This window comes from Streptomyces milbemycinicus, assembly GCF_002154605.1.
Taxonomy (GTDB): Bacteria; Actinomycetota; Actinomycetes; order Streptomycetales; family Streptomycetaceae; genus Streptomyces; species Streptomyces milbemycinicus.
In genome coordinates this window covers 1-57523 of record NZ_MUNE01000116.1, presented here as the reverse complement: position 1 = coordinate 57523, position 57523 = coordinate 1, and the positions used below count along the sequence as shown (strand labels likewise).

47 protein-coding genes, 1 tRNA gene and 1 pseudogene (1 of these 49 cut by a window edge) are annotated in these 57523 nt (G+C 70.5%); 29 read left to right on the top strand and 20 right to left on the bottom strand.

The window, feature by feature from the left end:
• On the bottom strand, positions 1–169 hold part of the coding region annotated (locus tag CCN51_RS10305) for a maleate cis-trans isomerase family protein (protein ID WP_086859468.1) (this coding region is incomplete at its 3' end). 579 nt of the annotated region lie to the left of the window's left edge; 169 of 748 annotated nt are visible.
• Between the two features lie 211 nt (positions 170–380).
• Between CCN51_RS10305 and CCN51_RS10300 the strand changes: the two genes are divergently transcribed.
• Both CCN51_RS10300 and CCN51_RS10295 read left to right on the top strand, forming a co-directional pair.
• Positions 381–1328: a D-2-hydroxyacid dehydrogenase gene (locus CCN51_RS10300; protein WP_043487538.1), complete on the top strand. Its 948-nt coding sequence runs from the start codon at positions 381–383 to the stop codon at positions 1326–1328.
• Between the two features lie 13 nt (positions 1329–1341).
• On the top strand, positions 1342–2760 hold the full coding sequence (locus CCN51_RS10295; RefSeq protein WP_014179397.1) for an amidase: 1419 nt from the start codon (positions 1342–1344) through the stop codon (positions 2758–2760).
• Between the two features lie 91 nt (positions 2761–2851).
• Here CCN51_RS10295 and CCN51_RS10290 read toward each other — a convergent pair whose 3' ends face one another.
• Positions 2852–3352: a DUF3830 family protein gene (locus tag CCN51_RS10290; RefSeq protein ID WP_043487537.1), complete on the bottom strand. Its 501-nt coding sequence runs from the start codon at positions 3350–3352 to the stop codon at positions 2852–2854.
• A gap of 117 nt (positions 3353–3469) precedes the next feature.
• Here CCN51_RS10290 and ehuB point away from each other — a divergent pair, with 117 nt between their 5' ends.
• From ehuB to CCN51_RS10255, 7 genes are all read left to right on the top strand, one after another.
• Complete coding sequence (ehuB, locus tag CCN51_RS10285) at positions 3470–4384, top strand: ectoine/hydroxyectoine ABC transporter substrate-binding protein EhuB (RefSeq protein ID WP_086859466.1); 915 nt, start codon at positions 3470–3472, stop codon at positions 4382–4384.
• Positions 4381–5133, top strand: a complete 753-nt coding sequence (gene ehuC / locus CCN51_RS10280) for an ectoine/hydroxyectoine ABC transporter permease subunit EhuC (protein WP_014179394.1) — start codon at positions 4381–4383, stop codon at positions 5131–5133. Before ehuB ends, ehuC begins: the two co-directional genes overlap by 4 nt.
• A complete protein-coding gene (gene ehuD, locus CCN51_RS10275; RefSeq protein WP_014179393.1) occupies positions 5130–5780 on the top strand; it encodes an ectoine/hydroxyectoine ABC transporter permease subunit EhuD in 651 nt (216 codons plus the stop codon). Before ehuC ends, ehuD begins: the two co-directional genes overlap by 4 nt.
• A 22-nt stretch (positions 5781–5802) precedes the next feature.
• Complete coding sequence (ehuA, locus tag CCN51_RS10270; protein ID WP_014179392.1) at positions 5803–6573, top strand: ectoine/hydroxyectoine ABC transporter ATP-binding protein EhuA; 771 nt, start codon at positions 5803–5805, stop codon at positions 6571–6573.
• Positions 6574–6851: 278 nt separating this feature from the next.
• Positions 6852–7613, top strand: coding sequence for an IclR family transcriptional regulator (locus CCN51_RS10265; RefSeq protein WP_014179391.1), 762 nt, complete (start codon positions 6852–6854; stop codon positions 7611–7613).
• Positions 7614–7673: 60 nt separating this feature from the next.
• Positions 7674–7747: transfer RNA gene (locus CCN51_RS10260), tRNA-Lys, on the top strand.
• A 205-nt stretch (positions 7748–7952) separates the two neighbouring features.
• Complete coding sequence (locus CCN51_RS10255; protein WP_043487533.1) at positions 7953–8540, top strand: Uma2 family endonuclease; 588 nt, start codon at positions 7953–7955, stop codon at positions 8538–8540.
• Between the two features lie 59 nt (positions 8541–8599).
• Here the strand turns inward: CCN51_RS10255 and CCN51_RS10250 are convergent, their stop codons facing one another.
• Genes CCN51_RS10250 through CCN51_RS10240 form a run of 3 tightly spaced genes read right to left on the bottom strand, consistent with a single transcriptional unit; the run spans position 8600 to position 11360 of the window.
• The gene (locus CCN51_RS10250) at positions 8600–9628 is read right to left on the bottom strand and encodes an ABC transporter substrate-binding protein (RefSeq protein WP_014179389.1); all 1029 of its coding nucleotides are present in this window, start codon (positions 9626–9628) and stop codon (positions 8600–8602) included.
• A gap of 54 nt (positions 9629–9682) precedes the next feature.
• A complete protein-coding gene (locus CCN51_RS10245; protein ID WP_014179388.1) occupies positions 9683–10555 on the bottom strand; it encodes an ABC transporter permease in 873 nt (290 codons plus the stop codon).
• On the bottom strand, positions 10548–11360 hold the full coding sequence (locus CCN51_RS10240; RefSeq protein WP_043487532.1) for an ABC transporter ATP-binding protein: 813 nt from the start codon (positions 11358–11360) through the stop codon (positions 10548–10550). The genes CCN51_RS10245 and CCN51_RS10240 overlap by 8 nt, the downstream gene beginning before the upstream one ends.
• Positions 11361–11585: 225 nt before the next feature.
• Here CCN51_RS10240 and CCN51_RS10235 point away from each other — a divergent pair, with 225 nt between their 5' ends.
• Both CCN51_RS10235 and CCN51_RS10230 read left to right on the top strand, forming a co-directional pair.
• On the top strand, positions 11586–13307 hold the full coding sequence (locus tag CCN51_RS10235) for a sensor histidine kinase (RefSeq protein ID WP_014179386.1): 1722 nt from the start codon (positions 11586–11588) through the stop codon (positions 13305–13307).
• Positions 13304–13999, top strand: a complete 696-nt coding sequence (locus CCN51_RS10230) for a response regulator (protein ID WP_014179385.1) — start codon at positions 13304–13306, stop codon at positions 13997–13999. The genes CCN51_RS10235 and CCN51_RS10230 overlap by 4 nt, the downstream gene beginning before the upstream one ends.
• A 28-nt stretch (positions 14000–14027) precedes the next feature.
• Here the strand turns inward: CCN51_RS10230 and CCN51_RS10225 are convergent, their stop codons facing one another.
• The 8 genes from CCN51_RS10225 to CCN51_RS10190 form a co-directional block, all read right to left on the bottom strand.
• Complete coding sequence (locus tag CCN51_RS10225) at positions 14028–14279, bottom strand: hypothetical protein (protein WP_014179384.1); 252 nt, start codon at positions 14277–14279, stop codon at positions 14028–14030.
• Positions 14276–14617: a hypothetical protein gene (locus tag CCN51_RS10220; RefSeq protein WP_014179383.1), complete on the bottom strand. Its 342-nt coding sequence runs from the start codon at positions 14615–14617 to the stop codon at positions 14276–14278. Before CCN51_RS10220 ends, CCN51_RS10225 begins: the two co-directional genes overlap by 4 nt.
• 51 nt (positions 14618–14668) lie before the next feature.
• On the bottom strand, positions 14669–15310 hold the full coding sequence (locus CCN51_RS10215) for a response regulator (protein WP_014179382.1): 642 nt from the start codon (positions 15308–15310) through the stop codon (positions 14669–14671).
• Entirely contained in the window at positions 15303–16586 is a 1284-nt protein-coding gene (locus tag CCN51_RS10210) for a sensor histidine kinase (protein WP_014179381.1), read from the bottom strand. Before CCN51_RS10210 ends, CCN51_RS10215 begins: the two co-directional genes overlap by 8 nt.
• A gap of 8 nt (positions 16587–16594) precedes the next feature.
• Positions 16595–17371 (bottom strand): ABC transporter permease, encoded by a 777-nt coding sequence (locus tag CCN51_RS10205; RefSeq protein ID WP_014179380.1) that lies wholly within the window; start codon positions 17369–17371, stop codon positions 16595–16597.
• A complete protein-coding gene (locus tag CCN51_RS10200; protein WP_014179379.1) occupies positions 17368–18270 on the bottom strand; it encodes an ABC transporter ATP-binding protein in 903 nt (300 codons plus the stop codon). Before CCN51_RS10200 ends, CCN51_RS10205 begins: the two co-directional genes overlap by 4 nt.
• A gap of 416 nt (positions 18271–18686) precedes the next feature.
• Positions 18687–19694 carry a 2,3-diaminopropionate biosynthesis protein SbnB gene (gene sbnB / locus CCN51_RS10195; protein WP_014179378.1) on the bottom strand — a complete coding sequence of 336 codons (1008 nt, stop codon included), beginning with the start codon at positions 19692–19694 and terminating at the stop codon, positions 18687–18689.
• Between the two features lie 130 nt (positions 19695–19824).
• Positions 19825–22065, bottom strand: coding sequence for an MMPL family transporter (locus CCN51_RS10190; RefSeq protein WP_014179377.1), 2241 nt, complete (start codon positions 22063–22065; stop codon positions 19825–19827).
• A 268-nt stretch (positions 22066–22333) separates the two neighbouring features.
• Between CCN51_RS10190 and CCN51_RS10185 the strand changes: the two genes are divergently transcribed.
• Both CCN51_RS10185 and CCN51_RS10180 read left to right on the top strand, forming a co-directional pair.
• The gene (locus tag CCN51_RS10185) at positions 22334–23326 is read left to right on the top strand and encodes an ATP-binding cassette domain-containing protein (RefSeq protein ID WP_014179376.1); all 993 of its coding nucleotides are present in this window, start codon (positions 22334–22336) and stop codon (positions 23324–23326) included.
• On the top strand, positions 23323–24171 hold the full coding sequence (locus tag CCN51_RS10180) for an ABC transporter permease (RefSeq protein ID WP_014179375.1): 849 nt from the start codon (positions 23323–23325) through the stop codon (positions 24169–24171). Before CCN51_RS10185 ends, CCN51_RS10180 begins: the two co-directional genes overlap by 4 nt.
• A 20-nt stretch (positions 24172–24191) precedes the next feature.
• Here the strand turns inward: CCN51_RS10180 and CCN51_RS10175 are convergent, their stop codons facing one another.
• Entirely contained in the window at positions 24192–25211 is a 1020-nt protein-coding gene (locus CCN51_RS10175; protein ID WP_014179374.1) for a helix-turn-helix domain-containing protein, read from the bottom strand.
• Positions 25212–25371: 160 nt separating this feature from the next.
• Here CCN51_RS10175 and CCN51_RS10170 point away from each other — a divergent pair, with 160 nt between their 5' ends.
• The 12 genes from CCN51_RS10170 to metK all read left to right on the top strand — a co-directional run bounded on the left by CCN51_RS10170 (position 25372) and on the right by metK (position 48743).
• Positions 25372–25641, top strand: coding sequence for a hypothetical protein (locus CCN51_RS10170; protein ID WP_014179373.1), 270 nt, complete (start codon positions 25372–25374; stop codon positions 25639–25641).
• A gap of 178 nt (positions 25642–25819) precedes the next feature.
• Positions 25820–26176 (top strand): hypothetical protein, encoded by a 357-nt coding sequence (locus tag CCN51_RS56375; protein ID WP_014179372.1) that lies wholly within the window; start codon positions 25820–25822, stop codon positions 26174–26176.
• A 38-nt stretch (positions 26177–26214) separates the two neighbouring features.
• A complete protein-coding gene (gene sbnA, locus CCN51_RS10160; protein WP_014179371.1) occupies positions 26215–27213 on the top strand; it encodes a 2,3-diaminopropionate biosynthesis protein SbnA in 999 nt (332 codons plus the stop codon).
• Between the two features lie 2 nt (positions 27214–27215).
• Positions 27216–35066, top strand: coding sequence for a non-ribosomal peptide synthetase (locus CCN51_RS10155; protein ID WP_014179370.1), 7851 nt, complete (start codon positions 27216–27218; stop codon positions 35064–35066).
• Complete coding sequence (locus tag CCN51_RS10150) at positions 35063–42223, top strand: amino acid adenylation domain-containing protein (protein WP_143675765.1); 7161 nt, start codon at positions 35063–35065, stop codon at positions 42221–42223. Before CCN51_RS10155 ends, CCN51_RS10150 begins: the two co-directional genes overlap by 4 nt.
• 89 nt (positions 42224–42312) lie before the next feature.
• The gene (locus tag CCN51_RS10145; protein ID WP_014179368.1) at positions 42313–42516 is read left to right on the top strand and encodes an MbtH family protein; all 204 of its coding nucleotides are present in this window, start codon (positions 42313–42315) and stop codon (positions 42514–42516) included.
• Positions 42517–42629: 113 nt separating this feature from the next.
• Entirely contained in the window at positions 42630–42887 is a 258-nt protein-coding gene (locus CCN51_RS10140) for an acyl carrier protein (protein WP_014179367.1), read from the top strand.
• The gene (locus CCN51_RS10135) at positions 42884–44107 is read left to right on the top strand and encodes a beta-ketoacyl-[acyl-carrier-protein] synthase family protein (RefSeq protein ID WP_043487530.1); all 1224 of its coding nucleotides are present in this window, start codon (positions 42884–42886) and stop codon (positions 44105–44107) included. Before CCN51_RS10140 ends, CCN51_RS10135 begins: the two co-directional genes overlap by 4 nt.
• Entirely contained in the window at positions 44104–45258 is a 1155-nt protein-coding gene (locus CCN51_RS10130) for a beta-ketoacyl synthase N-terminal-like domain-containing protein (protein ID WP_014179365.1), read from the top strand. The genes CCN51_RS10135 and CCN51_RS10130 overlap by 4 nt, the downstream gene beginning before the upstream one ends.
• 104 nt (positions 45259–45362) lie before the next feature.
• Complete coding sequence (fabG, locus tag CCN51_RS10125; protein ID WP_014179364.1) at positions 45363–46109, top strand: 3-oxoacyl-ACP reductase FabG; 747 nt, start codon at positions 45363–45365, stop codon at positions 46107–46109.
• A gap of 136 nt (positions 46110–46245) precedes the next feature.
• Positions 46246–47358 carry a class I SAM-dependent methyltransferase gene (locus CCN51_RS10120; protein WP_014179363.1) on the top strand — a complete coding sequence of 371 codons (1113 nt, stop codon included), beginning with the start codon at positions 46246–46248 and terminating at the stop codon, positions 47356–47358.
• Between the two features lie 164 nt (positions 47359–47522).
• Complete coding sequence (gene metK / locus CCN51_RS10115) at positions 47523–48743, top strand: methionine adenosyltransferase (RefSeq protein ID WP_014179362.1); 1221 nt, start codon at positions 47523–47525, stop codon at positions 48741–48743.
• Between the two features lie 94 nt (positions 48744–48837).
• Here metK and CCN51_RS10110 read toward each other — a convergent pair whose 3' ends face one another.
• Entirely contained in the window at positions 48838–49803 is a 966-nt protein-coding gene (locus CCN51_RS10110; protein WP_043487529.1) for a helix-turn-helix transcriptional regulator, read from the bottom strand.
• 102 nt (positions 49804–49905) lie between these two features.
• Between CCN51_RS10110 and CCN51_RS10105 the strand changes: the two genes are divergently transcribed.
• Entirely contained in the window at positions 49906–51039 is a 1134-nt protein-coding gene (locus tag CCN51_RS10105; protein WP_014179360.1) for an epoxide hydrolase family protein, read from the top strand.
• Positions 51040–51094: 55 nt separating this feature from the next.
• On the opposite strand, the gene CCN51_RS10100 is transcribed toward CCN51_RS10105, so the two are convergent.
• Positions 51095–52162 carry a serine/threonine-protein kinase gene (locus CCN51_RS10100; protein ID WP_014179359.1) on the bottom strand — a complete coding sequence of 356 codons (1068 nt, stop codon included), beginning with the start codon at positions 52160–52162 and terminating at the stop codon, positions 51095–51097.
• A gap of 330 nt (positions 52163–52492) precedes the next feature.
• Between CCN51_RS10100 and CCN51_RS10095 the strand changes: the two genes are divergently transcribed.
• On the top strand, positions 52493–53017 hold the full coding sequence (locus CCN51_RS10095) for a transposase (protein ID WP_281262460.1): 525 nt from the start codon (positions 52493–52495) through the stop codon (positions 53015–53017).
• Between the two features lie 242 nt (positions 53018–53259).
• On the opposite strand, the gene CCN51_RS10090 is transcribed toward CCN51_RS10095, so the two are convergent.
• Positions 53260–53985, bottom strand: a complete 726-nt coding sequence (locus tag CCN51_RS10090; RefSeq protein ID WP_014179357.1) for a hypothetical protein — start codon at positions 53983–53985, stop codon at positions 53260–53262.
• 222 nt (positions 53986–54207) lie between these two features.
• Positions 54208–54561, bottom strand: a complete 354-nt coding sequence (locus tag CCN51_RS10085; protein ID WP_014179356.1) for a MerR family transcriptional regulator — start codon at positions 54559–54561, stop codon at positions 54208–54210.
• A 123-nt stretch (positions 54562–54684) separates the two neighbouring features.
• Between CCN51_RS10085 and CCN51_RS10080 the strand changes: the two genes are divergently transcribed.
• Positions 54685–55164, top strand: a complete 480-nt coding sequence (locus CCN51_RS10080; protein WP_014179355.1) for a hypothetical protein — start codon at positions 54685–54687, stop codon at positions 55162–55164.
• A 12-nt stretch (positions 55165–55176) separates the two neighbouring features.
• On the opposite strand, the gene CCN51_RS10075 is transcribed toward CCN51_RS10080, so the two are convergent.
• Complete coding sequence (locus tag CCN51_RS10075) at positions 55177–56397, bottom strand: helix-turn-helix domain-containing protein (protein WP_043487526.1); 1221 nt, start codon at positions 56395–56397, stop codon at positions 55177–55179.
• 322 nt (positions 56398–56719) lie between these two features.
• Between CCN51_RS10075 and CCN51_RS54850 the strand changes: the two genes are divergently transcribed.
• Complete coding sequence (locus CCN51_RS54850; RefSeq protein ID WP_014179352.1) at positions 56720–56857, top strand: hypothetical protein; 138 nt, start codon at positions 56720–56722, stop codon at positions 56855–56857.
• Between the two features lie 380 nt (positions 56858–57237).
• Here CCN51_RS54850 and CCN51_RS10070 read toward each other — a convergent pair.
• Positions 57238–57523: pseudogene (locus CCN51_RS10070) on the bottom strand (transcriptional regulator); the annotation flags it as partial.

Genomic DNA, 57523 nt, shown 5'->3' with positions numbered 1-57523 from the left:
GCGCCAGATCGAGGCTCACCTCGACCGGAACGAACGGAGTGCGCGTCAGATGCAGGGAGACCTCATCGGGCGCCCAGCGCCACAGCTCACGATCGAGCGCGAAATCGAATGGTGCTACGACGCCCACACCGCGCTGCGGCTGTGGGCCACCCAGAAAAGAGACGTCCATGAGCGAGCCCCAATACACAACGGAGGGCTGGACCATTGGCCAGAGGGAAAGAGCCGGCCTGAATGCCGGGACGTCGGGACAGATGCCGGAGCGATGCCGTTATTGACGACGGTAGTTTCCGCTGCCTAGCGTGGTCAATCCTCGCTCTGAGGCGACTTCCCGACACCCTCGACAGCCAAGCGCACCTACGTTTCGAAACGGTTTCTCGCCCATGACCGAAAGCACTGTGGTCGTCTTCGGCGACGACCCTCCCGTCCGTCTCGACCGGCTGGCCGGCCGCGCCAAGATCCTTGTGTGCGACGAGTCCTCGCTGCCCGAACTGCTCCCCGTCGCCGACGCTCTGCTCGTCTGGGACTTCGCCTCCGACGCGGTACGCGCCGCCTGGCCCGGCAGCGGGCCCAGGCCGCGCTGGGTCCATACCGCGAGCGCGGGCGTGGACCGGCTGATGTGTACTGAACTGATCGAATCCGACACGGTGTTGACCAACGCCCGGGGCGTCTTCGAGCAGCCGATCGCCGAGTACGTCGCGGGGATCGTCATCGCCATGGCCAAGGACTTCTACGGAAGTTGGGAGCTCCAGCGGCAGCGCCGCTGGCGCCACCGCGAGACGATGAGGCTCGCCGGGACCCGGGCGGTCGTCGTCGGCGCCGGCCCGATCGGCCGGGCCATCGGCCATACGCTGGCCGCACTCGGCATCGTGGTCGACCTGGTGGGACGTACGGCGCGCGAGGGCGTACGCGGCGCCGACGAGCTGAACGGGCTGCTGTCGGAGGCCGACTGGGTGGTCTGCGCGGCACCGCTGACCGACGGTACACGCGGCATGTTCGGGCGGGACGCCTTCGCCCGGATGAAGTCGAGCGCCGTGTTCATCAATGTGGGACGCGGTCCGCTGGTTGTCCAGGACGACCTGGTAACGGCGCTGGTCGCGCGGCATATCGCGGGCGCGGTGCTGGATGTGTTCGAGCATGAGCCGCTGGCCGCCGACGACCCCCTGTGGGACGTTCCGGGGCTGTTCGTCTCGCCCCATATGAGCGGCGACACGGTCGGCTGGCGGGACCAGCTCGCCGAGCAGTTCCAGGACAACTACGACCGCTGGGCCGCGGGAGAACCGCTGCTCAACGTCGTCGACAAGCGCCTGGGATACGTACCGGTCGACTAAAAGGAGAGGGTGGATGACCGATATCCACGATCTGACAGCCGTTCAACTCCTCGAGCGGTACGCCTCCGGCGACCTCTCCCCCGTCGAGGCCACCCGCGCCGCGCTGGAACGGATCGAACAGATCCAGCCAGAGGTCAACGCGTTCAGCCGGGTAGACGCGGAGGCCGCGCTGCAGCAGGCCGAGGAGTCGGCCGAGCGGTGGCGGCGCGGCGAACCCGCCGGCCTGGTGGACGGGGTGCCGGTGTCGGTGAAGGACATCCTGCTGCAGCGCGGCGGCCCCACGCTGCGCGGCTCGCTGACCGTCGCGCCCGACGGCCAGGCGTGGGATGAGGACGCGCCCTCGGTGGCCCGGCTGCGCGAGCACGGCGCGGTGTTCCTGGGCAAGACGACGACCCCGGAGTTCGGCTGGAAGGGCGTCACGGACAGCCCGGTGTACGGGGTGACCGGCAACCCGTACGACCCGCGGCGCACCGCGGGCGGCTCCAGCGGGGGCAGCGCCGCCGCGGTGGCGCTTGGCGCGGGTCCGCTGAGCCTGGGGACGGACGGCGGCGGTTCGGTCCGTATCCCGGCATCCTTCTGCGGCATCTTCGCGTTGAAACCCACCTACGGGAGGGTTCCGTTGTATCCGGCGAGTGCGTTCGGAACGCTCGCCCATGTGGGCCCGATGACCCGCGACGCGGCCGACGCGGCTCTCCTGATGGATGTGATCTCCGGCGCGGACTGGCGCGACTGGTCCCAGCTCGCGCCCCCGGAAGGCAGCTTCCAAGAGGCCATCACGGCGGGCGGGGGCGGCGTGGACGGGCTGCGCGTCGCCTACAGCCCGGCGCTCGGCGGGTCCGCGACGGTCGACCCGGAGGTGGCGGCGGCGGTACGGCGGGCGGTGGACCTGCTGGCGGACCTCGGCGCGTCCGTGGAGGAGATCGATCCGGGGATCGAGGACCCGGTCGAGGCGTTCCACACGCTGTGGTTCAGCGGGGCGGCGCGGGTGGTGCAGCCGCTCGGACAGGACAAGTGGGAGCTGCTGGACCCGGGGCTGCGCGACATCTGCGCCCAGGGCGCCGCGTACAGCGCGCTGCACTATCTGGCCGCCGTGGATGTGCGCATGGCGCTCGGAAAGGCCATGGGCCGGTTCCACTCCGCGTACGACCTGCTGGTCACCCCGACGCTGCCGATCACCGCGTTCGAGGCGGGGGCCGAGGTGCCGAAGGGATCCGATCACACGCGGTGGACAGGCTGGACGCCCTTCACCTACCCCTTCAACATGACCCAGCAGCCCGCGGCGAGCCTGCCCTGCGGGCTGTCCGCCGACGGGCTGCCGATCGGGGTGCAGCTGGTGGCCGCCCGCCACGCGGACGCGGTGGTGCTACGGGCGGCGCACGCGCTGTACGAGGCGGGGCTGGCTGACGGCGTCAGGCCGCCCAGCCGCCCCTGACTCTGTGGTGGTCTTGAGACGGCGACACGCCGTGCCGTCGGCGTGTCGCCGTCCCATACTCACCGCAAGCTGAGGCTTCGGACGTGCGCGCCTACGCCCGCCGGAAGCTCAGCGTCTCCCCCAGCGCCCCGGCCCGCCACAGGTCCTGGCAGGCGTCGGCCATCCGGTCGAGGCCGTCGACGACCGCGCCCCAGACGATGCCCGGCACCCACCCCGCGTCGCCGTTGATCAGCAGGTTGTTGCGCTCGTAGAAGAGCGCGAGGTCGACGACCCGCTGCTGCCCCTGGTGCTTGGCCTGCTGCTCATAGCCGTAGGAGGCGGTGCCGAGCTGGGTGTCGGTGAAGCTGAAGTAGCACAGGTCACCGGGGATGGGGGTGATGGTCGGGTTCTCCAGGGGCGGCTCCTCGGGGGCGAAGGGAGGCAGCAGCGCGTAGATCTCGTTGCGCGCGTACTTGGCGTGGTAGACGTCGCCGCCCAGGGGCAGCGCGTTCCACACCGCCTCGCAGGTGATGGGCGCGCGGTCGTCGAGGAGTTTCGCGGTGCAGCTCACGCCCCTCTTAGCGAGCGATACCTCGATAAACCGGTCAGCCATGACATTCCTCCCACTCGTTTCCGGACCTGTTGCCGGGAGCGCCTACCCAGACCGGTCGAGCGTCAAGGGCCGAAAACGATCTGCATATATTCAGCGCGGTCGGGTAGCCGCGCGCCCATGGCTCCACCACGAGGGATACACAAGGACATCAGCGGAAGACGGCTGAACCGCCGCGCGCTACTGGCGGGCGGGGCGGCCATGGGTCTGCTGGGCGCCACGGCCTGTAGCCGGGTGTCCAGCGCCGATTCCAAGGACGGGGGAAACCTGCTGAGTCGCCTGCGGTCGCAGGGGACGGTACGCCTGGGTATCGCGGGTGAGATCCCGTTCGGCTACATCGACAAGAACGGCGACTTCACCGGCGAGGCGCCGGAAATCGCGAAGGTGATCTTCAAACGGCTGGGGGTGGCACATGTCCAGCCGGTTCCGACCGAGTTCGCGTCGCTGATACCGGGGCTGCGCTCGCAGCAATTCGACGTGGTCTCCGCCGGTATGTACATCAATCCGGACCGCTGCCAGCAGGTGATCTTCTCGGACCCCGACTACCGCGTCCGTGACTCGTTCATCGTGCGCAAGGGCAACCCCAAGAACCTGCACAAGTACGAGGACTTCGCCAAATCGGGGGCGAAGCTCGCCAGCGGCTCCGCGTACGCCCAGATCGGCTACGCGGTCAACGCCGGGGTGAAGGAGAGCGACATCATGGTGCTCCCCGACCAACTGGCCGGGCTGCTGGCGGTCGAACAGGGCCGCGCGGACGCCTTCGCGGGTACGGCGGTGACGGTGCGCAATGTGATCCGGCAGAGCGGGGGCCGCCGGGTCGAGGCAACCGAGCCGTTCCAGGCGCTGCTCGACGGCAAACCGGACGTCGGCGCGGGCGGTTTCGCCTTCCGCCCGGAGGAGACCAAGCTCCGGGACGCCTTCAATGCCGAGCTGCACAAGATGAAGAAGAGCGGCGAACTCCTGCGCATCGTGGGCCCGTTTGGCTTCACCAAGGCCGAGATGACGGATCTGACCGCCAAGGAGCTGTGCCGATGACGTCCGGACTGTGGGAGAAATGGCTCCTTCCAGGGGTCTGGATCACCATCCAGCTCACCCTCTACAGCGCGCTCCTCGCCGCCGCCATCGCCTTCGGCGTCGGTATCGCCCGTAACTCCAGGCTGTGGATCGTCCGCTTCCTCACGGGCTGCTACGTCGAGATCTTCCGGGGCACCTCGGCCCTGGTGCTGATGTTCTGGCTGTTCTTCGTGATGCCGCTGGGGTTCCAGTTCCAGTTGCTGCCGATGTGGGCGGCGGTGCTCGCCCTGGGCCTGACGTACGGCGCGTACGGCTCCGAGATCGTGCGCGGCGCGATCGGCGCCGTGGCCCCGGCGCAGCGCGAGGCGGCGATCGCGCTCAGCTTCACGCCCGCGCAGCGGATGCGGCGGGTGATCCTGCCGCAGGCGATCCCCGAGATGATCCCGCCGTTCAACAACCTTCTGATCGAGCTGCTGAAGGCGACGGCGCTGGTCTCCGCGGTGAGCGTCGCGGACATCACCTTCGCCGCCCAGCTCTCGCGGCTGGCGACCGGTGACAGCCTGGAGATCTACTCGATCATCCTCGTCCTCTACTTCGTGCTGGCCTTCGTCCTCACCCGGCTGATGCGGCTGCTGGAACGGCGCGCCAAGGCAGGCATCGGGCAGGCGCCGGAACGGCGCAGAAAGGGCCCGCTGGTGACCCGGAAGCTGTCCGCCGCCCAGGAGACCGAGCAGTCCGCCAACCTGATCACGGCGGGAGGTGCCCAGTGAACTGGGACTGGGACGTCGCCAAGGACTTCCTCCCCGAGCTGGGCGACGGGCTGCTGATCACCCTCGAGGCGACCGCCCTGGGCTCGGTGCTCTCCTTCGCGCTCGGCCTGGTGTGGGCGCTGGCCTTCCGCTCACCGACGCGCTTCGTACGCTGGCCGGTGGCCGCGGTGGTGGAGTTCATCCGCAACACCCCGCTGCTGGTCCAGCTGTTCTTCTTCTACTACGTACTGCCGACCTGGGACATCAAGTTCTCCGCGCTGACCACCGGGGTGATCGCGCTCGGCCTGCACTACTCGACGTACACCGCCGAGGTGTACCGGGCCGGTATCGACGGGGTGCCCAAGGGCCAGTGGGAGGCGTGCACCGCGCTCAGCCTCTCGCGCGGCCGCACCTGGATCGCGGTGATCCTGCCGCAGGCGATCCGCCGGGTCGTGCCGGCCCTCGGCAACTACGTGATCGCGATGCTGAAGGACTCGCCGATGCTCGCCCTCATCGGGGTCGTCGACATGCTCCAAAAGGCACGGGCGCACGGCGCCACGTCCTTCGAGTACATCGAGCCCTACACGATGGTCGGCATCGCCTTCATCCTCATCGCCTATCCGGCATCCCTTCTCATGCGAGCCCTGGAGCGTCGCCTTGGCCACTGAAACCGAGCACAAGAACCCTGCCGTGGACGGCAGTGAACTGATCCGATTCGACCGGGTGACCAAGCGCTTCGGCGACAACACGGTCCTCGACGACCTCGACTTCTCGGTGTCCTCCGGGAAGCATGTGACCCTCATAGGCCCGTCCGGGTCCGGCAAGACCACGATCCTGCGGCTGCTGATGACGCTGATCAAACCGGACCAGGGCAAGATCCAGGTCGACGGCGAATGTCTCACCCATGAGAACCGCGGCGGAAAGCTGGTCGAGGCGAGCGAGAAGCACACCCGCGAGGTGCGCAAGAAGATCGGAATGGTCTTCCAGCAGTTCAACCTCTTCCCGAATATGCGGGTGCTGCGGAACATCACCGAGGCCCCGGTCCATGTGCTGGGCCTGAGCAAGGACGAGGCCGAGGAGCGGGCCCGCGAGCTGCTGGACCTGGTCGGGCTCGGCAACAAGTGCGACGCCTACCCGACGCAGCTGTCGGGCGGGCAGCAGCAGCGGGTGGCGATCGCGCGGGCGCTGGCGATGCGGCCGCAGGTGATGCTGCTGGACGAGGTGACCTCGGCGCTCGACCCGGAGCTGGTGGCCGGAGTGCTGGACGTACTGCGTGATATCGCTCACACGACGGACATCACGATGCTGTGCGTGACGCACGAGATGAACTTCGCCCGGGACATCTCCGACGAGGTGTTGATGTTCGACTCGGGCCGGGTGATCGAGGCCGGACCGCCCGAGAAGATCTTCACCGAGCCGGAGCACGAGCGTACTCGCGAGTTTCTCAGCGCAGTGCTCTAGCGGGCGCAATGACGGCGGACCGGCGGCAGCCCCGCCGGTCCGCCTCGCACAGAGCATGCCTATGGCATATGCCAGGGTGGTGCGCCGCTGTTGAGCGGGCCCGTCGCACACCATCAATATGCTCAACACCCGCACCGAATCGCCCGCTTGGCGGCTATCGTGGTACGAAGCCGCGCCGCGTAAAGCTGCCACTGGCGAACCTAAGGTGCTGACCCTATGGCCATGACCTGCGGCGACGGCGCCGACGCAAGCGGTCACAACCTGCTAGGGGGGAAACCGTGGCGCTCAAGCCCGAGTCGACCGCGCCGTTCCACTCGGTACGGCACGCCCTCCGGGTCCTCGAAGTCGTCTCCCACCACACCAACGGCGTGACCGACGCCGGCATCGCCCGCGAAACCGGCCTGCCACCCGCGCACCTCGCCCAGCTGCTGCGGATGCTGCGCCGCGAGGGCTATGTGGAGCAGGTCGCCGACGGAGCCTATGTCGCCGGCACCTCCCTGTCCCTCCTGGGCTCCACCGGCCCCGACCGCCAGACCGCGGTCGAGCACAAACTCCAGAAGTCGCTCGCCGCCCTGCGCGACTCGGTCGGCGCGGCGATCTACCTCAGCCGCTATATCGACGGCGAGGTCCGGATCACCCAGTACGCCGACAGCCCCCGCACCCCCAAGGTCAACGAGTGGGTCGACTTCCGCTCCGCGGTCCACGCCCTTGCCGTCGGCAAATGCCTGCTGACCCAGCTCGACCACGACGGCCGCCGCGACCACTTCTCCCGCCACAAGACCGTGCGGTTCACCTCCCGCACCACGACCAACGAAAAGGTCCTCTTCCGCAAACTCGAAAGCCAACCCGCCACGGTCCCCGTCCTCGACCTGCAGGAATACGCCGTCGGCACCGTCTGCGCCGCCGTCCCCATAACCGCCGGCCGCGCCGCCGGCTGCCTGGCCCTCTCCCTCCCCCTGGAGCACGCCCACCGCCTGCGCCAGGCCGCGTACACCCTGAACCGGGAGGCGGCACCGGTGCTGCTGTCCCTCACGATCTGAGGGCGGGCGCGGCGGTCAGGAGCACCCCTCCATGGCGGGTAGTATTTACGACGTCAGCAGGCGCCGCTAGCTCAGTTGGTTAGAGCAGCTGACTCTTAATCAGCGGGTCCGGGGTTCGAGTCCCTGGCGGCGCACCTTGGCTTTTAGAGCCACTGACCTGGGGTTTCTCGGTTCTCCGAGAAACCCCAGTCGCGTTTTCGGGGCCATCGGTGCCATGACCCACGTCGCGCGTCACTGTCTGAGATCGAACAATCACTCGCAGGAGTGATCCTCGGCGGAATGTGCCCCAGTCGTGCATGCATCCGGAAACACTGGCTTCCACCAGGAAAGGGGTGCAACATGACGGTTATGACCGAGCGCACGTCACACATGCTGGTGGAGGAGTTCGAGGAGATCGCCTTTGCCGCGCCCGAAACCGTCACGTTGGAGTTCATCAACGGACGGATCGAGGAGAAGTGCGTGCCGGACGGGGATCACGACGAAATCGTCAGGTGGCTGCAGAAGCGTTGCATGCAGCACCGTCCCGACCTCTGGCTCTACGCCGGGGAACGTGGCCTGAAGGTCGAGGCGTACCGCAAGGGACGCGCCCGCCCGGACGGAGTCTTGGCGCCAGACGGACACTTCGCAGGAGATGGTGAATGGTCCGACCCGGACGGGATCCTCATGACCGTCGAGGTCACCTCGCACGACCGGGACACCGACCGCCGGGACCGCATCGAGAAGCCCACCGCCTTCGCGGTGGCGGGCATCCCCATCTACCTCCTCGTAGACCGTGACGCCTGCTCGGTCATCGTCCACACCAACCCCGACCCGAAGCTCGGCCGCTACCGCGACATTCACCAGGCGTCCTTCGGGGAGCAGGTCGTGCTCCCCGAGCCGGTCGGCATCACGCTCGACACCGACGTCCTGAAGAGCTACGTCCGCTGACGCGCCCCCGCAGGGGACGCCCTGGCCGGTCGACTGTCCGACCGGCCGGGCCCCTGGGCTCAGCCCGCCTTCTTCACGAACTCCGTGGTGTAGGTCTTGTTCAGGTCCACCGTCGCGTTCTTCAGGTTCGGGTTGAAGGACTTCAGGACGCGCTCGACCGTCGCCGGGCCGTCCGCCGGCATGACGCCGTCCTTGGTGAACATCGGGAGGGTGGACTTGATCGCCTGGGCGTAGAGCTCCTTGCCGCCCTGGGCGTAGTCGGCCGGCATCTTGGCGGCGATTTCCTCGGGGGTGTGGGTGGACATCCACTTGAGGGTCTTCACGAAGGCGTTGGCCAGCTTCTGGACGGTGTCCTTGTGGCTGTTCACCCAGGACGTGTTCATGTAGAGGCTGGAGGAGGGGTACGGGCCGCCGAGGGCGGCCTTGGAGCCTTCGGGGGTGCGCATGTCGATGAGGATCTTGCCGAGCTTCTGGTCCAGGACCTGCGCGACGGTGGGGTCGGTGGTCATGCCGCCCTGGATCGCGCCCTGCTTCAGGGCCGCGATGAAGGTCTGGCCCGCGCCGACCGCGACCGGGGTGAATTCGCTGGTCTTCACGCCGCTGTTCACGGCCAGGTACTTGGTGAGGAAGTCGGTGGAGGAGCCGAGGCCGGTGACGCCGAGCTTCTTGCCCTTGAAGTCCTTGGGCGAGGTGATCTCCCCCGCCGCCTTGTTGGAGACGATCTCCACCTCGCCGGGTGCGTGGGAGAACTGCACGACGGACTCCACCTGCTTGCCCTTGACCTGGAGGTCCAGCGTGTGGTCGTAGAAGCCGACCGCGCCCTGCACCTCGCCGGCCACCAGGGAGGTTTCGGCCTGAACGCCGGCCGGCTCGCTGAGGAGCTGGACGTCGAGGCCCTCGTCCTTGAAGTAGCCGAGTTGCTGGGTGAGCATCGCGGGCAGGTAGATGACCTTGTCCAGGCCACCCACCATGATCTTGACCTTGCCGTCCTTGCCGTCCCCGCCGGAGTCGCTGCCGCATGCGGTGAGGGTGGTCAGGGAGAGCGCCGCGGCGACCGCCACCGCGGAGATCTTGGCGTAGCTGCGCATGTCACACGTCCTTGGGAGAAAGAGGGATTCAGAAAGGGGAGGGAGAAGGGCGCGTCAGTGGTCGGCGCCCGGCTGGGCCGGCTTCCAGCGGAACAGCCGCCGCTCCAGGAAGGTCAGCAAGCCCTCGGCCAGCAGGGCCACAACGGCGAGGATCACCATCGCCGCGTACACCCCGGCCGCGTTGAACGTGGACTGCGAGGTCGCGACCAGCAGCCCGATCCCCTTCGTGGCACCGATGTACTCGCCGACGATCGCGCCGATCAGCGCGAAGCCGAAGCTGACATGCAGGCTGGTGAAGATCCACGAGGTGGCGGAGGGGATCACGACCTGGAGGGTGACCTGGCGGTTGCTCGCGCCGAGGATGCGGGAGTTGGCCACCAGGTTGCGGTCGACCTCCCGGGCGCCCTGGAAGGCGTTGAAGAAGACGGGGAAGAAGACCAGCACGACCGCCGAGGCGACCTTCGAGGCCGGTCCGAGGCCGAACCAGATGAGGAAGATCGGGGCGAGGACGATACGGGGCAGCGCGTTGAGCACCTTGATGTAGGGGCCGAGTACGTCGGCGAGGAAGCGGGCCCGGCCGAGGCCGATGCCCAGGACCACGCCGGCGGCCACGCCGATGGCCCACCCGATCAGCGCTTCCTGGAGCGTCGTCCAGACCTGTTCCCACAGCGGGCCCTGGGCGGTGCCGTTCTGGATCCAGTCCTTCAGCTGGTCCCAGACCTTCGAGGGCATCGAGAAGTTGAACGGGTCGATGACCGAGGTACGGGCGAACCACTCCCACAGCCCCAGCACCGCGACCAGCACCAGCGCACGGGCGCTCTGGACCAGGATCGCGCGTTTGCGGGCGGCCCGGGCCCTGGCTGTCGTACGGCTCGTGCCCTCTTTACCCGCGTTGTGCTTGCGTACGGCAGTCGTCGTCTCAGGCATTCGAGGCTCCTCTCTCGCGGGTGATCCGTACCTCTTCGCCGAGCGAGGCCCAGATCTCGCGGTAGATCTCGATGAAGCGGGGCTCCAGCCGCACCGACTCGACCTTGCGGGGCCGTGGCAGATCGATCTCGAACACTTCCTTGACGGTGGCCGGGCCGGCCGTCATGACCACGACCTTGTCGGCGAGGGCGATCGACTCCTCCAGGTCATGGGTGACGAAGACGACGGAGGCGCCGGTCCCTGACCACAGCTCAAGCAGTTCGTCGGACATCAGCGCCCGGGTCTGGACGTCGAGGGCCGAGAACGGCTCGTCCATGAGCAGGATCTCGGGGTCGTTGACGAAGGTGGCCGCGAGCGCGACGCGCTTGCGCTGGCCGCCGGACAGCTGGTGCGGATAGCGGTCCTCGAAGGACGCGAGCCCGACCCGGGCCAGCCATTCGCGCGCCCGTTCCTTGGCCTCCGCCTTCGGTACGCCGCGGAAGCGGGGCCCGGCCATCACGTTGGACAGCACGCTGCGCCAGGGGAAGACGGCGTCCTGCTGGAAGACGAAGCCGACCTTGGATCCGATACCGCTGACCGGCTCGCCGGTCACCAGCACATCGCCTTCCGTGGGCTCTTCCAAGCCGCTGACCAGCGTCAGCGTCGTGGACTTGCCGCATCCGGTGGGGCCGACCACGGCGACGAACTCGCCCCGCCCGACGGTCAGGTCCAGATCCCTGACGGCGGTGTGGAGACCCCCGGACGGAGTCCGGAACACCTTGCTAACGCCCCGCAACTCGATGGCAGGGCTCGTTTGTCTGCTCATGGCCGAGGAGGCTAGGAGTGGCGCGGGCCACACCGGCAGCCTTATGGGCACAACGCGTTCTTGTGCGCACAAACCCCGTTCTGCTCGTTTAGCTCGCGCTACGGCAACGAATCCGCTACGGACCCTGGGCAACCAGCACAGAGCGCCCTTACCGTGCGATTGCAACGACGTAAACGGAATAGCTCGTACCGCATACGCGGAGGGCCTGGAGACGGGGGTGACGAGATGCGGATCCGCTGGCCCAGACGCGTCTCCGGCCAGGTGTTGGCCGTACAGCTGACCCTCACCGCCGGGGTGATGGTGCTCGCCACCGGGCTCTTCCTCGCCCCGCTCAGCTCCGAGATCGACGATCAGGCGATGCACAAGGCGCTCTCCATCGCCCAGGCCACCGCCGCCGACCCCGGCCTCGCCCACGATCTGCTGACCACCGAGCCCAGCGCGCGCGGGCCGGTGCAGCAGGCGGCCGAGCGGATCCGCCGGGCCACCGGGGCGCTGTACGTCGTGGTGCTGGACCGGCGCGGGGTGCGCTGGTCGCACACCAACACCGGGCGCATCGGCGAACACGTCTCGACCGATCCGGAGGCGGCGCTCTCCGGGCAGGAGGTCATGCAGATCGACGTCGGCACCCTGGGCCGCTCGGCCCGCGCCAAGGTGCCGCTGCGCACCGCCGACGGGAAGATCGTCGGCGCGGTCTCGGTCGGCATCGGCTACGGCAGCGTCCACGACCAGCTGCTCGCCACCCTGCCCCGGCTGCTGCTGTACGCAGGCATGGCGCTCGCCGTCGGCGTGCTGGCCGCGATCGGTGTCTCGCGCAGTCTGCACCGCCGTACGCACGGGGTCGCGTTCGCCGATATCTCGGCGCTGCTCGACGAGCGCGAGGCGATGCTGCACGGCATCCGCGAGGGCGTCGTCGCCTTCGACCGGGAGGGCCGGATACGGCTGATCAACGACGAGGCGCGGCGGCTGCTCGGCGTCGGCGCGGACGCCGCCGGCCACCCGCTGGAGGAGGCGCTGCCCCCGGGCCGTACCACGGAGGTGCTGGCGGGGCGGGCGGATGGGGCCGATCTGCTGACCGTCAGCGGTGGCCGGGTCCTGGTGGCCAACCGCATGCCGACCAAGGACGGCGGTGCGGTGGCGACGCTGCGCGACCGTACCGAACTGGAGCTGCTGGGCCGGGAGCTGGACTCCACCCGCGGGCTGCTGGACGCGCTGCGCGCCCAGGGCCATGAACACGCCAACCGGCTGCACACCCTGCTCGGACTGCTCGAACTGGGGCTCCACCAGCGGGCGGCGGAATTCATCTCCGGCCTCACCGACACCCACCGGGCCTCGGCCGAGCAGATCTCCGAGCGGGTGCGCGATCCGCTGCTCTCGGCGTTGCTCGTCGGGAAGGCCGCCATCGTGGCGGAGCGCGGGGTGTCCCTGCGCGTCTCGCCCCAGTCGCTGCTGTCCGAGCGGGTGGTCGACCCGCGCGATCTGGTGACCGTGCTCGGCAATCTGATCGACAACGCGCTGGACGCCGTGGCCTCGCAGCCGCGCCCCGACCCGTTCATCGAGGTCGAGCTGCGCGCCGAGGGCACCACCGCCGTACTGCGGGTCAGCGACAACGGCCCGGGGGTGCCGCCCGAGATGCGCGAACAGATCTTCGCCGAGGGCTGGTCCACCAAGCAGGATGTCCCTGTGCCGTCCCCGCGCGGGCGGGGCATCGGACTGGCCCTGGTGCGGCGGCTCGCCGAGCGGTACGGCGGGATGGCCCGGGTCACCGCCCGGGCGGGCGGGGGTGCGGTGTTCACCGTCATCCTCCCCGAAGCGCTCGACCTGGACGGCACCCCTGCCCCGGATGCGGCCCCGGGCCCGGATCCGGGTCCGGACCCGGCTCCAGCCGACGACATTCGCGCAGCCAACGTCCCCATCCAGCAGCTCACCGCAGCGGGAGAGTCACGATGATCGACGTCCTCGTCGTGGACGACGACTTCCACGTCGCCGAGATCAACTCCGCGTATGTGGCCCAGGTGCCCGGCTTCCGGGTCGCCGCCCGCGCCCATACCGCCGCGCAGGCCCTGGCCACGTTGGAGCGCACCCATGTCGACCTCGTCCTGCTCGACCACTACCTCCCCGACGAGACCGGGCTGACCCTCGTACGCCGGATGCGGCAGCTCGGCCACCACGCGGATGTGATCATGGTGACGGCGGCCTGCGATGTCGCCACCGTCCAGGCCGCCATGCGGTACGGCGCGCTGCAGTACCTGGTCAAGCCGTTCAACTTCGCGGGGCTGCGGGCCAAGCTCGACGGCTATATGACGCTGCGCCATACGCTGGAGGGGGTCGGCGGGCGCGGTGAGACGGGCCAGGAGCGGGTGGACCGTATCTTCGGCGCGTTCCGGACCGTCGACGCGACCGCCCGCTCCGCGCTTCCCAAGGGCCACTCCGCGCCGACCGTCGATCTCATCCGCCGCGCCCTGGACCAGGCCGACCACCCGCTGTCCGCGCATGAGGTCGCCGAACGCACCGGAATCAGCCGCTCCACCGCCCAGCGCTACCTCAAGTACCTGGAACACGCGGGGCGGATCAGTCTCACCCTCAAATACGGCGACACCGGCCGCCCCGAGCACCGCTACTCGTGGGTGGCGGTGAGCTGACGGGGCGGCCGGTGCAGGCGGCTTGTCTTCAGTACCGCTGTCGGCCGCCCGGGTAGTGGACCGGCTGACGGCACTCCGGCGCGCCGTCGGGCGGGAGTTGCCCGTCCAGCGCGTAGCACAGGGCCGCGTGCAACTGCTCCGCCGAGGCGGGGGTCAGCCGCAGTTCGGCCACGGCGAGATGCCGACCGCCGCTGCTGATCTGCAGCGGCAGCGCGAGGGCGCCACCGTCGGCGCGGTGCAGACCCTGCCCCGGGACGGGGCTGATCTTCCAGTGGGTCACGTTTTCTCCCGTCCGCTGCCTGGCGCGCTGCCGCCGTCCGCGCCGCCCCCGGTATCGACCTGACTGTCGTCGTCCACAGGCAGACGCGCTCCCCTGCTCTCGGCGACCCGAAGCACATCGCGCAGCGACTCGCACAGCCGCTCCGCAAGGAATCGCACTTCCCCGATGTCTGCCTTCCGGTCGCCGAGCAACGCGCGGGCATGGCCCAGGAGTTCCGCCCCCATGGTCAGCTGGAGGGCTTCGATCTCGTCTGCCCGTCGACTCAACCGGCTGTTGGCGCCGTCCGCCGCCAGGTAGCACGGCCGACCGTCCGGACTGGCCCACGGCAGCAGTCGCAAGCGGCTGCCGAGGGCGCGTCCCTCGGGAGCCGATGCCTGGACGCTTGAGGCTCACCCCAGAATGCCGCGGTCGTACGCCACGGCCACGGCAGCCGCCCGGTCCTTGACCCCCAACTTCCTGTACAGATGGGTCAGATGGGTCTTGACCGTCGCCTCGCTGATGAAGAGTTCCCGGGCGATCTCGCGGTTCGAGGTGCCCTTGGCTACCAGTTCGAGCACCTCGCGCTCACGGGCCGAGAGCACCTCGACCGTGGGGGTGGCGGGGTTCCTGACGGCACCGACGAGGCGGGATACGACGGCGGGCGACAGGACGGTGCGCCCTTCGGCGGCCGCGCGGACCGCCGTGAACAGCTCGTCGCGGGGTGCGTCCTTGAGGAGGTAGCCGGTGGCGCCCGCCTCGATCGCGGGGATGGTGTCGGAGTCCGTGTCGTACGTGGTGAGGACGAGGACCTTGGCGCGGGCGCCGCGCCGGGTGAGTTCTGCGATCGCCTCGACGCCGCTACCGGCAGGCATGCGCAGGTCCATCAGGATGACGTCCGGGTCCAGGTGCAGGGCGAGTTCGACCCCCTCGACACCGCCTGCGGCCTCGCCGAGGACGCTGAAGCCGGGATCGGAGGCGAACATGCCGCGCAGGCCGTCCCTGACGACGGGGTGGTCGTCGACGATCAGCAGCGTGATGGTCCGGTCAGCCATGCCGCACCAACGGTACGCGGGCGCTGATCGCGGTGCCCTGGCCGGGTTCCGACTCGACGGCGACGGTGCCGGCGATGCGTTCGGCGCGGGCGCGCATCCCGTCGAGGCCGAAGCCGCCGCTGCTGGTGCGCGGCGCCGCGGCGAGGGGGTCGAAGCCGCGGCCGTCATCGCGTATGTCCAGGGTGACCTCGTCGCCCATGTAGGAGAGGGTGACGCCCGCGCGGGCGGCGCGGGCGTGGCGGCCGGTGTTGGCGAGGGCCTCCTGGGCGATCCGCAGGAGGGTGGCGGCGACCTCGTCGTGCAGCGGCTCCTCAGTGCCGGTGACGGTGAGCCGGGCCGTGACGCCGGTGCGTTCGGACCACTCGCTGACGGTTTTCTTCAGCGCCTCCGGGAGCGTGTCGTGCTCCAGGGCTGCGGGAGAGAGGTTCTGTACGGAGCGCCGGGCCTCGCCCAGGGAGCGGCGGGCCAGCGCCTGGGCGCGGTCCAAGTGCTCGCGGGCCAGGCCCGGATCGGCGGTGGAGGAGACCACCTGGAGCTGGGTGATGATGCCGGTCAGGCCCTGGGCGATGGTGTCGTGGATCTCGGCGGCGAGGCGGCGTCGCTCGTCGGCGACGCCGGCCTCCCTCGCCTGGAGGACGAGTTGGGCGTGCAGGGCGGCGTTCTCGGCGAGGGCCTTCTCCAGGGCGGCGATGGTCTCGGCCCGCTCCTCGGCCTTCTCGGTCTCCTTGGCACCGAGGTGGTTGAGGCCGATGGCGAGCGTCGCGTTGAAGACGAGCAGCGCGCCGAAGACGACCCATTGCATCGGCGAGTCCGGCGGCAGACCGCCGGACTGGGAACCCGCCACGGCGACGGCGGACACCATGAGCCCGGCCCGGGCGGCGCGCGGCGGCAGCAGCCGCCCGGCGTCGAAGTAGCCGAGGCACGCATAGATCGCGAAGAAGGGATTGAGCCAGGTCAGGGCGAAGGCGAGGGCGGTGCGTAGCGCGAAGTAGACGCGACCGGCGGTGATCCCCTCGGGTAGCACCGGGGTGCCGGCCTCCCGCTCGGCGTCGGCCGCGTGCTCGGCCAAGGCTGCCGCCAGCAGCCGCGGCATGGCCCGGGACCACCACGCCTGCAGGGCCAGCACGACGAAGAGCAGAGCCCCTGCGGCGTACATCTCCCGCCGGGTCATCATCAGGGGGGCGGCCACGGCTCCGAGGAGCGTGGCGAGGCCCAGCAGGGCGTACGGCCCGTACCGGAAGAACTGCGCCCAGCGCTCCTCGACCGTCATCGTCATGGATTGAGCTACTCCCACTTGAACCAGCGGCGGGCCGCGGCGATCAGCAGGACCGCCCACAGCGCCGTGACCCCCAGGTGTATCCAGCCCGGCCATTCTCCCGCAGCGGCCTCGTCGAGAGCCTGTGCGGCGGCGCCCAGCGGGGTGAGGGTCACGATGTGCTGAAGGACATCGGGCATGGCCGCGACCGGCAGCCAGACACCGGAGGTGAACATCGCCGGGAAGAACACTGCCGAGCCTACTGCCTGGGTAATCTTGGTAGTGCGGCAGACGGCGGAGATGGTGGCGCCGAGCGCCAGGGTGGCCAGTGTGACGAGAACGAGCGCCACCAGGTATCCAAAGAGCTGGCGGGGCAGAGCCACGTCGAACACGATCCGGCCCACGGCGAGGGCGAGTAGCGCGGAGACCGCGATGGCGGCGCCGTGCAGCGCAATCTGCGCGCCGATGAGGGAGCCGGGCCGCACGGGAGTGCTGGACATGCGGCGCAGGATGCCGCGCTCGCGGTAGCCGGTGAGGACGGGCGGCATGGCCTGGAGGCCGGCCATGACCACAGCGAGCAGGATCGCGACGGGGACATAGAGGTCCACGACGCGCATGCCGCCCAGGTCGGCCGCATGCTCCCGGTTGGACGGGACGGCGCCCAGGATGCACAGCAGGATCGTGGGGAAGGCCAGCACCCAGAAGAGGGCGGCGGGCTCGCGCAGGATCAGGCGTGCCTCGGCCTTGAGGACGGCGGTGGCGCTGCCGTTGACGGCCATCGTGCGGCTGCGGGTGAGGGTGGTCATGCGTCCGGTCCCGTCAGGTCGAGGTAGGCGTCGTCCAAGGTGGCCTCGGTGACGCGGAGCTGGCGGGCGGAGATGCCCCGCCCGGCGAGCAGCGAGAGCACGGCATGAACGGTCTCATCCGTGCCGTTGACCACGATCCGGCCGTCCTTGTGCGTCACGGATGCGACCGAGGGCAGTTCCGCCAGCAGTTGCACCTCAAGCGGGGCCGAGGGCGTGAAGGAAATCGCCGTGCTGCCCGCGGTGCGTCCGATCAGTCCGGACGGGGTGTCCAGTGCGGTGATCCGGCCCTTGTCGATCAGGGCTATCCGGTCGCACAGGCGCTGTGCTTCCTCCATGAAGTGCGTGACCAGCAGCACGGTGACCCCGCTGTCGCGAATGTCCTGGATGAGCCGCCAGGTGTCGCGGCGGGCACGCGGGTCGAGGCCGGTGGTCAGCTCGTCCAGTACGACGATGTCGGGCTTGCCGACCAAGGCGAGCGCGATGGACAGGCGCTGCTTCTGGCCGCCGGAGAGCTTCGCGAACCGGGTGCGGAGCTTGTCGGTGAGTCCGAGGCGCTCGGCGAGGGCGCGCCAGTCGACGGGGTCCGGGTAGCAGGCGGCGTACAGTTCGAGCGCCTCGCTGACGGTGATCTTGGGCTGCAGGTCGCTCTCCTGGAGCTGCGCGCCCAGGATGCGGGTGACGGAGTCGCGGTCGGTGACGGGGTCGTACCCAGCGACGCGGACGCTGCCGCCGTCGGGGCGCCGTAGTCCCTCCACACACTCGACCGTGGTGGTCTTGCCGGCGCCGTTGGGGCCGAGGATCCCGAAGATCTCTCCCTCCTCGACGTCGAAGGACACGCCGTCGACGGCCTTCTTGCCCGCGTAGGCCTTGTGCAGGCCGCTGACTTCGATGATTGCCATGTAGATGAGCGTGCCGCGGCAGGACGACGGCGGACATCGCCCATCGCGCTCGAAGGAGCATCAGCCGATCGGCTGATGGCGCGTGCCCGGCTCGTGAACATAGGTGCATTCGGCGCTGGAGAGGCAGAGGCCCGGGCGGACGGAGGTTGATGTGCACGAGACAGCTCTGGAGCGGTACAGGGCGAGCATCGACGTCTCGGCGTGTTCCTTGTCCGCGAGGCGGAAAGCAGGAGGGAAACGGGAGTACTGACCATCCGGCAGCTACTTTGCGGCTGGGGTCGGAGAGTAGGAGTCCGGGGCCGACGAGGCGAGCGAGGCGCGTGGCGAATACGGCGACACCGGCCGCCCCGAGCACCGCTACTCGTGGGTGGCGGTGAGCTGACGGGGCGGCCGGTGTCCTGATCGGCGAGTGGCGGCTACCAGCGGGTGGTCTCGCCGAAGAAGTCGTCGATCGCGGTGGCCTCCCCCGCCTCCGTGGCGACGCGGTAGATATGCGCCCCGACCGCGAGGTCGAGGACGCCGAGGCCGAAGGGGGAGAAGATGACGGGCTTGTCCGGGCCCGTGGTGATCTCGCCGCGGATGTGCTGGGCGAGGGTGCCGGTGACGAAGTCGCGGTTGCCGTATTTCTGCTCGGCCAGGTGCGGGGAGGTGTTGGCCTTGAGGCAGTGGTCGATGTCGTCGACGATGTTGTACGAGTCGTGGATGATCTCGGGGCCGATGTCGCGCAGCGAGATGTTGAGGACGACCTGGCCGGGGGCGAAGGCGCGCGGGTCGAGGACGTAGGGCTCGCCGGCGGTGGTGGCGAAGACGATGACGTCGGCCACCTCAAGGGCGGTGCGCAGGTCGTCGGTGGTCTCGGCGCGGTAGTTGAGGGAGTCGGTGACGTAGTCGGCGAGGGCCTGGCCGTATTCGGGGTGCTGGTCGTGGACGACCACGGTTTCGATGTCCCACTCCTGGGCGGCGAAGAACTCCAGGATGTTGCGGGCGATGATGCCGGCGCCGACCACGGCCAGCCGGCGGGCGGTGCGGCCGCCGGTCAGCTGTTCGGCGGCGAGGACGGCGGAGGCCGCGGTGCGGGCCGCGCTGATCTGGGAGGCTTCCAGGAGGGCGAAGGGGTAGCCGGTGGCGTAGTCGTTGAGGAGCAGGGCGGCGGAGGCGCGCGGGATGCCGTTCTTGATGTTGCCGGGGAAGCTGCCGATCCATTTGATCCCGGCGACGTCGTGCTTGCCGCCCAGGTAGGCCGGGAGCGCGATGATCCGGCTGTCCGGTTTCTCGGGGAAGCGCAGGAAGTAGCTGTCCGGGTTGACGGAGTCTCCGTCGCCATGGGTCAGATAGGTTTCCTTCACCTCCCGTACGATCTCCCGGCGGCTGCGGCCGATGATGTCGCGGGCCGTTTTGCCGCCGATCACGCTGAACTCGAACACGGGTTTCCTTCCGGTCGTTGGGCGGGCGGGGCCGGCTTGTTGCCGGCCCCGCCCGCTGTCGTTACCTCAGTACCTCTGTACGTCTTCTCGTGGCGAATGTGTCGATGTCACTTTCACCCAGCAGTGTCGTTCAGTACGTGACCGGCACGCCCTGGGTGTCGCGCGCCGCCACGTGGCTGGGGCCGGTGTGGCCGGCCTCGGCGGGGCGGGACTTGCGGAGGAAGCCGGGTGCGGCCCAGTTCGCCCGGCCCAGCAGGGCCATCACGGAGGGCAGCAGGATCGCCCGGACGACCGTGGCGTCGAGCAGGACGGCCACCGCCAGGCCCACGCCCAGCTGCTTGAAGTCCTGCATGGCCAGGGTGCCGAAGACCGCGAACACGGCGACCATGATCAGGCCGGCGCTGGTGACCACCCCGGCGGTGGTGCGGATGCCGTGGGCGATGGCGTCCCGGGTGGTGGCGCCGCGGTCGTAGGCCTCACGGATCCGGGAGACCACGAACACGTGGTAGTCCATCGAGAGTCCGAAGAGCACCACGAAGACGAACAGCGGCATCCAGGACTCCAGGGCGCCCGGCGCCTCGGTGCCGACCAGGGAGGCGCCCCAGCCGTGCTGGAAGACGGCGGTCATCACGCCGTACGCGGCGCCCACCGACAGCAGGTTGAGGACGATCGAGGTCAGCGCGATGACCGGGGACCGGAAGGACACCAGCATCAGCAGGAAGGTCACGCCCATCACGAAGGCGAAGACCGGGACGATGCTGCTCTTGAGCTGGTCGTTGTAGTCCTCGGAGAAGGCCAGGTCACCGCGGACGAGCGTGGTGGTGTCCGAGACCTTGCCGAGGGTGTCGGGGATCAGGGTGTCGCGCAGTTCCTTGAGGGCCTTCTTGGAGGTGGCGTCGGTGCCGTTGCCGATCAGCGGGACGCTGATCTCGGCGATGTTCTGCTTGGCGTGCACCGTGACGTCGATCTGCTTACCGGTCTGTCCGGAGGCGAGCGCCGCCTTCTTGAAGTCGGCGATGGCCTGGGTGACCTGCGGGGAGTCGATGTCGTTGGACTTGATCACCACTCCGGCCGGAGCGGGAGCGCCGGGGAACTCCTTTCCGATCTGTGTCGAGACGGACACCATCGGGTTGTCGGCGGGCAGCAGCTTATCGGTGCCCAGCTTCTCGGTCTTCATGCCCAGGGCCGGCGCGGCCAGGGCGAGCAGCAGCGCGGCGCCCAGGACGGCGAAGACACCGGGCCGGGCGAGCACCCCGCGCAGCAGGGCGTTGGTGCGACGGCCGCCCACGGCCGCGGCGGCCGCGGCGCGGGCCTGGCGGCGGCGGGCGATGAAGGGGATGCGGCCCTTCTCCACCCGGTCGCCGAGCATGGCCATCATGGCCGGCAGTACGGTCATGGAGCCGATGACCGCGATCAGGACGACCTCGATGGTGGCGAAGGCGAAGCCCTTGAACACGGTCAGCCCGGACAGGAACATGCCGGCCATGGCGACCACCACGGTGATGCCGGAGATCAGCACCGAGTGTCCGGAGGTGGCGGCGGCGATGTGCAGGGCGGATTCCCTGTCCTGCCCGGCGGCCCGCTCCTCCCGCTCCCGGCGCAGATAGAACAGGCAGTAGTCGACGCCGACGGCCAGGCCCATGAGGAACATCACGGAGCTGGTCATGCCGTCGACCGGCACCACCTGGCTGGTCAGGGCCAGCAGGCCCATGGCGCCGACGCAGGCGGTGGCGGCGAGCAGCACCGGCAGTACGGCGGCCACGAAGGCGCCGAAGACGACCAGCAGGATGCCGAGGGCGACCGGGAGCGCGGTCATCTCGGCCCGTGCGAAGTCCTCGCCGAGGCTGTCGTTGATGCCCTTGAGGCCGGTGGCGGCGCCGTACTGGCCGAGCGTCACCGCTTCGTGGGCCTTGTCGGTCTTCTCGACGGCGTCGATGACGGGCTGGATGCGGTCGGCCGCGGTGTCCGGGTCGCCCTTGACGTCGTACTGGATGAGGGCCGAGTGCTTGTCCTGCGAGACCACATGTGTGGTGTTCGGGTCACGCAGGTTCTTGACCAGCCCGGTTTCCTTGAGCGCGTTCACCGTGGCGGTGACGGCGCCCTGGAACTCGGTGTCGCCGGCGGTGAGTTTGTCGCTGTGGACCAGGACCAGTTCCCCGGCGGGCGGTGCCAGGTCGGCGTCCTGGAGGATACGCTCGGCCCGACCGGAGTCCCCCGTCCCGTAGTCGGCGTTGGTCAAGGTCTTCTGTCCTGCGGCGCCGCCCACGACGGTGACCAGGACGACCAGGATCAGCCAGCCGAAGACGGCCGTCTTTCGATGGCGGGCGCTCCAGTCACCGAGCGCGGCGGCGAAATTTCGATGACGTGCCATTACCTCTCCTGCGGTCAGCGGCGTTTGCCCCGTAGCCGCGGAGGCCGTGGGGGATTAACCAAAACGCTAGGCGCTGCGCAGGGGCCATGGAGCCCGTGGAGCTTGCAGCAAGCTGCGCCTGCAGAGTACTGCCACCCGAATCCGGACATATCAGGCACCAGGCATGCGATTCCGCTGCTACATTTCCCAGCAGCTTGATACCCGAACTCCCATGTTTCGAAGGGAATTCGGATTTCCATCGAAAGGGAAAGCTGGGAGAGGGGGATTCATGGATATCGCCATCGCGGCAGAGAATCTTGGAAAGCGCTATGGAAATCACCAGGCGCTGGCCGGAGTGGATCTCGAAGTACGGTCCGGAACCGTACTCGGACTGCTCGGGCACAACGGTGCGGGCAAGACCACCACCATCCGCATGCTCGCCACGCTGCTGGAACCGGACTCCGGCAGCGCCCGGGTCGCGGGCTTCGACGTCGTACGCGAACAGCGCGAGGTGCGCCGGAGGATCGGCCTGGCGGGCCAGTACGCCGCGGTCGACGAGCTGCTGACCGGCCGGGAGAACCTGGTCCTGCTGGGCACCCTGCTGCGGCTTGGCCGCAGACGGGCGCGGCAGCGGGCGGAGGAGCTGCTGACGGCGTTCGAGCTCACCGGGGCGGCCGACCGTCCGGTGCGCACCTACTCGGGCGGGATGCGGCGCCGGCTGGACCTGGCGGCATGTCTGATCGCCTCGCCGACCGTGCTGTTCCTCGACGAGCCGACGACCGGGCTCGACCCGGCCAGCCGGATGGTGCTGTGGAAGATGGTGCGGGAGCAGGTCGCCCAGGGCGTGACCGTGCTGCTGACCACGCAGTACCTGGAGGAGGCGGACTTCCTGGCCGACCGGATCATGGTCTTCGCCGCCGGCCGCACCCTGGCCGAGGGCACTCCGGACGAACTCAAGCAGAAGGTCGGCGAGGAGTGGCTGGAGGTGGCCGTGGCCACCGCCGAGGACCTGCCCGCGGCGCTGTCCGCGCTGGGGCCGGTGGCCGTCGCCAGCCCCACCGTGGACGAGACGGGCAACCGGATTTCCGTCCAACTGGCGGACAGAATGGGATCCATCGCGACCGCTGCGGCCGCGCTGGAGGGCTGCGGAGCCGATGTCGTCGACTTCGCGCTGCGCCGCCCCTCGCTCGACGACGTGTTCTTCCATCTCACCGGGGAGAGCAAGCCGGGGCCGAACAAGTCTGGTGAGAACCCCACAACCACAGCGGAGGACGGGTCATGAGCAGCCTGACGGGACCGGCGGAGTTCGGTGCCGGGACGGCCGGGGGCCGCTTCGCGGCTGTCGGAGATGTGCTGGCCCTGACCGGGCGGCATCTGCGGCATCTGCGCAGAACACCCGAGAAGCTGATCGCGGTGGCCCTGACGCCGGTGGCCATGGTGGTCATCCTGGGCTATCTGTTCGCCAGCGTCATCACGATCAAGAACAGCGGCGGGGTCGAGTACCACGACTACGTCATGGCCGGGGTCTTCGCCCAGATCGGGCTCACCTGCATCGGCATCACCGCGCTGGGCGTGGCCTCGGACATGGGCAAGGGCCTGATCGACCGGTTCCGTTCGCTGCCGATGGCGCGGTCATCGGTGCTGGTCAGCCACACCGCGGCCGATCTCGTCCCGGTGGCGATCAGCATGGTCGCGGTGGGCGGGATCGGTCTGCTGGTCGGCTGGCGCACCGATGCGGGACCGCTGCCCATCCTGGGCGGCTTCGCGCTGCTGCTCGCCTTCGCGTACGCGATGCTGTGGCTGGGCGCGCTGCTGGGGATGGTGCTGCGCAACATGGAGGCCATCAACGGCATTTCGGCCCTGGCCCTGGTCATCCTCTCGTTCATGTCCAACTCCTTCATGCCGCTGTCGGGGCTGCCCGGCTGGCTGCGCACGGCGGTGGAGTGGAACCCGGTCAGCACGGTGTCCGAGGCCTGCCGGGTGCTGTGGGGCAACGCCCCCGCCTCTTCGGGCGGGAGCCTGCCGATGGAGCATCCGGTGCTGGTCTCGGCCATCACGGTGGGTGCGCTGATCGCCGTACTGATCCCGGTGGCCCTGCGGACCTTCCGCACGGCCGCCGTGCGCTGACGATGGCGGCCGTCCGCCGGTCACTCCGGTTCCGAGGACCCGTCCGCGCTGCCCTGCAGCCAGCCCCGCTCGCCGGCGATCACCCCGGCCTGGAAGCGGCTGCGGGCGCCGAGCTGGGTCATCAGTTCCGCGGTGATCCGGCGGGCGGTCCGCACCGAGATGCCCATCTTGCGGGCCACCACCTCGTCGGTGTGGCCCTGGGCCAGCAGGCTCAGCACGGCGCGGGCCTGGCTGGTGAGCCCGGTGTCCTCGTCGCGCCGGCGCGTGGCGCCGAACGGCGGGGCCTCCTCCCAGATGTGTTCGAACAGCGCACACAGGGCGGAGACCAGCCCGGATCCGCGCAGCAGCAGCGCCCCGACCGCGGTGTCCTCGGGGTTGCTGGGCACGACGGCCGCCTGCCGGTCGAAGACGACCATGCGCAGCGGCAGCGAGGGGACCACCCGGACCCGGCAGCCGAGGCCGGTCAGCCAGTCCAGATAGGACACGGTCTGGGGGTGGTTGACCACGCTCTCCAGGTAGACGCAGCGCATCCGCACGCCGCGCTCCAGGAGTCCCTGGTCGATCGGCCTGCTGGCCTGCCGGGACTCGGCCGACTGCCCCCCGCCGGTGGTGAATTCCATGATCTCGGAGGTGCAGTCATGGGCCAGCTCCTCGAGCCGGATCCGGACCATGTCGATACCGCTCAGCTCCTCGACGTCCACCCGGCGCTTGTTCTGGACGGAGTCGACGTACTCAGCGACGATCTTGCTGATGGCGAGCTTGCCGGAGGTGATCTCCTGCTGCCGCTGGGTCAGTTCGACCTCTTGGCGCGCCAGCAGAGACACCAGGCTGATCTCGGGATTGATTAATAAGAGCCCGCCAGGCCGCTGGTCGGACTCGCGCACCAAGGAGAGCCCCGCCAGTTCGTCCAGGGCGCTCCTGACCTTCTCCTCACTCCAGCCGAGTTGTCCGGCCAGGCCTGATATGCCGAGTTCGGGCCGGCCCAACATCGCTCGGTAGACGCTCTCGGCCGCGGAACTGACACCGAGGATCTCCAGCACGTGTGTACTCCCTCGTCCCCCGCGCGCCCCCGCGCATGATCGAAACCCACCCCTACGTCCCGATCACTGCATGTTACGGCACGAACGGGGTGCGACCGCGCGGTAGTTGATTTATTCACCTGTCCTTCGGCAGCCCGGCATCGAACCGTGAGAGGTGGCCATGTACATCGTCATGGGACGCATGCTGCGCGGCCGTACGATCGTGGACGCAGGGCAGCTACGAGCACTGGTGTACGCCGCCGCCGAACCGGGGGACGGTCTCGAGCACGTCTACGCCGAGACCGATCTGGAGGGCGCCGGCACCGTCCTCTTTCTGTGTGCCACTTCCGCAGAACGAGCTGAGGCCACCGCCGTCCGTATCGTGGACCGGCTGCTCGCCCAGGATGAACTCCTCGGCTGGGAGTGGGAAGGCCGTCGAGGCGAAGTCTAGGGAGATCCCAAATAATCCCTGGCATTCTCCGGCCATCGCAGGACCCTGACAGCGTAAACACATGACACCGGGTCTACGGCGGTACAGACTCATAACACCGGACAGGAATTCAAAACATTCTGGAATTCCCGCTTCCGAAACTCGAGAGTAACCAATCCCCAGCGAAAAGGGAATACTCATGCCTGCCATCAACAACTCCTCTGCCCGCATGAATGCGTTCATCTCGCTCGCTTTCGGAGCCGTCATTCTCGCCACTTCCCCGGCCGCGACCGGCGTCGGCTGGGACAGAGCCGGCGCGTTCGGCCCGGAGGTCGGCTGGGACAAAGTCCTGGCCTCCCCCGGGGTCGGCTGGGACCTGGCCCCGGCCCATGACCCCGGCGTGGGCTGGGACAACGTGGCGGCCGACGGGACGGACGTGGGCTGGGACAGCGCGGGCGCCGACCGCACGGACGTCGGCTGGGACCTGGCCCCGGCCCACGACCCCGGCGTCGGCTGGGACAGCAAGCCCCACACCCAGGGCGTGGGCTGGGACTGAGCAGCGGGAACGGATACGGCGATCAGGGGGAAGGTCTCGTGCCCATCATCACGACTCCGCAGGAGTTCAACGAAGAAGACCTCTTCGTGGACCTGCGGGAGATGTTCGGTTATCCGCTCTACCTGAAGTGCGAGGGGTTCAACTTCGCCGGCTCAGTGAAGCTCAAGGCCGCCGCATCCATGATCGAAGCAGCGGAACGCGGCGGGCTTCTGGGCCCCGAATCGATCCTGGTCGAGTCCTCTTCGGGAAACCTCGGTATGGCGCTCAGCATGATCGCCGCCGCCAAGGGCTACCGGTTCATCTGCGTGGTGGACTCACGGACCAACCTGTCGACCCGACAGGTCATCGAATCCCTCGGCAGCGAGGTGCATGTCATCACCGAGCCGTCCGTCACCGGCGGTTTTCTCGGGGCTCGCCTCGATTTCGTACGCGGTCTTTGCACCACGGATCCGCGTTACGTCTGGCTGAACCAGCACGCCAACCAGAACAACTGGAAGGCGCACTACCGCACTACCGCGCCCGCCATTGAAAAGCAGTTCCCCAACCTGGAAGTGCTGTTCGTCGGGGCGGGCACCACGGGCACCCTGATGGGCTGCGCACGCTACTTCAAGGAGCAGCCGAACTCCCCCGTCACGGTCGTCGGCATCGACAGCGCCGGCTCGGTCACCTTCGGCGGACCGGCCGGCCCCCGCATGATCCCGGGCCTGGGCGCCGGAGTGCGCCCCGCCCTGTTCGACCAGCGGTACCTCGACGACATGGTGCTGGTCCCCGAGATCGACACCATCCGCACCTGTCACACCCTGGCCCGCGGCGGCTTTCTGTTCGGCGGCTCCACCGGCACCGTCGTCAACGGCGCCGTGAAGTGGCTGGCCGAGCACCGCCCCGGCCAGGACGTCACCGCCGTGGCCATCTCGCCCGATCTCGGCGACCGCTACCTGGACACCATCTACCGGCCCACCTGGGTCCAGGACGTCTACGGCCTGGACGCGCTGGAGCCGGCTCCCCGTCCGGGCGCCGTCACATCAGGAGTGCACTGACGATGAGAGAGACCGACCTTTTCGAGCTACCGCTCTCCGGTGCGCAACGGGAGATGTGGTACGCGCAAGCGCTCGACCCCGGAAACCCCGTCTACACCATGGCCGACCATCTCGACCTGGACGGGCCGCTGGACCTGGCGCGGTTCGAGCGCGCCTGGTGGCAGCTGATCCGCGAAACCGAGTGTGTACGGGCCCGGTTCGGCGAGCGCGACGGCGAGCCCGTACAGACGGTCCATCCGCTCGGGGAGCGGACGCTCGCGGTACGCGACTACCGCGCCGCCACCGACCCCGACGCGGCCTCCCGCCACCGGATGCACGAGGACCTGCGGCTCCCCTCGTCCCTGGGCGCCGAGGCGTTCCACAGCGAGCTGCATCTGCTCGGGCCGCGGCGCACCCGGCTCTACGCACGGGCCAACCACATCCAGATGGACGGCTACAGCCGCTCGGTGTTCTACCAGCGGTTTGCCGCTCTGTACGAGAGCGAAGACCTGGGCGAGAACGTGGCCGCCGCGGACCCGCTGCCGCCGCTGGCCGAACTGCTCGCCGACGAGGAGGCGTACCTCGCCTCACCGGCCCACACCCGCGACGCCCGGTTCTGGTCCGGGCGGTTCGACACCGCCCCCGAGCCCACCCGGCTGTCCCGGCGGCGCGCGGCGCACGCCCACCACACCCTGCGCCGCACCGCCCCACTGTCCGAGGCAACCGTGGCTCGCTTAAGCGAGCTGGCCTGGCAGGCGCGGGTGACCTGGCCCACCACGCTGATCGCGGCCACCGCCGCATGGGCCGCCCAAGCCAGTGGCGACGGAGAGGTGCTGCTGACCCTGCCGGTGCCCGCCAGAACGGGGGCCTCCGCCCGTGCCGTGCCCGGGATGCGCGCCAACTTCCTGCCGCTCGCCCTGTCGGTGCGCCCGTCGATGACCCGCGCCGACCTGCTCAGGCACACCGCCGCCGAGCTGCGCGCCACCGTACGCCACCAGCGGTACCGCGGCGACGAGCTGCGGCGCGAGCTGGGCTTCACCGGCGACGCCGACACCACGTACGGGCCCACGGTCAATGTGCTGGAGTCCGGGGTTGACTTCACCTTCGGCGCCGGGTGCACCGGCCGGCTGCACAACCTGTCCACCGGGCCGGTGCCCGATCTGCAGATCATCTATCTGGACGCGCCGGGCGACGGCTGGACGCTGCGCCTGGACGCCAACCCCAGCCTGTACACCGACGCCGAGCTGACCGCCCACCAGGACCGGCTGCTCGCCGCCATCGAGGCCTTCGCACACGGCGCCGACGACCTTCCGCTGGGCCGTGTCGATGTCACGCTGCCCGCCGAGCGGGAGCGGCTGCTGGTCGAGTGGAACACCACCGAGCGCACCGACGGCTTCACGGACGTGGTGGAGCGGGTACGGGAGCTGGCCGGTCTCGCACCGCACGCGGTGGCCGTCGACGACGGCACGACCCGGCTGAGCTACGCCGAGCTGGTCGCCCGCGCCGACGCCCTCTCCCGCACCCTGACCACCTCCGGGCTCTCCACCGGCTCGCTGGTCGCGCTGGCCGCGGGGCCCAGCGCGGCCTTTGTGACCGCGGTGCTCGGCGTGCTGGGCGCGGGGGCCGCATGGGTGCCGCTCGACGTACGGGCCCCCGTCGCCCGCGGGGCAGCGCTGCTGGCCGACAGCGGGGCGCAGGCGCTGCTGTTCGGCCGCGACCAGGAGGAGTTCGCCCATCAGGTGCTGGCCGCCTGCGGCAGCTGGCCCCAGGTGATCGAATTGGAAGGGTCCGGGGATGCTGCGGCGGATCTTCTACCGGTTGCGGGCAAGGGCGACGACCTGGCTTACGTGATCTTCACCTCGGGCTCCACCGGCCGCCCCAAGGGCGCGATGGTCCACCGCCACGGCATGGTCAACCACCTCCTCGCCAAGGTCGAGGACCTGGATCTGACCGCCGCCGACTCGGTGGTCCACAACGCGCCCGTCACCTTCGACATCTCCATCTGGCAGATGCTGTCCGCGCTCGTCGTCGGCGGCCTGACCCGGGTGGTGTCCCGCGAGGTGGCCGGCGATCCGCAGACGCTGTTCGCGCTGGCCGACGCGGAGCGGATCACCGTGCTCGAAGTGGTGCCCTCGCTGCTGCGGGTGGCCCTGGACGAGTGGGACGCCGGGGCGGCCCGGCCCGAACTGGCCGCGCTGCGGCACCTGGTGGTCACCGGGGAGACCCTGCCGGTCGACCTGTGCCGCCGCTGGCTCGCGCACTACCCCGGCGTACCGCTGGTCAACGCGTACGGGCCCACCGAGTGCTCGGACGACGTCACACACGCCTTCATCCGCTCCGAGGACGACCTGGGCCCGGTGCGGGCGCCGATCGGCTCGGCGGTGCGCAACACCAGCCTGTACGTACTCGGCGACGGGCTGCGGCCGGTGCCCGCCGGGGTGCCTGGCGAGCTGTACGTCGGCGGGTTCGGGGTCGGCCGCGGCTATCTGGACGATTCGCGCCGCACCGCCTCCGTGTTCGTCGCCGACCCGTACTCGCCGGTGCTCGGCGCCCGGATGTACCGCACCGGGGACCGGGTGGTGCACCGGCCCGACGGGCAGCTGGAGTTCCTGGAGCGGGTCGACCACCAGGTCAAGATCCGCGGCCATCGCATCGAACTCGGCGAGATCGAGGCCGTGCTGCGCGATGTGCCCGGCGTCATCGACGCCGTGGTGACCGTGGCCGTGGACCGCGAGGGCAACTCCCGGCTGGCGGCCTTCCTGTCCGGCACCGCCGATGTGGTCGCCGCGCGCGACCGGGTGGCGGGCGCGCTGCCCGACTACATGGTGCCCGCGGCCTTCGTCGTACTGGACGCCCTGCCGCTGACCGTCAACGGCAAGGTGGACCGCAAGGCGCTGCCCGAGCCGGACTTCGCCGCAGCCGCGGCGGGTTCGGGCCGCGCCCCGCGGGGTCCGCGCGAAGAAGTGCTGTGCCAGCTGTTCGCGGATGTGCTGAACCTGGAGCGGGTGTCGATCGACGACGACTTCTTCGGGCTCGGCGGCCACTCGCTGCTCGCCACCAAGGTGATCAGCCGGCTGCGCGTACTGCTCGGCATCGAACTGCCCATCAAGGCCCTGTTCGACGCGCCCACCGTCGAACGGCTCGCCGCCGCGCTGGACGGCGCGGGCCGGGCGCGGCCCGCGCTCGTCGCGGCGGACCGCCCCGCCGAACTGCCGCTGTCCTTCGCACAGCAGCGGCTGTGGTTCCTCGGCCACCTGGACAACCGCAGCGCCACCTACCACCTCCCCCGGGCGCTGCGGCTGTCCGGCGAACTGGACCCGGCGGCCCTCGCCGAGGCGCTGGCCGATGTCGTCGCCCGGCACGAGAGCCTGCGCACCGTCTTCCCCGAGGTGGACGGGCGCGCCAACCAGGTCGTGCTGGCCGCCGAGGTGGCCCGTCCTGGCCTGCCGGTAACCGAGGCGGCCGAGGACCAGCTCGAGTCGCTGCTGGCCGAGCGGGCGGCGCGCCCGTTCGACCTGGCGGCGGAACTGCCGCTGCGCGCCGAGCTGTTCAGGATTGCCGAGGAGGAACACGTACTGCTGGTCGTGCTGCACCACATCGCCGGGGACGGCTGGTCGGTGCTGCCGCTGGCCCAGGACCTGCGCGAGGCGTACGCGGCGCGGCTGCGCGGCCGGGCGCCCGCGTTCCGGCCGCTGCCGGTCCAGTACGCCGACTACACGCTGTGGCAGCGCGAACTGCTGGGCGACGACAGCGACCCGGAGTCCCTGGCCGCGCGGCAGCTTGAGTTCTGGCGCGAGGCGCTGGAGGGGCTGCCGGACGAACTGGAGCTGCCCACCGACTTCCCACGCCCCGCGCTGCCCTCCTACCGGGGCGGCACGGTGGAATTCCGCCTGGAGCCCGAGCTGCACACGGCCGTGGTGGCGCTGGCGCGCTCCTCCGGGGCGAGTGTGTTCATGGTGCTGCAGGCGGCGCTCGCGGCGCTGCTGTCCAAGCTGGGCGCCGGGGAGGACATCCCGCTTGGCACGCCTGTCGCGGGCCGCGGCGAGACCGCGCTCGAGGGGCTGGTCGGCTTCCTCGTCAACACGCTGGTGCTGCGCACCGATGTGTCCGGCGACCCGACCTTCCGCGAGCTGGTGGGGCGGGCGCGCTCCGCCGACCTGGCGGCGTTCGACCACCAGGACGTGCCCTTCGAGGCACTGGTCGACGCGGTCAGCCCGGCCCGCTCGCTGTCGCGGCAGCCGCTGTTCCAGGTGATGCTGGCCTTCCAGAACAACGCTCCCGCCGACTTCGGACTGCCCGGCCTGATCACCACCATGGCCCCGGTGCCCACCGGCACCGCCCGCTTCGACCTGGCCTTCGAGCTGACCGAGGAGCAGGGTGAGTCCGGCGGCATCGGCGGTCAGCTGGAGTACAGCGCTGACCTGTTCACCGAGGCGAGCGCGGCGGTGATCGCCGAGCGGCTGGTGGAGCTGTTGCGCAAGGCCACCGCCGAACCGGACCGGCCGCTGAGCCGGCTGGACGCCCTGCTGCCCGAGGAGGCCACGCACCTCCTCGGCACATGGGCCGGCAGCGACGCCCAGGCCCCCGAAGCGGGCACGCTCCCCGAGCTGTTCGCCGCCCGGGTGGCGCTGGACCCGGACCGTACGGCGCTGCTGGCCACGGGCGTCGGCCCGGTCACGTACGGGGAGCTGGACGAGCGGGCCAACCGGCTCGCCCACCATCTGATCTCCCTCGGCGTGGGCCCCGAGGACACCGTCGCCCTGGTCCTGCCCCGCACCGTCGAAGCGGTGGTGGCGGTGCTCGCGGTGCTCAAGGCGGGTGCGGCGTATCTGCCCGTCGACCCCGCGTATCCGCAGGACCGCGTCGACTACGTTGTCGACGACGCCCGGCCGGCCGCGGTGCTCACCACGGTGGAGCGGGCGGGGGCCTTCCAGCGGGCGGACGGCATCCTCGCGCTGGACTCGCCCGAGACCGCCGCCCGGCTTGCCGCGGCCCCCGCGCACGACCCGACGGACACCGACCGGCGGGCGCGGCTGACGCCCCAGCATCCCGCGTACGTCATCTACACCTCGGGCTCCACCGGCCGCCCCAAGGGCGTGGTCGTACCGCACGCCAATGTGGCGGTGCTGGCCGCGCAGGGCGCGCCGTTCGGGGTGCGGGAGGGCGTCCGGGTGCTCCAGTTCGCCTCGTTCAGCTTCGACGCCGCCGCCTGGGAGGTCTGCACCTCGCTGCTGACCGGCGCGGTGCTGGTGCTGGCCGGCGAGGAGGACCGGGCGCCCGGCGAACCGCTCGCCGCGCTGATCGCCGAGGCCCGGATCGACGTGGTCTGCCTGCCGCCGACCGTGCTCTCGGCCTGGCCCGAGGACCTGCCCATGCCCGAGGGGATCACGGTCATCACGGCGGGCGAGGCCTGCCCGCCCGAACTGGTGGAGCGGTGGTCGGCCGGGCGCCAGATGATCAACGCGTACGGGCCCACCGAGACCACCGTGTGCGCCACCCTCAGCGAACCGCTCTCCGGTGCCGTCAAACCGCCCGTCGGCCGCCCGCTGCCCGGCACCCACGTACGGGTGCTTGACCCGGCACTGCGGCCGGTGCCGGTCGGGGTCACCGGGGAGCTGTACGTGGCGGGCGCCGGGCTGGCCCGCGGCTATCTGGGGCGGGCGCGGCTGACCGCCGAGCGGTTCGTCGCCGACCCGTACGGGGAGCCGGGGACGCGGATGTACCGCACCGGGGACCTGGTGCGCTGGCTGCCCGACGGGACGCTGGACTACGTCGGCCGCTCGGACGACCAGGTCAAGCTGCGCGGCTTTAGGATCGAGCCCGGGGAGATCGAGAGCGCCCTGCTCGCGGACCCCGGTATCGCGCAGGCCGCGGTGATCGTGCGCTCGGACCGCCCCGGGGAGAAGCGCCTGGTCGGATACGTCGTACCGGCCGGGGACGAGGCGCACCAGGTCCCCGACGCGGCGCGGCTGCGGGAGCGGCTGGCCGACCGGCTGCCCGACTACATGGTCCCCGCCGCCTTCGTCACCCTGGACGCCCTGCCGCTGACCGGCAACGGAAAGCTGGACCGCAAGGCGCTGCCCGCGCCCGACTTCACCGCTCGCGCCACCGGCCGGGCGCCGGTCACCGCGCAGGAGGAGACGCTGTGCCAGGTCTTCGCCGACGTACTGGGCCTGGAGCGGGTCGGCGCCGACGACAGCTTCTTCGACCTGGGCGGCGACTCGATCGTCTCGATCCAGCTGGTGGGCCGGGCCCGCAAGGCGGGGCTGCTGATCACCGCGCAGGACGTGTTCACCCACCGCACCCCGGCGGCGCTCGCGGCCGCGGCCAAGCCCGCCGCCGAACAGGTGGTCCTCGGCACGGACGACGGCGTCGGCGCCCTGGCGCCCACCCCGATCGTCCACTGGCTCCAGGAGCTGTCCCTGGGAGCGGAGTTCGCCGGGTTCCACCAGGCGGTCGTGGTGCACACCCCGGCCGGCGCCACCCAGGCCACCCTGGCCGCGGCGCTGCAGGCCCTGCTCGACCACCATGACGCGCTGCGGATGCGCCTGGACACCACTGACGGGCGCTGGACGCTGCGGATCGCCGAGCCCGGCGCGGTACGCGCCAAGGAACTGCTGAGCCGCGTCGGTGTCGCCTCGCTGCCCGAGGAGTCCTGGGCCGAGGCCGTGACCGGCTCGGCCACCGCGGCCCAGGCCCGGCTCGACCCGCGCGCGGGCGTCATGGTCCAGGCGGTGTGGTTCGACGCGGGCCCCGGGCGCACCGGGCGGCTGCTGCTGACGATGCACCACCTGGTCGTCGACGGGGTGTCCTGGCGGATCCTGCTGCCCGACCTGGCCCAGGCGTACGAGGCGGTCACCCACCGCACACCGGTGGCGCTCCAGCCGGTGGGCACCTCGCTGCGCCACTGGTCCGGGCTGCTGGCGGCCGAGGCGCGCACGGTGCGCCGCGGCGCCGAACTGCCGTACTGGCGCGAGGTGGTGGCCACCTGCGATCCGCCGCTCGGCACCCGGCCGCTCGACCGCGCCCGGGACACCACGGCCACCGCGCGCACCCTGCGGCTGTCCCTGGACACCGGCACCACGGCGGCGCTGCTGACCGAGGTCCCGGCCGCCTTCCACACCGAGGCCAACGACGTGCTGCTGGCCGGTCTCGCGCTGGCCGTGGCCGACTGGCGGCGGCGCAGGGGCGAGGAGAGCTCGGCCGTACTGGTGGAGCTGGAGGGCCACGGTCGGGAGGAGTTCGCGGAGGGGGTGGACCTGAGCCGGACCGTCGGCTGGTTCACCACCACCAGCCCGGTCCGGCTCGAGGTGGGCTCGCACCTTGTGCACGACTCAGACTGGGCCGAGGCCTGGTCGGGCGGACCGGCGGCCGGTCTCGTCCTCAAGGCGGTCAAGGAGCAGCTGCGCGCCGTGCCCGACCACGGCCTGGGCCACGGTCTGCTGCGCCGCCTCGCCCCGGACACCGCGCCCGAGCTGGTCGCGGCCGACCCGCCGCAGCTGGGCTTCAACTACCTGGGGCGGCTGCCCGCCCCGGTGGCCGAGGACTGGTCCGTCGCCCCGGAGGCGGCGCTGGTCGCGGCCGGTGCGGACCCGTCCCTGCCGCTGCCGCATGTGCTCGGGCTCAACGCCCTCACCGAGGACGGCCCGGACGGGCCGCGGCTGGTCGCCGCCTGGACCTGGGCCGCCGAACTCCTGACGGAGGACGACGCACGAGCCGTCGCCGAGGGCTGGTTCCGCGCGCTCAAGGCCCTGGCCCTGCACGCCCAGAGCCCGGATTCGGGCGGGCACACCCCTTCCGATGTCGACCTGGTGGAGCTGAGCCAGGACGAGATCGACGAGTTCGAAGACGAGATGGATGAGTGGTCCCTGTGAGCGGAACTCTGAGTCATCCGGTGAGCGAAGGCGCGCTTCGAGCGCCGACGCGCACCGCCAAGCGGTCCAATTTCAGTGATGTCCTGCCGCTGACCCCGCTGCAGGAAGGGCTGCTCTTCCACGCGGTGTACGAGCAGCAGGCCGAGCTGGACGTGTACGCCATCCAGCTGGTGCTGGACCTGGAGGGCCCGCTGGACGCGGGTCGCCTCAAGGCCGCGGCCACCGCCCTGCTCCAGCGCCACCCGAATCTGCGGGCGGCCTTCCGCTACCGCAAGAACGGCGACCCGGTGCAGCTGATCCCGCGCACCGTCGAGGTGCCGTGGACCGAGACCGATCTGCGCTCGCTCACCCCCGAGGAGCGGGCCGCCGAGGCGCGGCGCCTCACCGACGAGGACCGGGTGCGGCGGTTCGACGTCCACCGCCCGCCGCTGCTGCGGTTCATCGTCATGGACCTGGGCGAGGGCGCGCACCGCGTCGTGCTGACGGCACATCAGATGCTGTTCGACGGCTGGTCCATGCCGCTGATCGTGCGCGAGCTGTTCACGCTGTACGGCGAGAACACGGCGGCTCTCGCCCCCGCCGCCCCGTACAAGTCGTATCTCGCGCATCTGTCCGGGCAGGACCGGGCCGCGGCCGAGGAGGCGTGGCGCGGGGCGCTGGCCGGGCTGGACGAGCCGACCCTGGTGGCCCCGGCGGCCACCGGCCGTCCGGCGGCGCTGCCCGGACACCACGCGGTGGAGCTGCCCGCGGCGTTCACCGCCGAGCTCACCGCCTGGGCGCGCGGCCGGGGTCTGACCCTGAACACCGTGGTGCAGGGCGCCTGGGCGGCCACTCTCGGCACGCTCACCGGACTGCGCGACGTGGTGTTCGGCGGCACGGTCTCCGGCCGGCCGCCCGGGCTGCCCGGGGTCGAGACGATGGTCGGCCTGTTCATCAACACCCTGCCGGTCCGGGTCGACCTGGATCCGGCCCGCTCGTTCGCCGACATCCTCACCGCGCTCCAGGAACGGCAGACCGGACTGCTGCCGCACCAGCACCTGAGCCTCACCCGTATCCAGCAGACCGTCGGCGCCGGGGAACTCTTCGACACCGTCCTGGTCTTCGAGAACTATCCGCTCGACCCCTCGCAGATGGCAGAGCCCGCCCCCGGGCTGCGCATCACCGGGCTCGAGGCCAAGGACGCCACCCACTACCCGCTGAGTCTGATGGCGCTGCCCAGCGAGCGGCTGCGGCTGGACGTCGGATACGCGCCCGACCTGTATACGGCCGAGGAGGCGGCCGCGGTGATGGACCGGCTGACGGGGCTGCTGCGCACCCTGCTCGACCACCCCGACCGGCCCTTCGGCCGGCTCGACGCGCTGCTGCCCGGCGAACGCGAGCGGGTGCTCGACCTGCCCGCCGACCCGGCGCCCGAGGACCCGTTCGCGGATGTGGTCGAGCGGGTGCGGGCGCTGGCCCGCGAACAGGCCGAGGCCCCGGCGGTCACCGACGGCCGGGAGACCCTGAACTACCGCGAACTGGTGGGCCGGGCCAGCGCCCTGTCCCGGGAGCTGACCGGGCGGGGCATCGGTCCGGGCTCGCTCGTGGGCGTGCTCGCCGCGCCCGGGGCCCGGTTCGTCACGGCGGTGCTCGGCACGCTGGGCGCGGGCGCGGCGTGGGTGCCGCTGGACGTCACGGCGCCGACGGCCCGTACGGCCGCGCTGGTCGAGGACGCGGGGGTGGCCCTGCTCCTGACGGACGCCGAACACACCGCGCTCGCCTCCGAGGTGGGCGGCGCGCTGCCCGTCCTGACGGTGAACGGCCACTGCGACACTCCCGACGGCCTCGCACCCGTGGCCGGGGCGGGCGACGACCTGGCGTATGTCATCTTCACCTCGGGCTCCACCGGCCGCCCCAAGGGCGCGATGGTGCACCGCCGGGGCATGGTCAACCACCTGCTGGCCAAGGTCGAGGACCTGGATCTGACCGCGTGTGACACGGTCGTGCACAACGCGCCCGTCACCTTCGACATCTCGGTGTGGCAGATGCTGTCCCCGCTGGTCGTGGGCGGTCTGCTGCGCGTGGTGCCCAAGCGGACGGCGGCCGATCCGGCCGAGCTGTTCGGGCTGGTCGGCCCGGAGCGGATCAGCGTCCTGGAGGTCGTGCCCTCGCTGCTGCGGGCGGCGCTCGACAGCTGGGACGCGGGCGCGGCGGTGCCCGATCTGACGCGGCTGCGCCGGCTGGTGGTCACCGGCGAGGCGCTGCCCGCCGAGCTGTGCCGCCGCTGGTTCGCGTATTTTCCCGAAGTGGCGCTGGTCAATGCTTATGGGCCGACCGAGTGCTCGGACGATGTCACCCACGCGGTGATCCGCGACGCCGACGAGGTGCCCGGGGTGCGGGCGCCGATCGGGTCGGCGGTCCGCAACACCGGTCTGTACGTCCTGGACGACGGGCTGCGGCCGGTTCCCGCCGGGGTGCCGGGCGAGCTGTACGTCGGCGGGATCGGGGTCGGCCGCGGCTATCTGCACGACCCGCGCCGCACCGCCTCCGTGTTCATCGCCGACCCGTACTCGCCGCTGCCCGGCGCCCGGATGTACCGCACCGGGGACCGGGTCGTACGGCGGGCCGACGGGCGGCTCGAGTTCCTGGAGCGGCGCGACCACCAGGTCAAGATCCGGGGCCATCGCATCGAGCTCGGCGAGATCGAGGCCGTGCTGCGGACCGTGCCCGGGGTCACCGACGCGGTGGTGAACGTCGCAAAGGACACCCGGGGCGAGGGCCGGCTGGTCGGCTATCTGGCGGGCACGGCGGACCCGGCGGCGGCCCGCGCGTCGGCCGCGGAGCGGCTGCCGGAGTACATGGTGCCGTCCGCGTTCGTGCTGCTTGACGCCCTGCCGCTGACCGCCAACGGCAAGGTGGACCGCAAGGCGCTGCCCGCCCCCGAGATCGCCACCTCGGCCGGGCGCGGCCCGCGCACCCCGCGTGAGGAGCTGCTGTGCCAGGCGTTCGCTGAGGTGCTGGGCCTGGACCGGGTCTCCATCGACGAGGACTTCTTCGACCTCGGCGGCCACTCGCTGCTCGCGACCCGGCTGATCAGCCGGGTGCGGTCGCTGCTGGACGTGGAGGTTCCGCTGCGTACGGTCTTCGAGGCGCCGACCCCCGCCGCGCTCGCCGCCCGGCTGACCGGCGCGGACGCGGCCCGGCCCGCGCTGACCGCGGCGGCGCGCCCGAAGCGGCTGCCGCTGTCGTTCGCCCAGCGGCGCATGTGGTTCCTGGGTCGTCTTGAGGGCCCGTCCGGCACCTACAACCTGCCGTGGACGCTGCGGCTGACCGGGAAGGTGGACCGGCCCGCGCTGCGCGCCGCCCTCGGCGATGTGGTGATGCGCCACGAGGCGCTGCGCACGGTCTTCCCCGAGGCTGCCGACGGCCCGTACCAGCGCATCCGCCGCCGGGCGCGGATCACCCTGCCGGTGCACCATGTCACCGAGGCCGAACTGGAGGACGCGGTCGGGGAGTTCGCCTCGCGCGGCTTCGACCTGTCCGGTGACCTCCCCTTCCGGGCTGCCCTGTTCGCGCTGGGCAAGGACGACCATGTACTGGTCACCGTCATCCACCACATCGCGGGCGACGGCTGGTCCAACGCACCGCTGGCCCGGGATCTCAGCCGCGCCTACACGGCCCGGCTGCGCGGCGAGGAGCCGCGGTGGAGCCCGCTGCCGGTGCAGTACGCGGACTATGCGCTGTGGCAGCGCGAACTGCTGGGCGACGAGAGCGACCCCGAGTCCCGGGCCGCCCGACAGCTGGAGTTCTGGCGCCGGACGCTGGACGGGCTGCCGGACGAGCTGGAGCTGCCCACCGACTTCCCGCGCCCCGCGCTGCCCTCCTACCGGGGCGGCACGGTGGAGTTCACCATCCAGGCCGCCACCCACGTCCGCGCCGCCGCGCTGGCCAGGGAGTGCGGGGCGAGCCTGTTCATGGTGGTGCAGGCCGCGCTGGCCACGCTGCTGTCCAAGCTGGGCGCCGGGGAGGACATCCCGGTCGGCACCCCGGTGGCCGGGCGCACCGACGACGCGCTGGACGACCTGGTCGGCTTCTTCGTCAACACCCTGGTGCTGCGCAGCGATCTGTCGGGCGACCCGACCTTCCGGGAGCTGGTGGGCCGGGTGCGCTCGGCGTCGCTGGCCGCCTTCGCCCACCAGGACCTGCCGTTCGAGCGGCTGGTGGACGCGCTGTCCCCGGCCCGGTCGATGGCCCGGCACGCGCTGTTCCAGACGATGCTGGCGTTCCAGAACAACGCGGCGGCGAAGCTGGAACTGCCCGGTCTGGAAGGGAAGGTCGGGGTGGCGCGCACCGGCAGCGCCCGGTTCGACCTGGCCTTCGACCTGGCCGAGGAGCACACCGGGGCCGGGGCGCCGGGCGGGATCGCCGGGCGCCTGGAGTACAGCGCCGATCTGTTCACCGAGGAGACCGCGCGCACGCTGGCCGCCCGCCTGGCCCATCTGCTCGACCGGCTCACCGCCGCCCCCGACGGCCGCCTCGCCGAGACGGACGCGCTGCTGCCGGGCGAGCGGGAGCGACTGCTGGTGGACTGGAACGGCGCGCCCGCGCACGCCGCCGAACCGCCGCTGTACGAGCGGTTCCAGGCCCGGGTGGCCGCCGCGCCCGACCATCCCGCGCTGCTCTTCGATGGGCAAGCCACGAGCTATCGCGAGCTGAACGAGCGGGCCAACCGGCTGGCACGGGCCCTGGTCGCGCGGGGTGCGGGCCCCGACCGGCTGGTCGCCATCGCCCTGCCGCGCTCCCCCGAGATGGTCGTGGCGGCGCTTGCGGTGCTCAAGTCGGGCGCCGCGTATCTGCCCATCGACCCGGCGTACCCGGCGGACCGGATCGGCTACATGGTCGAGGACGCCCGGCCGGTGCTCGCCCTGACCGACCGCGAGGTGGCGCGGGCGGTGCCCGGGCCGGCCGCCGCGCCGCATCTGCTGCTGGACGACCCGTCGGCACAGGCGGAGATCGCCGCCCTCCCGGGGGACGATCTACGGCCGCACGAGCGCCGTGCCGCGCCGAGCGCCGGCCACACCGCGTACGTCATCTACACCTCGGGCTCCACCGGCCGCCCCAAGGGCGTCGTCGTACCGCTCGGCGCGTTCGCCAACTTCCTGGCCGAGACCTCGCGCCTGCTGGACCTGGGCGCGGACGACCGGCTTGTGTCGGTGACCACCTTCGGCTTCGACATCGCCAACCTGGAGCTCTTCGTCCCGCTGCTGTCCGGCGCCACGCTGGTGCTGGCCCCGCCCGCGGCCGTACGGGACCCGCAGGCGCTGGCCGCGCTGCTGGTCGAGGCCCGCGCGACCGTGCTGCAGGCCACCCCGACGCTGTGGCACGCCCTGGTCAGCGGGCATCCAGGGGCGCTGCGCGAGGTGCACGCGCTGACCGGCGGTGAGGCGATCGGCCAGGACCTGGCCACCGCGCTGCACGGCGCGGCGCGCAAGGTGACCAATCTGTACGGGCCGACGGAGACCACCATCTGGTCCACCGCCGCCGAGCTGGACGGCACGGGCACCCCGCCCATCGGCCGCCCGCTGGCCGGCAACCGGGCGTACGTCCTGGACGCGGCGCTGCGGCCGGTGCCGGCCGGGGTGACCGGCGAGCTGTATCTCGGCGGGGCGTCCCCGGCCCGCGGCTACCACGACCGGCCGGGGCTGACCGCGCAGCGGTTCGTCGCCGACCCGTACTCGCCGGTGCCCGGCGCCCGGATGTACCGCACCGGCGACCTGGTGCGGCGGCGGCCGGACGGCACGCTCGACTATCTGGGCCGGGCGGACCACCAGGTCAAGCTGCGCGGCTTCCGGATCGAGCTGGGCGAGATCGAGACCACGCTGCTGAGCCATCCGCGGGTGGCACAGGCGGTGGTGGTCGTACGCGAGGACGAACCCGGTCAGCCGAGGCTTGCGGCGTACGTCGTACCGCGCGGCGAGCCCGGCCTGGACCTCGCGGAGCTGCGGGCCCATCTGGCGGGCGCGGTGCCCGACTACATGGTCCCGGCGTTCCTCACCGAGCTGGAGCGGATGCCGCTGACGCCCAATGCGAAGGTGGACCGCAAGGCCCTGCCGGCCCCGGGGCTGCCCCGCGCGGCCAACGGCCGCGGGCCGCGCACCCCGCTGGAACAGACGCTGTGCCATGCCTTCGCCGATGTACTGGGCCTGGAGCGGGTCGGCGCCGAGGACAGCTTCTTCGAGCTGGGCGGCGACTCCATCCGCTCCATCCGCCTGGTCGGCCGCGCCCGCGAACTGGGCGTCGGGCTCACCCCCGCCGATGTGTTCCTGCACCGGACGGTGGCGGGCCTGGCCACGGCGGCCACCGCGGCGGGCTCGGCGCCGGATGTGCCCGACGCCTTCGCCCGGGTGCTGCCGATCCGCTCCCAGGGGACGCGTCCGCCGCTGTTCTGTGTGCACGGCGGGGTCGGGCTCTCCTGGCCGTTCCTGGAGCTGGCCGGCGCGCTCACCGAATTTCCCGTGTACGGATTCCAAGCGGGCGGAATTCTGTCGCCGACCCAACAGCCCGCCTCCGTACGGGAAATGGCTGCGGATTACATCCGGAGTCTAGTGGAAATCCAACCCAATGGCCCTTACCATATTATTGGATGGTCTTTCGGGGCGCTGGTCGCCCATGAAATGGCCGTCCAATTGCAGAAGCAGGGGCGCGAAGTGGCGCTGCTGGCCAACCTGGACGGCTTCCCGGCGACGGAGTCCGACCCGGCGGACGACCTGAGCGATCAGGCCCTGCTGGCCCAGATCCTGCTGCGCTGCGGCCTCGATCCGCGGGGCGGCGCCGAGGGCGGGGACAAGCTGGACGCCGCCGGGGTGCTGGCGCTGCTCGCCCGGGACGGCAATCCCCTCGCCGAGCTCGACGAGGCGCAGCTCGGCCATCTCATCGGGGTGATCCGCCACTTCAGCGGCCTGGGCTCGGCCCACCGGCCGGGCCGCTACCGCGGAGAGCTGCTGTTCTTCGCGGCCACCCGGGGGCTCGCCCCCTCCGCACCGGCCGAAGACCTCTGGTCGGCGCATATCGAAGGCGCCATCGTCCGCCACGAGGTCGACGCCGACCACGACGGAATGCTGGCCCCACAGCCCGCCTCCCATATCGCCAAAGTCATTTCCGAAGCGCTCGGCGGCTAGCCGAGAAGACTTCCCGAAGAGAATGGTGAATTTCTTCCGAGGGATGCCCATACCAGAAATCGAGCAGCGAGAGAGGAAAGCATCCGGATATGACAAACCCCTTCGACGACGAGACCGGAACCTTTCTGGTCCTGGTCAACCACGAGGGCCAGCACTCCCTGTGGCCCGCGTTCGCCGAGGTCCCGGCCGGCTGGACGGCGGTACTCGCCGAGACCAGCCGTGAGGAGGCCCTGGCCTATGTCGAGCGCACCTGGACCGATCTGCGTCCGAAGAGCCTGATCGACGCGGCCTAGCCCGCTCACACCCGACCGACGCGGACCGGTCCCACCCGGGCCGGTCCGCCCGAGGGCACCACCCAACCCCCCACCCCAACGCACCTCTCATTTTCCCGACGGAGGAATTCGCAATGAGCGCCATCACCATCGACGCCGCCACCGAGGCCAAGGTCCGTGACATCCTCGCCAACTCCCTCGACCTGGACAGCGAGGAGCTGACCCGCACCGGGCTCTTCGTGGACGAGTACGGGGCCGACTCGCTGTGCGCGATCGAGATGCTGTCCGCCATCGAGGTGGCGTTCGGCGTCACCATCGAGCAGGACGAGCTGGAAAACATGGTCCACTTCGAGGCCGTCCTCGAGGTGCTCTCCCGGGCCGAATCGCGATGACCGCCCAGCGAGTGGTGCTGACCGGACTCGGCGTCCTGTCCAGCATCGGCAATGGCGTCACCGAGTTCACCAGGGGGCTGCGCGAAGGCCGGTGCGGCGCCGGGGAGATCACTCTCTTCGACGCCACCGGCTTCCGCCGCCAACTGGCCCACGAGGTCAAGGACTTCGAACCGGCCCAGTGGATCCGCCACACCCCGCTCGAAGAGCTCGGCCGGGCCAGCCAGTTCTCCGTGGCCGCCACCCGGCTGGCCGTCCAGGACGCCGGGCTCGACCTGGAAGAGCTGCGCGGCCGGCGCGGTCTGGTCACCATCGGCACCACCGACGGCGAGGCCAGGGAGCTCGACCAGCTCGTCGAGTCCGAGCTGGCCGTGGGCATGGCGGGCCTGGACCCGACCGCGGTACGGCGGCTGCCGGCCCACCGGCTGGCCCTGGCCGTCGTCCGTGAACTGCGGCTCCCGCAGGCGGTGCCGTCCGTACTCGGCACCGCCTGCGCGGCGGGCAACTACGCCATCGGCGACGGCTTCGACGCCGTACGGTTCGGCGAGGCCGACTACGCGCTGGTCGGCGGGTCGGACGCACTGGCCCGCCGCACCTTCGCCGGGTTCTCCCGGCTCGGCCTGGTCGCCTCCGACCGGTGCCGGCCGTTCGACGCCGAGCGGGAGGGGCTGCTGACCGCCGAGGGCGCGGGCGTCCTGCTGCTGGAGACCCTGGAGTCGGCGCGGGCGCGCGGCGCCCGGATCTACGCCGAGCTGCTCGGCTACGGCCTCAACTGCGACGCCCACCACCCGACCGCGCCCGACCAGGAGAGCGTCGCCCGCTGCATGGGCCTCGCGCTCGCCGACGCCGGAATCAAACCGGAAGAGGTCGATCTGGTGTCCGCGCACGGCACGGGCACCAAGACCAACGACATCACCGAGACGCGCGCGATCCGCGAGCTGTTCGGCGACCGGCCGCCGCGCACCGTGGCCCTGAAGTCCATGCTCGGCCACTCCATGGGCGCGGCCAGCGCCCTGGGCGCCGCGGCCTCGGCCGTCGCCCTGGCCCACGGCTTCATCCCGCCCACCGTCAACCACCGCTCCACCGATCCCGAATGCGGCATCGACTGCGTGCCCAACCACGCCGTCCCGGCGCCGCTGCGGATCGTGGTCAACAACGGCCTGGCCTTCGGCGGCAACAACGCCTCCGTCGTCCTCGGCCGCTATGAGGAGGACCAGCGATGACCCCCGTACCCACCAAGGAGGTCACCACCGAACCCCGGCCGCCCGCCCGTACCGACCGCGCCGTCATCACCGCCTGGTCGGCCGTCTCCCCGTACGGCATGGGCCGTGCGGCGTACGCGGAGGGGATCACCGGGCGCCGCCCCACCGAATCCGTACCGGACCCGGCGGCCTGGCAGACGCCCGACGCCGCCGCCTGCCTGGTGCCCGGTTTCGACATCCGCCAGATCCTCGGCCGGGCGGGCACCCGCACCATGGACCGGGCCATGGGGCTCGCGGTCACCGCCGTACGCGAGCTGTTCGAGGAGGCCGAGGCCGACGAGCGCCCGGTGACCCGCGGGGCCGGGACCGCGCTCGTCCTCGGCACCACCTTGGGCAGCGCGGCCAGCCAGCAGAACTTCAGCCGGGCCTCGTATCTCGGGGAGAAGCCGTACGACGTGCCGGCCCAGCTGATGCCCAACACCCTGATGAACAGCCCGGCCGGTGCCAGCGCCATCCGCTTCGGCCTCAAGGGCCCCAACACCACCGTGGCCGGCGGCCGTCCGACCGCGCTGCTCGCCCTCGCCTACGCCCGCCGGCTGCTGGCCGCGGGCCGGGCCGAGCGGGCGCTGGTGGGGGCGGTGGAGGAGTACTCCGGGGCCCGTTCCTGGCTGGAGCGGCACAGCCGTGGCGCGGACGAGGAGCAGACCGCGCCGCTAGGGGAGGGCTGCGCGGTGCTGCTGATCGAACCCGCCGACACCCTCCCCGAGGACCGCCCGGCGCTCGCCGAACTCCTGGCGATCGACGTACGGGTGGACGTCCGCGGCGATCTGCCCGGCACCCTGCGGGAGAGCGTGCGCCACGCCCTCGCCGAGTCCGGGGTCGACCCGGCCGAGGTGTGGGCGGCGTCCGGTGGCGGGCTGAGCGGAGACGCGGGCGACCACGAACAGGCCCTGCTGACCGAGCTGTTCGGGCACGAGGCCGCGACCCGGGCGGCGTGCCACGAGCTCATCGGCGACACCGCCTCGGCCCAGGCCGCGTTCCAGCTCGCCGCGGTCCTCGTCACGGCCGGGGCCGACCCGGCCTCGGCGGGTCGGGCCGCCGTGATCACCTCGGTGGACCGCGAGGGCCTGGTGGCCTGCGGGGTGCTGCGGCTGCTGGGCGGTGCCCGATGAGCGGCGCGATTCCGACTCCTGGCGCAGGGCCGACGCCCGGTACGGCCCCGGCGGACCCCGCTGCCGCCGAGGCCGCTGGGGCCGCCGTAGCCGCCGAGGCCCCCGTGCCCCCGCCGGTCGCACCCGTCGCGCTGGTCAGCGGCGGTTCCCGGGGCATCGGCCGGGCGGCCGCGCTGCGGCTGGCCCATGACGGCTACGCGATCAGCTTCTGCTACCGCTCGGACGAGGAGGCGGCCCGGCAGCTCGGCAAGGAACTGGCCGAGCTGGGGGTCGGCTCCCTCGCCCAGCGCCTGGACATCAGCGACGGCGAGGCCGTACGCGCATGGGTCGCGCGCACCGAGCGCGAACTGGGCCCCGTCGCCGTCGCCGTGGCCAGCGCGGGCATCACCCGCGACAAGCCGATGCTGATGATGTCCGACCAGGACTGGCGGGCGGTCGTGTCCACCAACCTGGACGGGGCGGCCCACGTCTGCCGGGCCGTGCTGTTCCCGATGGTCAAGCGCAAGACAGGCTCGATCATCACCCTCTCGTCGGTGTCCGGGGTCTACGGCAACCCGGGCCAGGGCAACTACTCGGCCTCCAAGGCCGGGATGGTCGCCATGACCCGGGCGCTGGCCAAGGAAGTCGGCCGCTACGGCATACGCGCCAACGCCGTGGCCCCCGGAATGATCGACACCGATATGACCGGCGCCCTCAGCGGAGGCCAGCGCGATCGTGCCGTGGCGGCCATCCCGCTGGGCCGGTTCGGCACCGCTGAGGAGGTCGCGGAGGCCGTGTCCTTCCTGGCCTCCGACAAGTCCGCGTACATCACCGGATCCGTGCTGCAGATCGACGGCGGGATCGTCCTGTGACGCCTCCTATGACGCCTCCCATGACGCCCTCTGTGACGCCCCCGCCCCCGCCCACGTTCCACCGCACCTCCGCCGACTTCGGCGCTGCCGCCCCCCACAGCCCTGTCCCCACTCGACACTCCAAGGAGCTGGCCTCATGACCGTTCCCGCCACCACCGCCTCCGCCAACCTCACCCCGCTCGTCGACACCACCGCCTTCCCGGAGGCCGTGGACGGCGAGGTCCGCGCCGCCCACCGGCTGTACGAGCACCTGATCGGCATCTGGGCTCCAGGCGTCATCGAGGCCGCCCAGGACCTCGGCGCCTTCGCCGCCCTCACGGTCGGCCCGGCCACCGCCGCACAGCTCGCCGAGGTGCTGGACACCGATCTGCGGGCCACCCGGGTCCTGCTGGACGGCCTGTACGCGTACGACGTCGTCGAGCGCAGCAGAGGGGAGGACGGCCAGGCCGTCTACACCCTCCCGGCCGAACTGCACGGCGTGTTCGCCCCCGACGGGCTCTTCAGCCTCGCCGGGAAGATCGGCCACGACCGCAATGTGGCCTGGAACGCCTGGCGCCGGCTCGCCGAGAACGTCCGCTCCGGCGCCCGCACCGCCGAGGGCGCGCAGCAGCTCAACCAGATATCGGAGGAGGACTACACCTCGCTGGTCCGCGGCATCAACTTCTGGGCGCCGCCGATCACCCGCTCGCTGGCCGGCGCGCTGCGCGAACTCGGCTGGACCACCGGCCGCTCCAGGACCCTCCTGGACGTCGGCTGCGGCACCGGCATCTACAGCCACCTGCTGCTGCGCGAGTTCCCCGAGTTGACCGCCCGCGGCCTGGACGCCGAGCGGATCATCCCGATCGCCGCCCGGCAGGCCGGGCAGCTGGGGGTCGCCGAGCGGTTCCAGGGCGAAGTCGTGGACTTCTGGAGCGAGGACTGGGGCAGCGGCACCGACCTGGCGCTGTTCGTCAACATCTTCCACCTCCAGACCCCCGAGTCGGCCCGCGAGCTGCTGCTGAAGGCGGTCAAGGGGCTCACCGAGGACGGGGTGATCGCGATCGCCGACCACATCGTCGACGAGGACGGCGGCGAGGGCTCGGTCCAGAACAAGTTCTTCCGGCTGTTCGCCGCGTCGATGCTGGCCACCGGCGGCGGCGACGCCTTCACCGTCCACGACTACGACCAGTGGCTGGCCGACGCGGGGCTGCGCCGGATCGGTCTGCTCGACACCCCGATGCACCGGGTGCTGCTGGCCCGCCGTTCCTGATCACCCGTTGTTCCTGATCACCCCCGGCCATCCCCGTGTCAGCCATCTCCGTGTCAGCCATCCCCGTGTCAGCCACCCCCTGTTGAGGCCATCTCCCCAGCTCCCCGGCGTGACCCCGCGCGCCGGGGAGCACCTCTCTCATCCCATACAAGGGAGTACGCACCATGTCCGTACGCCTCTTCACCTCCGAATCGGTGACCGAAGGCCACCCCGACAAGATTGCCGACCAGATCAGCGACAGCATCGTGGACGCCCTGCTCGAGAAGGACCCGCGCGCCCGGGTGGCGGTGGAGACGCTGCTCACCACGGGCCAGGTGCATATCGCGGGCGAAATCTCGACCACCGCCGGGGACGTGGACATCGTGTCCCTGGTCCGCAGGCGCATCCTGGACATCGGCTACGACCGCTCCACCAAGGGCTTCGACGGCGCCACCTGCGGTGTCTCGGTCTCCCTCGGCGCCCAGTCGCCGGACATCGCGCAGGGGGTCGACACGGCGTACGAGATCCGCGAGACCTCAGACGCGACAGGCCCGGTGGTCGACGAACTCGACCGCCAGGGCGCGGGTGACCAGGGGCTGATGTTCGGCTACGCATGCGACGAGACACCCGAGCTGATGCCCCTCCCGATCATGCTGGCCCACCGGCTGGCCCGCCGCCTGACGGCCGTACGCAAAAACGGCACCGTGCCGTATCTGCGCCCCGACGGCAAGACACAGGTGACCGTCGAGTACCGGGGCAGCAAGCCGATTCGGCTCGACACCGTGGTGGTCTCCAGCCAGCACGCCGCCGATGTCGACCTCGCCGGGCTGCTCGCCCCCGACATCCGCGCCCATGTCGTCGAGCCGGAGCTCGCGGCGCTGCGCGCCGACGGCATCCGGCTGGCCACCGACGACGTAAGGCTGCTGGTCAACCCCACCGGCCGGTTCGAGATCGGCGGCCCCATGGGCGACGCCGGGCTGACCGGCCGCAAGATCATCGTGGATACGTACGGGGGTGTGGCCCGGCACGGCGGCGGCGCGTTCTCCGGCAAGGACCCGTCCAAGGTCGACCGCAGCGCCGCGTACGCCATGCGCTGGGTCGCCAAGAACGTGGTGGCCGCGGGTCTCGCGGACCGCTGCGAGGTGCAGGTCGCGTACGCCATCGGCAAGGCCGAGCCGGTCAGCCTGTTCGTCGAGACCTTCGGCACCGCCCGGGTGGCCGTGCGGCGGGTCACCGACGCCATCAGCGAGGTGTTCGACCTCAGGCCCGCTGCCATCATCCGCGACCTGGACCTGCTGCGCCCCGGCTACGTCAGGACCGCCGCGTACGGCCACTTCGGCCGCCCTGAGTTCACCTGGGAGCGCACCGACCGGGCGGCGAAGCTGCGGGCGGCGGCTGGTCTGTAAGCCCGGCCGCCGCCCGGGGCCGGAGTTTGCGGTGAGTATGGGACAGCGACACGCCGTGGCATCGGCGTGTCGCTGTCCCAAAGCCACCACAACCTCACGGCCGTGGGACGGCGGCCCGGAGGGCGCGGTCCCCGACCACCCGCAGATGGGCCAGCAGCTCCGGGGGCTCATGCACCTGGAACTCACAGCCCAGCATGAGCAGCCGGGACGCCAGCCACTCCAACGTATCGGCGCGTCCGTGCAGCTCACAGCTGTTCTCGTCGATCGACCGCAGCTCGCCGGGCGCGGCGCCGAGCCGCTCGGCCGCCTGAGCGGCCGGGAGACGGAGGGTGGCCCGCACCTCGTAGGTGGGCGCGAGGGAATACATCCTGCGGGTGACGAAGGCGGCCGCGTCCTTCTCGGGCAGTTCGCGGGGCGGGACGCGTACACCGGTGGGTTGGAGGCGGGTCATCCGGTCGACGCGGAAGATCCGCCAGTCGTCGCGTTCGGTGTCGTACGCCAGCAGATACCAGCGGCGCCCCGCCAGCACCAGCCGGTGCGGCTCGACCAGCCGCCGGGTCCGGCTGCCGTCCCCCGACTGGTAGGCGAACCGCAGCCGTTCATGGCCGGCCACGGCCGCGGCGGCCACCGCCAGCTCATGCGGGTCGACGGGCGTGGCGCTCTCGGTGAACAGCGACTCCGTCGCGGCCCGGAAGGCCCCGACCCGGTGCCGCAGCCGGGACGGCAACACCTGCTCCAGCTTGGCCAGCGCGCGCAGGGACGCCTGCTCGATACCGCTCACCGGCTTTCCGACCGCCGTACTGAGCGCGACCGCGATGGCCACGGCCTCCTCGTCGTCCAGCAGCAGCGGCGGCATGGCCTTGCCCGCGGCGAGCCGGTATCCCCCGGCGGCCCCCATGCTCGCCTCGACCGGATATCCCAGCTCGCGCAGCCGGTCGACGTCCCGCCGGACCGTACGAGGGCTGACGCCCAGACGGTCGGCGAGCTCGCTGCCGGGCCATTCGCGCGGGGTCTGCAACAGGGACAGCAACGACAACAACCGGGCCGAAGGAGTGCTCATGGCGTCCATGATGCCGCGCGATCTAGGCCAGGATCCGACCTAGATGGGACCTACTGTCGCTCACGACCGCACACCAGCGTCTGAAGAGAGAGACCAGCTGCCATGAGCGATGAACTGCGCCCCTTCCACATCGACATCCCCCAGTCCGATGTAGCCGACCTCCACGACCGCCTGGCCAACACCCGCTGGCCGAGCCGGCTCCCCGGCGAGGGCTGGAGGCGTGGTGTGCCGCTGGCCCACCTCAAGGAGTTGGCCGACTACTGGCAGGGGGGCTACGACTGGCGCCGGCACGAGGCGCGGCTGAATGAATTCCCCCAGTTCATGACCGAGATCGACGGACAGGACATCCACTTCCTGCACGTACGCTCACCCGAACCCGACGCGCTGCCGCTGATCCTCAACCACGGCTGGCCGAACTCCTTCATCGAGTTCACCGACCTCATCGGCCGCCTCACCGACCCCCGCGCACACGGCGGCGACCCGTCCCACGCCTTCCACGTCGTCGTCCCGTCCCCGCCCGGCTACGGCTTCTCCGCACCGCCCCGCGAAACCGGCTGGACCGTCGCCCGGGTGGCGGGGCTCTGGGTGCGCCTGATGCAGCGCCTCGGTTACGACCGCTACGGCGTCCAGGGCGGGGACCTCGGCGCGTACATCGCCCCGGAAGTGGCCAAGGCGGCACCGGACCACGTTGTCGGCGTCTACATCATCGCCGGCCTCGGTCTCCCCACGGAGGCCGACCTCCCCGAGCTGACCGACGACGAACGCGCGGTCTTCGAACAGCTCCAGCAGGCCGACTGGATGAACGGCGTCCCCCACCACGCCCTGCTGCGCGCCGCACCGCAGACCTTCGCGTACGGCTGGCACGACTCCCCCGTGGCCGCGCTGGCCTGGATGATCCAGAAGTTCAAGGAGTTCACCGTCGCCGACAAACTCCCCGAGGAGCTGATCGACCGCGATCTGATCCTCGCCAACACCACCCTCTACTGGCTCACCGACACCTTCGGCTCCTCGTCCTGGCCCATGTACGACAGCACGGGCTTCGGCTGGCCGGAGGGCCAGAAGGCCGTGCCCACCGGCGTCTACAGCGGGGCCCCCGGCATCCGGCGGCTCGCCGAGCGCCACAACACCATCGTCCACTGGCCCACCGACAACCCGGGCGGCCACCACTTCGTGGCCATGGAGCAGCCCGACCATCTGGCCGCCGATATGCGTGCCTTCTTCGCCAAGGTCCGCTGACCCGGAATACCTCTCATCCGGGATACCTCGAAGGATGTACGCGCGGGCAACCGCGTCAGATACGCAAGGTCAGCTGCGAGAGATCGGAGCGGATCCGTGCCGGTGCCGGCCTGTCCTTGGGATCCTTCGCGAGCAGGCCGATCAGCAGCGGACCCAGCGACCCCGCGCGTCGCGGGGTGAGCGGCGGGTCGGTCAGGACGGCGGCCATTGCCGCCGTCGGGCTCGGCCCGTCGAATGCAGCCGATGCCTCGGCGGCGTAGAAGAGCGTGGCTCCAAGTGCCCACAGGTCGGTGGCGGGTGAACTCTCCAGCCCCCGGATCTGCTCCGGGGACATATACGCCGGCGTCCCGATGATGGCGCCCACTTCGGTGAGCGTCGGATCACCCTCGAACCGGGCGATGCCGAAGTCCGCGAGCTTTATCGTTCCGTCCCGCCGGACGAGGACGTTCGCGGGCTTGACATCGCGATGAACGATGCCCAGTGCATGCGCTTCCGCCAGCACATCGAGCATCGCAAGGCCGATCGCGGCCACCCGCGCCGGGGGCAGCGGCCCCTCGCGCTCCACCATCTCCTTCAGCGTCACCGCCTTGACCAGCTCCATCACGATGAGCACCGAGTCCTGATCCACGAGGACGTCGTAGACGGTCACGGCGTTCCCGTGGTCGAGCTGCGCGGCGGCCCGCGCCTCGCGGAGCATACGAGCTCGCATGGTCCGTCTCGCGTCGGGCGAGAGCCCCGAGGGCGGAAGGAGCTGCTTGATCGCCACTTCCCGCCCCAGCACGTTGTCCCTCGCCCGCACGACCACACCCATGCCGCCGCGGCCGAGCTCTTCCAGCGGGGTGAACCGGCCCGACGACAGCGTGACGGCCTCCGGCTCCCGGAGGGTCGCGGTCGCGACCACGTTGACCTGCGCTGGGACGGTGGGAGGCCGCACCGCCGATCGGCGCTGCCGCCGACGATGCCGGATCACCAGGTAGACGACGAACTGGATGACCAGGATGGCGAGAACCGTGGCGCCGAAGATGACGAGGGGGCTGAGGGACTCAGGCGGATCCGTCGGCGCTTCCGCGGCAATCGCTCCATGGCCGCCCGGCACGGCCTGGATGGCTCGATCGAAGGTCATTGCCGCCTCTCGTCCCGCGGTTCCAGGCCAGTGCTCCAGGTTCTTTGGCCGCTTGTCTACCCGTCAGTGCTCGGCCTGTCCACTGACCTGGTCAAAGCAGCCCCTCGTACGCTTCAGGCAGATCTGGCGCTTCGGGTAGTTTCCTTGCCTCGACGGCCCCGCGAAGAAGCGGCCCCAGACTTAGCTTGTCGTTTATCTGACGAGTTCGAAACGTGCCTCGAACTGGGTCGCTCACCTGGGCATTCGCCGGACGCGCGGGCGGCCTCGACTTGATCATGTGCTCCGACCAAGGACGCACCTGACCAGACCGAGGCCGTGGAGAAGAGTGTGCTGCAACAGGGGGACCGGCATGAGGCGTTCGCGACGCTGTCACGCTTCCGCGGGGAGTTCTACGACTGCCTGAACGGACGCAGCGGATTGAACAAGGGGCGCCTGGACGTTGCCCGGTTGCGGCGGACGATTGCCGGGATTCCGCTGCCGAAGGCGGCGGAATCCCGCTTGGTCCTGGCGGTCGACGTCTCACCGTGGCTGCGGCCGGACGCCGCCACCTGCCCGGACCGTTCCTTCTGCCACACCTACGGCCGCGGTGATGCCAAACACCAGATGATCCCAGGCTGGCCATACTCGGTCGTGGCCGCGCTGGAGACCGGCCGCACCTCGTGGACCGCCCTGCTGGATACGATCCGCCTTCAACCCAGCGCCGACATCGAGCCCCTGCTGCCAACCCCGGCGGCCGAGACCCGCCGCGGCGGCCGGCCGGAGAAGTGGCCGCGGCGCGAGATCGTCGACGCGATCCGCTATGTGGTGGATACCGGATGCAAACGGAGGGCCATGCCTGCGGATTACCCGCCTTGAAGGACAGTGTGGGGATTCATGGCCCGCTGAGCGGCGGCCGGGGTCATCGGGCAGATCCGCGATGCGCTCGCTGGCCGGATCTGCTGCACGATGAGTAAAGGCCCCCGGGGCGGTGGCCACCGTGAACACTGATTACCTGGGCCGCCATCACCCTCATGACCCGTCGCCTCACCAGAGGTAAGAAGAGCATGACCTGCTTGCCGGATCGACGGCGCGGCGGGAGTGCCGTTGCCTGACCATCGTCATCTTGCCCATTGTGGGCAGAACTCCACGTGCAATTGTTCCCAGTTGCGCATTTTCGGTGTGTCCAAGTCCCAGTCGTAGATGGGTCGGCAAACGTGGTAATTGCAGGAACCGGGAAGGTGATACTCGGTCGCGGCATGGGGCGGCCCATCCTTCGTGACGGCGAATATCTCCTTCGCTCCTTCGCGGAAGGCCGCGGTACCACCGGTCAGTAGCAGCGTCTCGGCATAGACGTCCTTGCGAAGGAGAAAATCGTTCGCCGCCTTCGGGTTGTCCGGAATGATGCAGTCAGCCTTGAGGCCGGGAAGATCTCTCTCCGGCACACTCGCGGTGCGGAGCTCGCGCGGAGCATTCCCCACGTTGAGACGTTCCCGGATTCGCTTCCAGCGGGAAGGACGCAACTGCACTGTGCGGGGCGCCAGCACGAGGTCGAGTGGCTGCTCGTCTTCCCAGCCGACACCAGGTGCGGTCGGAGCGGTACGCATCGGCAGGTAGACCAGCGATCGCGGCGACCGCGCTGCGAGCAGCCACAGGGCGCCTATGCGCCTGCCGTCCGGTCGGTCCACATACATCTCGTAATGGCTGTGAGTCTTGTAAAGCGCCCCGTTCCTCAACGGTCCAGCCGGCCGGATCACGCGGTATTCCGTGCCTGCCAACCGCACCTTCTGCACGATAATCTTCACCCGCAGGCTGTCCCGGGTCAGAGGCGCCCGTGACGCGGCCATATCGCTTTCCCCTGCCTGTTGGCCCAGTCAGTCATACTGGTGAGTTCGTTTTCGCTCAGGCACCGGCTCAGACACAGGTCGTCAAGGTCGGTGCTCCCGCTGTTGGAGGACGCTCTTACGACCCCTGCGAAGGTCAACAGAGCTAGATCCAACCAGCATCCCCAGCGGAACGACTCTAGATCCGCTCGCTCGTCAGAAGCCACCCAAGTTCAGAACAGGCACTTACGACACACGCAGCGGGCACCCCGTACCAACCCGCGCGTCGAGGTCGGCCCGCAGGGCCGCGAGCTCGGCCATGCGCGCGTCGATCACCCGGATCTTCTCCTCGAACAACCCGGACAGCGCCTCGGCGGAGTCCGGGGCATCGCGCAGTTCCTCGAAGTTCCGCCCGATCTCGGCCAGCGAGAAGCCGAGGGTTTGCGCCGTGCGGACGTAATGCAGCCAGGTCACGGTCTCCGGTGAGAAGTCGCGATAGCCGTTGGGCAGACGCCGCCCGGTGACGAGGCCGATCTTCTCGTAGAAACGAATCGTGTCCTTGCTCAGACCCGCTTGCGCGGCCAGCTCCCCGATACGCATGGCTCTCCGCCCGCTTGTGGACTTGACCTTGGAGCGTACTCCACTGTTTAGCGTGAGGCTGCAGCTGCTCGACGCTGCCCATTACTACTTCGTCGCTGCCGAGCTACCAGCAGGAGCCTCACCATGAACCGTCTCTTCGCCCCCTCCCGGCACACCTATCTCCGCGTCGTACGCGCAAGCGCCTGGTACGACCTCGTCGTCACGGCGGGATTCGCGACGCCGTGGACCTATGCGCTGGTGCACGACGCGCTGAACTCGCTGAGCGACGCCCTCGGACTGGGCGTCCTGCCCGCCGTCGACCCCGTACAGACCCTCTACGCGAATCTGATGGGCTCGGTTGTGGTCGTCTGGGCGCTGCTCCGTATCGTCAAGCCCCTGTCGGTTCATGGGCTGTTCGACGGTGTCGCGCGCACGCTGTTCTCCATGTGGCTCGCGTACGCGTTGGCCCAGGGTGCCACGCGGGTCCTGTGGGCCTTCTTGGTGGTGGAGGTGGCGTGGGGTGTCATCCAGCTTCTGCCGTGGTGGCGGACCCGGCGCGCCAACCCGCTGGATGGTCCCGTAGGCCCCTCCGCCGCGCATCCCCTCGGCGCCGAGGGCCGGTGAGCCCGGCGGGGGTCAGCGGCTGCGCCCCTCCTGCATCAGCTCTTCGTACGCTTCGCGCAGATCCGGCGCTTCGGACGGTTTCCTTGCCTCAACAGCCTTGACGACCTCAAGCGCCCGCCAGTGGTTGGAGGGCACGACGCGGCCGCTCAGTATTGCTTTCTGGGCGGCATCGCACGCCTCGTCGAGACGGCTTCCCGCCAGCAGAACCAGCGCCAAGTCAATGTTGGCGGAAGCCACTCGGCGCGGCCAATTGGTGGTTTCACCCCCCGGGTTCAATCGGGAGATCACTTCACGGGCATAGCCTTCCGCGGCGGAGTCCCCCAGCCAAGCGAGCGTTGTTGCCGTATACGCGAGGGATTTCGCCGGGTCGTACTGATAGTGGTGCTCCATGGGACGGTCTGGGAGCCCAAGGGCATCGGACATCTTCTGCACCCGGTCGATCGCTAAATATGTCTCCTTCCCGTGACCGAGCCTTGCGCGAGCACGCCCTTCCTGTGCAGTTGCCTGAATCAAGGCGGAGCTGCCAGCAGGGGCAATACTCTGCGCAGTTCGCGAAAGCTCGGCCGCGCGCACGTAGTCCCCATCGGTCAGGATGCGCCACGCGTCCGTTTCGTAGCACCATGCCTCGATCTCCGCATGCTCCGCTTCCCGCGCGAGTGTCACGGCTGTTTCCAGACGTGCCGTAGCCGACTGTTCCTGCTTCAGATCGATGTGAAGCGTCGCACCGAGCAGAGAGAGCCAGCCGCCGACGACCAGCAGGCGTCGATGCTCGGACAGTGTCTTCTTCCCTCCCAACAGGCTTGCCACGTAAGAAGAATGGCGCCGCACACGCTGCAAGAGATCTTGCGGTGGGGTCACGGGATAGGCCGTGGCCAGATCATCAAATGCGCGCTCAAGCCGCTCGAGCGTCTGCGCCCCTACGTCACTCGCCCCCACGCGCCGCGCCAGCTCCCATGCGTCCTGTTCGTCATCGTCAGCGACACCACGGCTGACGTTCCATGGATTAACGGCCACGGGTGCGGGGGAATCCGGCGCGAGAAGTCGGTCCAACTCGTTGGGTGTCGCCTTCAGAAGTTTGGCGATCTTCGGACGCTGATGCGGTTGCGGATCAGCCTCACCACGCTCCCAGCGGTACACCGTGGTTCGATCCACTCTCATGGCTTCCGCAAATGACTCCTGCGTATAGCCGCACGCCTTTCGTCGCTCCGCGAAGCTGCGCCGCTTACCTGCCATGCCCGCACTCCGTCCGGATGCCGTCTCCCCTGGTCAGCGTACTCCGTGCAGCCAACGCGCAGCAGAGATGCAGGAATTCCGCAGTGGTGCGGACTTATCTCGCCCGGTTGAGTAGCCGAACAACCAAAACCCCGGCGCTGCTTGGGACGGCCCGGGGCGTGGCCGATCTGACAGGAGCAGAGCGACAATGCGATTCGTATCACGATCACTCGGACGAGTGAAAAAGGCCCTGTTCGGCCCCCGAACCGCCACCCTCGAACGGCAGCCCATTCCCGCCGCTCCTCCGCCACCCGCCACCACGCCGGACCTTATGCCACGCCCGGTGTCGTACGCGGAACAGATGCGCTTCCGACTACCGCTGATCCCGGTCGAGTGGACCATCCCCCTCATGCGAACCCTCGACCCGGCACCCCCGTACATCCCGCCCTTCACACGCGAACAGGCGGCGATGGAACGGTGACCGGCCTCGAAGAGCCCGCGGCAGACGCCGAAGGAGCCGCCTCCGAACTCCGCTCCGCATTAGCCCTCGCCGACATCGACGCGCTGAGCATCGGGTGGTCGGCCGTGGGCGGCGCGCGGAAGCGCCTGCGCCTCCGGGGTACGGGGGCGCCCGGCCCATGACGACCCGCCCGGCACGGAGGCGGCCAAGTGAGCCGACGCCGACCTGGGCGGATGCCGACGGCCGCCGGTGGTACTGCGGCTATTGCGCGGGCTGGGGTGAGGTCAACTGCCCCGACTGTGGGGGACTCGCGGGATGCGTGACGTGCGAGGGCACGGCCAAGGTCGCGTGCATGGTGTGCTCATCGGGCCGGTGGCCCAAGTGGATCCCGTAATTCGTGGTCAAGGCCCGGAGCGCGCCGCAAGCGCGACTTTGATGCCGACTGCTTGAGTGGTCGCGGGCACAGGGCCGACGAGCGTTTCGTGCGCCCGGTACTCCTGGCCCATCCGCGCGTCGGTGGCGTGCGACTGGCTGAGGTAGTCCGCCGCTCGGTCCTTGTCCCCCGTCCTGCTCTCCACCATGGCGGCGAAGTTGATGTAACTGCCGTACCCCCCCCGTGAAGGGGTGTGCTTCGCTGCGCTGTGCGTTGGCTGCGCCTGCGCACCATCTCGCGGCATTCGGTTCGGG

Excerpts from the sequence above, each read along its gene's own strand:
- CCN51_RS10205 (WP_014179380.1), bottom strand. The coding sequence starts at position 17,371 with ATGACCACCCTCACCCGCAGCCGCACGATGGCCGTCAACGGCAGCGCC.
- CCN51_RS10300 (WP_043487538.1), top strand. The coding sequence starts at position 381 with ATGACCGAAAGCACTGTGGTCGTCTTCGGCGACGACCCTCCCGTCCGT.
- CCN51_RS10075 (WP_043487526.1), bottom strand. The coding sequence starts at position 56,397 with ATGGCAGGTAAGCGGCGCAGCTTCGCGGAGCGACGAAAGGCGTGCGGC.
- CCN51_RS10230 (WP_014179385.1), top strand. The coding sequence starts at position 13,304 with ATGATCGACGTCCTCGTCGTGGACGACGACTTCCACGTCGCCGAGATC.
- CCN51_RS10155 (WP_014179370.1), top strand. The coding sequence starts at position 27,216 with ATGAGAGAGACCGACCTTTTCGAGCTACCGCTCTCCGGTGCGCAACGG.
- CCN51_RS10190 (WP_014179377.1), bottom strand. The coding sequence starts at position 22,065 with ATGGCACGTCATCGAAATTTCGCCGCCGCGCTCGGTGACTGGAGCGCC.
- CCN51_RS10210 (WP_014179381.1), bottom strand. The coding sequence starts at position 16,586 with ATGACGATGACGGTCGAGGAGCGCTGGGCGCAGTTCTTCCGGTACGGG.
- CCN51_RS10245 (WP_014179388.1), bottom strand. The coding sequence starts at position 10,555 with ATGCCTGAGACGACGACTGCCGTACGCAAGCACAACGCGGGTAAAGAG.
- CCN51_RS10080 (WP_014179355.1), top strand. The coding sequence starts at position 54,685 with ATGAACCGTCTCTTCGCCCCCTCCCGGCACACCTATCTCCGCGTCGTA.
- CCN51_RS10235 (WP_014179386.1), top strand. The coding sequence starts at position 11,586 with ATGCGGATCCGCTGGCCCAGACGCGTCTCCGGCCAGGTGTTGGCCGTA.
- CCN51_RS10105 (WP_014179360.1), top strand. The coding sequence starts at position 49,906 with ATGAGCGATGAACTGCGCCCCTTCCACATCGACATCCCCCAGTCCGAT.
- CCN51_RS10180 (WP_014179375.1), top strand. The coding sequence starts at position 23,323 with ATGAGCAGCCTGACGGGACCGGCGGAGTTCGGTGCCGGGACGGCCGGG.
- ehuC (WP_014179394.1), top strand. The coding sequence starts at position 4,381 with ATGACGTCCGGACTGTGGGAGAAATGGCTCCTTCCAGGGGTCTGGATC.
- CCN51_RS10200 (WP_014179379.1), bottom strand. The coding sequence starts at position 18,270 with ATGGCAATCATCGAAGTCAGCGGCCTGCACAAGGCCTACGCGGGCAAG.
- metK (WP_014179362.1), top strand. The coding sequence starts at position 47,523 with ATGTCCGTACGCCTCTTCACCTCCGAATCGGTGACCGAAGGCCACCCC.
- CCN51_RS10100 (WP_014179359.1), bottom strand. The coding sequence starts at position 52,162 with ATGACCTTCGATCGAGCCATCCAGGCCGTGCCGGGCGGCCATGGAGCG.
- CCN51_RS10090 (WP_014179357.1), bottom strand. The coding sequence starts at position 53,985 with ATGGCCGCGTCACGGGCGCCTCTGACCCGGGACAGCCTGCGGGTGAAG.
- CCN51_RS10250 (WP_014179389.1), bottom strand. The coding sequence starts at position 9,628 with ATGCGCAGCTACGCCAAGATCTCCGCGGTGGCGGTCGCCGCGGCGCTC.
- CCN51_RS10140 (WP_014179367.1), top strand. The coding sequence starts at position 42,630 with ATGAGCGCCATCACCATCGACGCCGCCACCGAGGCCAAGGTCCGTGAC.
- ehuB (WP_086859466.1), top strand. The coding sequence starts at position 3,470 with ATGGCTCCACCACGAGGGATACACAAGGACATCAGCGGAAGACGGCTG.
- CCN51_RS10215 (WP_014179382.1), bottom strand. The coding sequence starts at position 15,310 with ATGGCTGACCGGACCATCACGCTGCTGATCGTCGACGACCACCCCGTC.
- CCN51_RS10110 (WP_043487529.1), bottom strand. The coding sequence starts at position 49,803 with ATGAGCACTCCTTCGGCCCGGTTGTTGTCGTTGCTGTCCCTGTTGCAG.
- CCN51_RS10085 (WP_014179356.1), bottom strand. The coding sequence starts at position 54,561 with ATGCGTATCGGGGAGCTGGCCGCGCAAGCGGGTCTGAGCAAGGACACG.
- CCN51_RS10295 (WP_014179397.1), top strand. The coding sequence starts at position 1,342 with ATGACCGATATCCACGATCTGACAGCCGTTCAACTCCTCGAGCGGTAC.
- CCN51_RS10170 (WP_014179373.1), top strand. The coding sequence starts at position 25,372 with ATGTACATCGTCATGGGACGCATGCTGCGCGGCCGTACGATCGTGGAC.
- CCN51_RS10185 (WP_014179376.1), top strand. The coding sequence starts at position 22,334 with ATGGATATCGCCATCGCGGCAGAGAATCTTGGAAAGCGCTATGGAAAT.
- CCN51_RS10145 (WP_014179368.1), top strand. The coding sequence starts at position 42,313 with ATGACAAACCCCTTCGACGACGAGACCGGAACCTTTCTGGTCCTGGTC.
- CCN51_RS10240 (WP_043487532.1), bottom strand. The coding sequence starts at position 11,360 with ATGAGCAGACAAACGAGCCCTGCCATCGAGTTGCGGGGCGTTAGCAAG.
- CCN51_RS10135 (WP_043487530.1), top strand. The coding sequence starts at position 42,884 with ATGACCGCCCAGCGAGTGGTGCTGACCGGACTCGGCGTCCTGTCCAGC.
- CCN51_RS10120 (WP_014179363.1), top strand. The coding sequence starts at position 46,246 with ATGACCGTTCCCGCCACCACCGCCTCCGCCAACCTCACCCCGCTCGTC.
- CCN51_RS10130 (WP_014179365.1), top strand. The coding sequence starts at position 44,104 with ATGACCCCCGTACCCACCAAGGAGGTCACCACCGAACCCCGGCCGCCC.
- CCN51_RS10255 (WP_043487533.1), top strand. The coding sequence starts at position 7,953 with ATGACGGTTATGACCGAGCGCACGTCACACATGCTGGTGGAGGAGTTC.
- CCN51_RS56375 (WP_014179372.1), top strand. The coding sequence starts at position 25,820 with ATGCCTGCCATCAACAACTCCTCTGCCCGCATGAATGCGTTCATCTCG.
- CCN51_RS10290 (WP_043487537.1), bottom strand. The coding sequence starts at position 3,352 with ATGGCTGACCGGTTTATCGAGGTATCGCTCGCTAAGAGGGGCGTGAGC.